The organism is Paenibacillus sp. ClWae2A, from assembly GCF_032452295.1.
Taxonomy (GTDB): domain Bacteria; phylum Bacillota; class Bacilli; order Paenibacillales; family Paenibacillaceae; genus Paenibacillus.
Map to the genome: position 1 here is coordinate 1 of NZ_JAULSQ010000020.1, position 57,671 is coordinate 57,671.

The following is a 57,671-nucleotide window of genomic DNA, read 5'->3' on the forward strand; positions in this document are numbered from 1 at the left end:
CGATGGCGGAGGGGTTCCACACGTACCCATCCCGAACACGACCGTTAAGCCCTCTAGCGCCGATGGTACTTGGACCGCAGGGTCCTGGGAGAGTAGGACGCCGCCAAGCGAAGAACCACTGCCGATGTTATTCGGTGGTGGTTTTTATTTGTTTATAAGGATTAGATACGTTGAGCAGAAGCTCTGACATGATCGATATTGGAAGGTAACATTTTTGTTACGGATAACAGCGGCAAAACCAGTATAATAGGACTATGTTAAATATGCTAAAAGTACCTGACCACAGAGCTGGAATGTGCAGCTGTGAAAAGGAGGGTGTGTGTGTTAAGTTGGCGGAGACTTGGACTACAATCATTTCTGTTGCTTTGTTTGACCGTTGTTCTGGCAGGATGCGGTGAAGCTTCAGGATCTGTATGGACTTCATATGAAGGTGCGGTGAACGAGAAGAGTTTTCCGGTGCCTAAAGTAGCGAATAAATCTGACCAGTCTGAAAATAATTCGGATATGGATTATGTTCGATATACGCTGTCTGGTATTAGTGAGAGCACTAGCTTGCCTGAGGTATATCTAGACGAGATTAAAAGCTGGGGTTGGACAGAGAGGCAAGCCAAGGGTACATCCAATGAATCCAGTACCTTGCGTGTATTTGCAAAGGAAGGACATACTGTGCATTTAGCAGTACATGATGGTTCCTTTACACTAATGGTTCCTAGAAATGATGCTACTCAAACGACAGTTAAATCATTGGCTGAAGATGATTGAGCTGGTTCAGGTATGGTTCGGTATGATTAATTAACGCTGTGATGTTCCTTATAATATAGTAAGCTCCCGTGAACATGATCGGGGGCTTTTTGTTATTTAGCGAAGTAGGTTTTAGTAATGATGGGAGAACTTATCACGTATGGTGGATCAGAGGTCATAAGGAATGGAATAGTTTCTTTCGTACATGTATAGGTGGTGTGTGTGTTTGAAGCATAGGGGAGTGCAGAGCGTTAAAAATAGAGGGGGTGTGATATAAGTTGTATAAAGCTATTGAGGTAATAAGTGGCTGATGGGAAGCAATTAGAAGGCATATAGAGCTGAGACCGAGCAAGAGATTGCTCAAAGGTGCAAGATCTACGAGATATCTGGGGTTATGAGGAGATGGAACACCGGAGGAAAAGAGGAGAAGAATGGAGCCTCGAGTGGGGATAACTCATTTTACTATACCCATACTGTGGATAAGGGATAAGAAGGGGACGACAAATAAAGGTTATCCACTGTGGATAACCTTTATTTGAGCATGTGAGGCTGAGTCAACTGAACGATACACGATCATGTTTTTGCATCAGATTATTCGAAGGGCTCAGCGGTTATGTATTACAGGTAAGTGAGGTACATTGAGTATTGCATAAATGAGGGAGTGTTATTGCAGATAATATGAGACATCTTGTTCGTTCAATTTGATGAGTCCGTCTTTGCGCTCACGGGAGAGCACCATTACAACATACAAGCGAGGACCCAGCAACCACAAATGCCAGAAGATCAGCGAGAGGGTGAAGGACAATGGCGACCATATCAAACATACTGTAATGATACATAGTCCAATCCAGCTCATGTTAAGGTGTACCCGGACAAACATACGGAAGCTAAAATGCTGATCAGGGATATAACCTAACCAGGGCATACGCAGATTCCAGCGCCAGCGTTTGGCGTAAGAGGTACGGACCAGAAGTAATATCGTTCTGGCGATGACATAATGAATCCAGATGGTGATTGGACCTGCCAGTACAAAAAAGAAGAGGCCAGTCCAGGAGAATGCGAGTAGATTGAATAAGAGCATGATGACCGGCAGACACAGATAACTATAGATAACACTGCGGGCGATAGCCTTTTTTTTCAGAAGCCGGTATTGATAAAATGTTGCTTTATTCTCCGGTTCGGCGATCATACGATTATATATCCTCCTTCGGATTCATGTTTGTGTGGAGTCGGTATTCGTTTTTTACACGTGTAAAAGGGAATGAATCATGTATGTATATATGAACCTTGTATCTCACGCCATGACGATTGTACAAGATATTGAGATTTGACGGAGCTTATCTCAGTATACTCCCGAATACACGGACTGTCAGGCTTTGATATCGTTATCATGTATTATATATCGGCTGGGATTCCAAGTTTTTTTAAGGAAATTGAATATAAGTTTGAGTCAGGCCAAGGGATACGTGATGTAGAGGTAATGCGATGGAATGTAGGATAACTGTATATACATAAGCAGGTGAATGTTCTTGTAGGGAGAATGAATGTATTTTTCGGTACAGACACCCAAGAGGGGGTGGGCGAATATATATATTTTATAGAAAGAAAGCACTATGAAAATGTTTAAAATAATAGAAACTGTGCAATACTGATAGTAAACGTAAAACAAGGTGGGATGGTTCATGGAAGAACATGCCGAACACACATGTATTATCTGCGAGCAAAGAAAAAAAGAAGGCATTTTTATTGTATCTGAATTCATATGTGACACTTGCGAAGCAGAAATGGTTCATACCGACGCGCAGGATGCCAAGTACAATTATTTTATTCATCAAATGAAGCAAATTTGGGTACAAAAAAACGCATAATGAATGTTGCTAATAGAAGTAGAATCGAAACATCACATTGTAACGATGCTGATGTGTATAGAGGCCCAATGGGCCTTTTTCTGTTTTTAAGAGGAGAGATTGTCTTGTATGCCATCTTGGGAAGGCGTATGCTGATATAATGGTATAGATCATTTGCAGTAACGCGTGTGGAGATAGGGAAGAAGGGCGTTCCTTGGATTAGGAAGCATTTTGAAGCGCATAGAGCGCACATTATATATGTACAGGATGGTTATTTCATGGATCATAAAAATAAATCAAGTAGAGCCCCTTTATATGAAGCGTTGCTTGCATATCGTGATTCGAAGCAGCGTTCTTTCCATGTGCCTGGGCATAAGAATGGACAAGCTTACCGACATTTGCTGGAACAAGCAGAAGCAGGGCAACCTCCAGTTAAGGATATCGTTAATGAGGAACAACAGCACAACGGAGTGATCCAGAACGATGCAGGAAGGAATGTGAACCGAAGGATAGAGCGATTCAGTTCAGTGGAGAAACATGAGGCGGACATGAGGAGTGGGGAACGACTCAGCAATGAAGGGGCTCATTCGGAAATAGGATTGGTGCCGGATCGTTCATTTCTGGAGATGATGGAGATGGATGTTACGGAGATTACGGGCACCGACGATTTGCATCATCCAGAAGGTGTAATCCAGGAAGCACAGGAGCTTGCGGCAGATTGTTTTGGCGCTGAGGAGAGTTTCTTCCTTGTGGGAGGTAGTACTGCAGGTAATCTGTCCTTATTGCTCACCGTGTGTGATGAGCCAAACAGTATTGTACTGGTGCAGCGGAATGTGCACAAATCTGTTATTCACGGGTTAATGTTGGCGGGCGCAAGAGCTGTATTTCTGGAGCCATGGGTCGATCCTGCGTCTGGACTTGCGGTCATGCCGTCGGTGGAGACGGTGCAGGCTGCTGTCCAGTCCTATCCTGAGGCAAAGGGCGTGTTGGTCACTTTGCCCAATTATTACGGCATGGGCGCAGATTTAACGCCTATAGCCGAGGTATGCCACGCTGCTGGCGTGCCACTGCTCGTGGATGAAGCGCATGGCGCGCATTATGGGCAGCATCCGGAGCTGCCTGTCTCTGCACTGTCATGCGGAGCAGACGGTGTCGTGCAGTCGACGCATAAGATGCTGACGGCTTTCACCATGGGTGCCATGCTGCACATTCAGGGACCACGGTTAAACCGGTCCCTGTTAAGGCAGCGTCTGGCCATGGTGCAAAGCTCAAGCCCATCATACCCGATGATGGCTTCGCTTGATTTGGCGCGCCGCCTGCTGCACGTGCAGGGCGCGGACACATTCACGGCGGGACTCGCCGCCGTGAATGCTTTTAAGCGCGGCCTCGCAGAGCTGCCGCGCTTTCATTTGCTGCAGCCTGCACAGCCGCTGCAGCCAGAACCGCCAGCCGGAACAGCGAAGCCGGCTGGCATGTCCGTGTCCGCTGCGCAGCAGACACGGGAGGGCATGACCGCGGCGGCGATGCCATCTGCCGCGGGGTATACCGCTCAGGACCCATTTAAGGCCGTCATCTATGACGGCGCAGGCGTGCTGAGCGGTTATGGGCTACAGCAGCAGCTGGAAGCATGCGGCTGTGTGCCCGAGATGAGCGACGAACGGTACGTCGTCTTGCTCTTCAGCCTGGGCTCAACGGTGCAAGATGCTCAGCACCTGTTGCAAGCTTTACACCATATCAGCTCTGCCGATGGGCATGAGCAGGTCCAATCTAATGCAGAGTCATCACATCAGCTTGCGAAAGGTTCGGCGCAGTATATTTCCACGTGGAACAATTTACAAGAAAATACTCGCTACTCGGAACCGATCTCCTTTACACTGCAACCGATTGTGGAGACGGATACGATTAATGTCCCGATAGAAGAAAGCGCGGGTTGTCGATCAGCTGAGATGGTAGTCCCGTATCCTCCAGGGATTCCGCTTGTATATCCGGGTGAACGCCTAAGTCCATCGATGGTGACACGTATACAACTCCTGCGGGATGAAGGAGCAAAGTTTCACGGGGTATCAGATGCATCTCTACAGGTATTAAAGGTCATGAAGGATTGAAAGGAACATATGAAATCTTTGAATGCATTCACCAATAGGTAGTCTATATGACCAATACCGATACCGGACCCTACACATGTGAGGGTCTCTTGGTCATTAATCTAGTTGCTAGGGTGTGTCTTCAAACTCAGGCATGCAATACGTTGAAGAATTTCAGGGTAAAACATCTTGAAGTCAAGGATTGCTGATCCTGGCGAATTGTCCAGACGATTTTCTAAGGAACCGAGGACGTCTTATCTAGCCTTCAAGTTCTCCTTTTATTTTGTAAGGAACCTGAGACACGTTATTAACCAAATTCACCTAATAAACACGCTGTAAAAGGCTGGTTATTCCAATATAGCGTCTTTCAGATTCCTTATTCCTTAGATTGCTGCGGGCGATTCAAATCGCTGAATAAGACGTCACAGGGTCGTTAGCGCTCCCGCTCCGTGCCCTGCTCCAGACACGTTCAGTTACGTTCCGGCTTTCGGCAGGTATGAAGACACGCTCTAGTTCAACTTATACAGATAGACATAAGAAAGAAGGGAACACTTTGGGTATTCCGCTAAAAAAATATACAGGAATAGTCCTGCAAGTTTTGTTGATGTACGGTTTTTATTGGATTGGAAACTTGATTCAAGCTCTGTTACATCTGCCGTTAACAGGCAGTATTGTGGGCATGCTGGTTTTATTTATCACCATTCAACTGGGATGGATCAAAATGAGCTGGGGAGAAGAAGGGTCGACGTGGCTTCAATCTCATCTGCAATTGTTGTTTATCCCGCCAACTGTGGGCATTATTAATCATTTTGATTTTTTTCGAGCTAACACATTGTTATTGGTTCTTGGTTTGATCGTTAGCACATTAATCACCTGTCTGATATCTGCCAAATTAAGTGAGTGGCTTATGACATGGAGATCGTCTCATTCAGGCAAAAAGGAGGCGATCACTTGTCAGCATTCATCCTCGGAATTGGAATGATCGCGCTAACCATCGCTGTATACATTCCAGCAACTCGTCTATATAAAAGGCTGAGATGGCCAATACTTATGCCTGTACTCACAACGACTGCCATACTGATCCTGATCTTGGTGATTTCCGGTATAAAGCTGGATACGTACATGCTGGGCGGCAAATGGATACAGGAGCTTTTGGGACCAGCCGTTGTATCTCTCGCTTTTCCCTTGTCCAGACATCTGCATGTGCTGAAGCAAAATATCATTCCAATTGTGGGTGGAACGATCGGAGGCAGTATTACAGGTGTCTCCACAGGTGCTTTAATCGCCATTCTGCTTGGCTATCCTCAAGAGATGGTCATTGCTTTATTGCCAAAATCCGTGACCACTCCTGTGGCTATTCAACTCGCTAATCAGGTTGGAGGGAATGCCTCATTCACATCGCTGTTTGTGATGATTGCAGGTTTCTCAGGGATATTACTAGGGCCGATGCTCTTGAAATGGGCCAAAGTCCGCAGTAAACATGCCTATGGAATTGGACTGGGTTCAGCATCTCATGCCCTCGGCATGGCAAGGTCTTTTGAATATGGAGAGAATGCAGTAGCCCTCAGTTCGGTGTCCATGATTGTCAGTGCCATTGCCGGATCAATGATGCTTCCATTATGGGTATGGATCATCTATGGTTGAACGCTTTACTTTGTTGTTCATGTTGGAGTAACCGCTGACCTATAGTATTATAGAAAGAACACAAGCTTGTATGATGTTGGTGTTATTATTACGTACCGATATAGCTGTAGCAATACACCTCTGGGCGGGGTATATCATATCCTGTAGCAAGAGGGTCTAAGCATATTCAATTACAGCAGGAATAGATGCAATTATCGACATAGAAAGCAGGGAAGCATATGCAGGGCAGAGGTAAATTCATTACGTTGGAAGGGGGAGAGGGTTCCGGTAAAACAACGATGATCGGTAGAATAGGTTCTTATTTTGAAGAACGGGGTATACCTTACGTAGTTACGCGAGAGCCTGGCGGAATTGAGATTGCGGAGAAAATACGTTCAATTATCCTGGACCCTCTTCATACGGCAATGGATGCTCGAACCGAAGCGCTATTGTATGCAGCTGCACGCAGCCAGCATCTGGCGGAGAAGGTAGAGCCTGCGCTGAGAGCTGGAAAAGCAGTCATCTGTGACCGATTTGTCGATAGCAGTCTGGTCTATCAAGGATACGCCCGTGGACTCGGGATAGAGAATGTATGGGCCATTAATCGCTTTGCGATCGGTGATCTCATGCCGGATGTGACCTTATATCTGGACATCGAGCCTGAAGTGGGGCTTGCCCGGATCGACGCTCATGATGGTCGCGAAGTGAACCGTCTGGATCTGGAAAATCTGGAGTTTCACCGTAAAGTGCGAGAGGGTTACTTCCTATTAAAAGAGCAGTTCCCGGAACGGATCAGGGTTATCGATGCTTCCATGAAGCGGGAGGATGTCTTGGCAGCAATGATTTTGTCGCTGGAGACAGGGATTTTGAAGGATTTTGACGAGTAATTGTCTAATATATAGACAGGGCATTTAAGGTGCTTATTCTGAAGGAGGTTATGCAGGATGAAACTGATTGTTGCGATTATACAGGATAAAGACAGCAACCGATTATCCAGCGCATTGGTCAAAGCAAACTTTCGGGCAACCAAGTTGGCCAGTACGGGTGGATTTTTGAAGGCAGGCAACACGACGTTTATGATCGGTGTCGATGATGGTCAAGTCGAGTCCGTAATGAACGTCATTCGCAGCAGCTGTAAGGTTCGTGAACAGCTCGTGACTCCGGTCACACCGATGAGTGGAACAACCGACTCTTACCTGCCGCTACCTGTTGAAGTTCAAGTAGGTGGAGCTACTGTATTTGTTCTCCCGGTAGATCGCTTCGAACATTTCTAATTAAACTTTCTGCATGGATCCCATGAGGGTCTTTCATGATCGATAGCATGTTGGAAACGATGGATGCAAGAAGATTAAAATGGAGTTCGTGCGTGCCACTTATGGAACTGCCTTTCTAGATCAGAAGAATTGGCACACTCTTTCCGGATGAGCATCTCCTGACTGGGGAATGCTCATCCGGGAAGAGGTTGACTACAAACAACAAGTCCTTGATGGTGATGTGTATCTACCATTATATATAGAGTGTGATCAGCATATATAAAAGCCTCATTCTCACGCACAGGCGCAACGCGCACTGTGCTGATGGGCGATTGGCTATCTATGATAGAAAGCGGGCGTATCCATGAAAATCAATCCTGGATTCAGACCGATTCAGAGCGGGATCAGTTCTACTGATTCAGGTTCCAAACCGGTTCAATCCAAAAATTTCTCTGATATGATGAACCACCAGGGGGAACGGGCCTCACAAGCTGAACTGAATCGCCGGTTTAGTGAAATCCAGCTTCAGGGCGATCGCCTGGCACGTTCCATGACGATTCGTGAACTGAAGGCATATAAGCAACTTGTTAAAAGGTTCCTGGAAGAGACCGTTCGTCGCGGTGTATCCATGAAAGAGACAAGGGGTTGGGATCGTCGTGGCAGAGGCAAGCGTTATAAGCTGATTGATGAAATTGACTCCGCTCTGTTATCCATGGCTGATGAATTGCTGGATACAGAAGAAGGAAAAATCTCTCTATTACAACAAGTAGGCGAAATTCGGGGGATGCTTATTAATTTAAGCTTCTGAGGAGGAAGTATGTCCTTTCAACAGATTATGGGTCAACAAGCGGCCAAGCAAATGTTACAAAGCAGTCTGAGACGTAAGGCAATAAGCCACGCGTATTTGTTTAGCGGTCCAGCTGGTAGCGGGCAACGGAAGACGGCAATTACCTTTGCCAAGGCAATATTCTGTACAGAGCTTGAAGATGACGCGTGCGGGCAGTGTCTTGAATGTCGTAAGGTGGATCATGGTAACCATCCGGATCTAACCATGCTTGCACCAGATGGAAACAACATTAAAATAGATCAAATCAGGGATCTGCAGCGTATCTTTTCATACCGATCAGAGGCAGGCCATCCCAAAGTATATATTATAGAACAAGCTGAGAAAATGACGGTGCAGGCAGCAAACAGTTTGCTCAAATTTCTGGAGGAACCGCAGGTACCAGCAGTCGGCATTCTGATTACAGATAATGGACAGGCCATGTTGCCGACGATTCGCTCACGCTCTCAATTGGTGCCGTTCAGTGCACTGAATTCGGAAGAGATGCTACAATCTCTGATCGAGGAAGGGCACCCTGCCAATCTGGCTCGCTCTGCCGTCCATTTAGCGTCAGGATTGGAAGCATGTAGAGAAATTCTCCAGCAGAATTGGTTTGCAGAAATTAGAAACGTAATGTTACAATTAGGGAAGGAGTCCCTGGGTAGAGGAAGTACATCATTGATCTCTGCACAGCAGAAGCTTTTTAAAACCGGACTCTCTGAACATCTGGACATGTTGCTTAGTTTGTTCCATCTATGGTTTAGGGACATGCTGTATGTTCAGTACGATAGGCATGAACATATCGTTTTTATAGATCAGTTAGACATGTTATCTCAGTTGGCACATACCCGCAGCACAGAGCAGTGGGTCTCCTATATGGATATGGCCGCAGCATGCAGAAAAAAATTGCGTTTCAACGTCAATGGCCAGCTTTGTCTGGAGCAATTTTTGATCGGTTTGGCATAAGACTGGGAGAGGGCAGAGTTAGCTCCAATCATATGCAAACGGTTATAACTTCGGCCGGTTCCCTAAGAAGACGGGGCTTCAGACGAAGTGGGGTTGGCTTACAAGGGGGTTAATTTTTTGTACAGTGTAGTGGGTGTCCGTTTCAAAAAAGCGGGCAAAATTTATTACTTCGATCCCCTGGACCTTCCCATTGAGAAAGAAAACTGCGTTATCGTGGAGACAGCGCGGGGGGTTGAGTACGGTAAGGTTGTCGTAGGTAAGAAGGAAGTGGGCGAGTCCGATGTGGTGTTGCCGCTGAAGAAAGTCATCCGCGTAGCGGGCGAGACAGATGCCCGTGTGGTTGATGAGAACAAGCGTGCAGCGAAGGAAGCATTCGGTACTTGTTTAAATAAAATCAAAGACCATGGCCTCAAAATGAAGCTGGTCGATGTGGAATTTACGTTTGATCGCAATAAAATCATATTTTATTTTACAGCTGAAGGAAGAGTTGATTTCCGGGAGCTGGTCAAGGATCTGGCAAGCATATTCCGGACACGAATCGAGCTGAGACAGATTGGTGTACGTGATGAAGCGAAGATGCTTGGCGGAATCGGACCTTGCGGCCGTGTGTTGTGTTGTTCTTCCTGGCTGGGAGACTTTGAGCCGGTATCAATCAAGATGGCTAAAGATCAGAGCCTGTCACTGAATCCGACGAAAATTTCAGGGTTGTGCGGAAGACTCATGTGCTGTCTGAAATTTGAGCATGATAACTATGAAAGTGTGAGAGAAGAACTGCCAGCTGTAGGCAAATTGGTCGTCACCTCATTGGGTGAAGGAAAAGTTGTCGGAATTAATGCCGGTAGCCGCACAGTCCATGTTCAACTGTTCGACATCAGTAAAGTCAAAGAACTTCCGCTGGATGACGTCGTTATCAAGTAAACCATAAAGGTTGCTTCGGGGTGGAAACTTGGAAAAGAAAAATCTGTTTACGCACATTCATGAAATGGAAACCCAACTGGGTCAGTTGCACGGTGATTTAGGAGAGTTAAAAATGATTGTGAAGGAGCTGCTTGAGGATAATCAGCGGCTTACCATCGAGAATGAGCAGTTACGCAAACTGCTCAAACGTGAGGCTCCGACAGATCTGCCGATCTCTTCAGCACTCGCTCCTGTAGCAAGACCAGCAGGTCCGGCTACAGGCGAGGACGTTGTCGGTGAAGGGTATGATAATCTGGCCCGGTTGTATCACGAAGGCTTCCATATCTGCAACGTCTATTATGGACATTTGCGGACGGAAGGCGATTGTCTGTTCTGCCTTTCTTTTTTGAATAAATGAAGCGACCGTAGGGATCCCCTACGGTTTTTTTTCAAGGTTATAAACCTAAACTCAACAAACATGAGATATAGAGTACCGGAGGATGAGCGTAACATATGAAAGCAAATGAAGTTGTGTTACATGAGTCAGAGCGGATTGATGATCTGCTCTCTCATGATCTGAGAATCATTCAAAGTGATGAAGTGTTTAGTTTTTCGATGGATGCCGTATTATTAGCCCGGTTTGCTTCCGTACCTAAACGGGGTCGTGTACTTGATTTGTGTACAGGTAACGGGGTGGTTCCCATTCTGCTTACAACGCGTACGCAGGCTAGTCTGGAAGGGATCGAGATCCAGCCACGTTTGGCTGATATGGCACGTCGCAGTGTGCAATTAAATACATTGGACGAGTCGATTATGATTCGTGAAGGTGATTTGCGAGAATTGGTGAAAGAAACAGGACACGCTGTATACGATGCAATAACGGTTAATCCTCCATACATGCCCCTGAATGGGAGTGACCTTAAGATGAACACACATCAGGCAATGGCACGTCATGAAATCGGATGTACCCTGGAAGAAGTTATTCAGGCTTGCAGTCGACTTGTACGTAATGGCGGCAAAGTATCGATGGTTCATCGTCCACAGCGCCTTGCAGAGATTATCTCGCTCATGCGCGAATATAAGCTGGAACCAAAACGGATTCGGATGGTACATCCCCGTGCTCATCTGGAAGCCAACATGGTATTAATTGAAGGCATGAAAGATGGTAAACCCGAAGTAAGGATGCTTCCTCCACTCATTGTCTACAATGAAGAGGGAAAATACTGCGAAGAGATTATGGATATTTACTATGGTCAGCAACATGCTGAGCGTACTACGAAAGGAGGACTTTAGATGACTTTGCATATTCAGAAAAGCTATGCGGAGCAGCCTGAAGGATCAGGCAAGCTATATCTGGTTGGAACACCTATTGGTAATCTGGAGGATATGACCTTCCGGGCCATCAAGACCTTGCAGAGTTGTGACATCATTGCAGCAGAAGATACACGCCAGACCCGGAAACTGCTTACCCATTTTGAAATTACACCTTCGATGTTGTTTAGTTATCATGAGCATAATAAGGGGGCGAGTGGACCTGAACTGATACGCTATATAATAGAAGGAAAAAATTTGGCACTCGTCAGCGATGCCGGTTTGCCAGCCATTTCGGACCCTGGTTCCGACCTTGTACAGCTTGCACTGGAAGCCGGAATAACGGTCATTCCCATCCCTGGACCCAATGCTGCGTTGTCTGCTCTGATCGTGTCCGGATTACCGACGGAGCGTTTTACATTCGGCGGTTTTTTGCCGCGGGAGAAAAAGGACATGCGAAAAGTGCTGGAGGCTTTTGACGAATCCAACGGGACTTTGTTATTTTATGAATCGCCTCACCGTATTCGAAAAACATTAGTCCACCTCGAAGAAATTCTGGGTGATCGTTCGATTGTTCTGGCTCGTGAGCTTACCAAGCGTCATGAGGAATTCGCAAGGGGTACTGTGAAGGAATGTATAGACTGGCTTGAGGAGCATCCGCCTCTTGGCGAGTACTGTTTGCTGGTAGAAGGCATTAAGGAAGAGGAGCGTAAGGCTGAGCGCGAAGCATGGTGGCAGCTCATGTCACTCGCGGATCATGTCAGCCATTATGAGGGTGAAGGACATAACCGCAAAGATGCGATGAAAAAAACGGCAACCGATCGCGGTCTGACGAAACGGGATGTATATAATGCGTTAATCGAGCAGTAATCTAACCAAATATCTTCTGTCGTGGGGAACATAACCCGAAAAGAACCTTATACCAAACATTAATGTAATGTTAAAAAGCAGAACGGTTCAAAAAATTCCAAACAAAATTTATCGTTCTCTCCCCGCTTGCGTGTGACAGAATCATTTTGGGTAATGGAACCCATAACAGGGCAAAAAAAATACCTTCCGCGGTGGGGTTCACACCGGGAAGGTCATTAAGGAATATTAAAAAGGTTAGAAATAACAATTTAGATAAGTCCAGTATACCTGGTTTTTCTTATTTTGTCACAGGTGCAGGGATTTCGGAAATACATTCGTTACAAACAATTTTACCTTTGAAGTAAGTAACGTTCTCTGCATTACCACAGAAGATACAAGCAGGCTCATATTTTTTCAACATGATGCGCTCGCCGTCAACATAGATTTCCAGAGCATCTTTTTCACCAATACCGAGCGTACGGCGCAATTCGATTGGAATAACTACCCGTCCCAGTTCGTCCACTTTTCTTACAATACCTGTTGATTTCATCATTATAATCAGTGCTCCTCTCAGCTAACTATCATTGTCATTATTCGACATTATTTTATGTTTTATGATACTCATCATACCAACGATTCCCAAAACAGTCAACCTTAAAATTAGCTTAAAATTAAGGCGGTTTTTCACAAGGTTACTGGTGGTAAGGGATTGGCAGTCATTTTTCGCATTTAAACCTAGATGTCAGCTTTGTCGATTTGGAAAACGACAAAACTACTTCATTCGACAAAGTTCGTCATGTGGTGTCGAATCTTAGATGAATCGTAGAGCTCAAAGCGTTAATATAAAAGAAATTAAAGGAGTGAGTCGACATGGAACAACGTTTAACGGAAGAGAAAGTATTCAAAGATCCGGTACATAATTATATCCACGTGCAAGATCCGGTTATATGGCAGTTAATTAATACCCCGGAATTTCAGCGTTTACGCCGGATTCGTCAACTGGGTACTTCTTACCTTACCTTTCACGGAGCAGAGCATAGTCGGTTCTCACATTCACTAGGTGTTTATGAGATCACACGCAAGATCATCTCTCAATTTGAAAGAAGTCATTACTCGGATTGGCCGAAGGAAGAAAAAATTGTAGCTCTGTGTGCAGCTCTGCTTCATGATCTCGGGCATGGGCCATTCTCTCACTCCATCGAGGAAGCTTTTGACATGAATCACGAAGATTGGACGTGTCGCATTATTACAGGTGATACCGAAGTAGGGGCGATCTTAAGACGGTATGCTCCTGATTTTCCTGAGAAAGTAGCGTCTGTCATTCAAAAAACGTATGAAAAGCCGATTGTGGTGAACTTGGTGACCAGTCCGCTTGATGCAGACCGAATGGATTATTTGCTCAGGGATGCCTATTTTACAGGTGTAAATTACGGCACGATTGACCTTGATCGTATCCTTCGGATGCTGCGTCCTTATCATGGACGGATTGTAGTCAAGGAGTCAGGCATGCATGCTGTGGAGGATTACCTAATGTCTCGGTATCAGATGTATTGGCAGATTTATTTCCATCCGGTAACTCGTAGTTCTGAAATTATATTGCGGCAAATATTCAAGCGAGCGAAAACACTCATACAACATGGTTTTCAATTCCGCTTCATGATCGATCCACTCCCTCAATTATTTGATGGAGAATTATCCGTGAATGAATATTTGCAGTTGGATGAAGCATTAATTCAGACGGCATTTACGCAGTGGCGCAAGGAGGACGATACTGTTCTGAGTGAGTTATGCGAACGTTTTATGGATCGCAAGTTATATAAGTATGTAGAGCTTGAACAGGTCGACTTGACAATGATGGAAGAGATTCGGGAAGCTTTTGTACAGGCAGGCCTCGATCCCGAATATGATCTTGAAATTGATTTTCCTTCGGATAATCCGTATGATGTGTTTCGTCCGGATGAATCCACAGATAAGCAGATTCTTCTTCTGGATCGACAGGACAATTTACGTGAGTTGTCAGAAGTATCTGACATTGTCCGTTCCATCAGTGGGCTTCACCGAGGGAAACATCATTTGTATTACCCGCAAAACAAGGTGGATGCGATTATTCACGAATTACCGTCACATATACGCCCCTATTTCTTGTAATCGTGTGGGTATAATCCAATGAAGAATTTCGATATCAAAACACTTTCTAAAAGAGCTATTTTTCATGATACAGTAATCTGCTTTAATGGGGAGTATATGTAGATCGACATAATTTTGTAAATGCAAGCAGGTAGAATGAGCAAAATCAGCAAGATATAGATGAGAATATTCGTATATCTTCTATATATTGTAGTTGTGAAGAAACAAACGTAATGATGTAATACACAGATTACCCAAAATGTTTTATGTATGAGTCATTGAATTATTGAATTTTACAAATTGGATTTTTAAAAGAAGATAGTCGTTATTTCGACATGAAGGGAGATACAGACATGATGCTGTTCGACACACATACACATCTGGATGCACCACAATTCGACGAGGACCGCGAGGACATGATCCAGCGTGCTGTGGATGCAGGAGTTGGTCGCATGATCAACATTGGCTTTAACCGGGAGACGATTCCAACCACAATGAAACTCGCTGAGACGTATGACTTTATCTATGCAGCTGTAGGATGGCATCCCGTAGATGCGATCACAATGCAGGAGGGCGATTTGGAATGGATTGCATCTCTATGCAAGCATGAAAAAGTGGTTGCGATCGGTGAGATTGGATTGGATTATCACTGGGATACTTCTCCGAAGGAAATACAGCATCGCGTATTACGACAACAAATTGCTTTGGCGCGTGAAGTGAACATGCCGATTGTCATCCATAATCGGGATGCACATGAGGATATCATAAGAATTTTGCGTGAAGAGAAGGCTGGGGAGGTTGGTGGTGTGATGCACTCGTTCTCGGGCAGCTGGGAAACCGCGAAAAGTTGTCTCGATATGGGCTTCCATCTCTCCTTCGGAGGACCGATCACATTCAAAAATGCAAAGCAACCCAAAGAGGTGCTGGCGAAGGTTCCCATGGACCGGTTTTTCATTGAAACAGATGCTCCATATTTGACACCTCACCCTTATCGAGGGAAGCGAAATGAGACAGCGCATGTACGTCTGGTTGCAGAGGCAGCTGCGGAAATTAAAGGCATTTCGGTGGAGGAAATTGCTGCAATAACAACCAAAAATGCCATGGAACGATTTGGAATTCGTTAAAAAAACGAGTAAATGAGGTGAAAAAGGCAGGTAAGCGGAGTTAATTTGCCCTTTGATCCAAATAAATCAAGAATATTACAATATTTTAACCAAATATTCAGAAAAACGTACTTGATCAACGCTTTACAACATGCATCAAAACAGGATATCATCTTTTCAGTGAATTGTTGTGCGGAAAAATGGACAGATGTTCGGGGGATGAACAAAGGGACACTTTCCGATGATACAACATTACTTTCATGAATCAGTCTCGCTGAGTCTCCGTTAACGGAGAGCGGGGGAACCAATAGGGCTTAAACATCGGTGTATTTGGCCGATGCGCAACGTTCGCTGACCCAAAAGCAGCGAAGGGAACTGCGAAGCCGTATTTGATTTCTTCTTTGGGTCTCGGGGTGAATTCAAGGGCGTCCGCCATGAGCGGGTGACCTAAGATAGGGCGGCTCTCTTTCGCCCGAACCCGACAGCTAACCTCGCAAGCGGAAAAAGAGAGGCAACCTCGTGCATGAATTTCCGATATTCAAAATCATTCGGAAGCCACGAAAGAGTTCCTCTTACACTCTTTCTTTGGCTTTTTTGTTTTTGAATAAAAGAAATATTGTCATCATACGGTAGGTATTCAGGAGGATGACATCATGTTGCGAAGATTGATTCATGGTGCAGAACCGGATTATGTTGGTCCGATCTGTGTTCTGTAGAAAATTTGGTATAGTCACGTCAAAGACATCATGCATTACTTTAGACGACGAGGCTATGAAGGAGGACGGAGAAGTGGGCACATTCCAACCAGAAGAGACCCATGAGTCACGATCATCCAGTAAGTCTTTCGCGTTGCGGTGGAAGCATGAGAACATGCGTCAAATGGCATTGATCGCGATTTTCTCAATTGCGCTTACAATCATGATCTTGTTAGTCGTTTACGGTCAGGCCGGGAAACAAATTTCACTGGTTATTGACGGCAAAGCTCAGGTGGTAGAGACTCGTACAGGAATGCTTCAGGAAATGCTGGAGGAGCAGTCGATCACAGTCAGCCCTCACGATAAGGTATCCATGTCCATGAACGGGGCGATTACAGATGGAGACCGAATCGTTATTGAGCGGGCCGTTCCAGTTAACATTACGGCAGACGGAGACACCAAGACTCTGTATACAACCGATTCATCGGTAGAAGATGCAATTCAAAAATCAGGTATTCAAGTTGAAAGTAATGACAAAGTGTATCCGGCGCTTGGAACTGCCATCAAAGCGGATATGAAGATCCGTGTAGTGCGCGTAACAAAGCGTACAGTAAATGTAGAGCAACCGATCGCTTACAAAGTAATTAAAACGGCTGACCCTAGCTTGTACAAAGGGGATAACCGTGTCGTTGTGAACGGCAAAGAAGGCACACTTGTACAGCACATCGAAAAGGTATTTCAGGATGGAGAATTGGTCTCCAAAAAAATGGTCGGCAAATCTGTCGCGAATAATCGTGTAGATAAAGTGATCGCTGTCGGCACCAAAGCAAAACCGGTTGTGAAAGAACCTGAGATTCAGACCGTATCGGCTCAAACTTCAACAACCAAAAAGGCTACAACAACGAACTCGAAGAAAACATCTGCCTCGGGCAGCAAAGTAATTACCGTATCCGGGACTTCTTTTAAATACTCCAAAGTACTTAAAAATGTATCCATGACTGCCTACTCTTCCGAAGAGCCTGGCATTGGAACTAAAACAGCTTCCGGTACTCGTGTAACGGAAGGGCGCACCATTGCGGTTGATCCCAAAGTCATTCCAATTGGCTGGTGGGTGTATATCGAAGGTCTGGGATTCCGTCGTGCGGAAGATACAGGCGGTGCCATTAAAGGCAACAAAATTGATGTATATTATGACAGTGTGAAGCATGCCCTGAATTTTGGACGTAAGAAAGGCAAGACGGTCTACGTGATCGGTCCGGTGAAGCCGGAAGCGAACTAAAATCGTTTTACTTTGAAATGGGAATGCTATAAAATAGTTGCATGAATGATTCATGCGGAATATGCGGCGGAGGAGTCTGAATTCAGTCTCCCCGCCGTTTGGCAGAGAAGAGGATATTCCTCTTCTTTTTGCGTTAGAAAGGAAGAAATGGAACATGATAAAAGAAGTCATTGTGGTGGAAGGCCGTGACGATACAGTAGCCATCCGTCGGGCCGTTGAAGCCGATACCATAGAAACAGGTGGATCAGCCATCAATCAACGCATTCTGAAGCGGATTGCGCTTGCTCAGGAGAGACGGGGAGTCATTGTACTGACAGATCCGGATCATGCTGGCGAACGCATTCGTAAAATTATTGCGAATAAGGTCCCTGGCTGCAAACATGCCTTCATTCCGGAAGCCGATGCAACGCGCAAAGGTGACATTGGGGTGGAGAATGCCTCACCAGAGGCGATCCGTCATGCTCTGGCACGTGTACATACTTCATACGAAGGTGCTCCGAGCCTGATCGATTGGGAGGACCTGATCGCGGCAGGACTTATCGTGCATCCGCAGGCTGCTGCACGTCGCATGGAGATGGGCAATCTACTGGGTATCGGATATTGTAACGGGAAGCAGTTCCACAAACGTCTCAGTGTATTTCAGATTACACGGGAAGAGTTCTCTACAGCATTAGCGCAAATTGAACGTGAAGGATTGTGAGCATATGAAGGACATGGAAGAGACGATAGAAATTGCAACGCCCAAGCGAACCAAAGAGATTATTCAAAGACACGGATTCTCATTCAAGAAAAGTCTGGGTCAGAACTTTCTGATTGATCAAAATATACTGAACAAAATTGTTAATGCAGCCGATTTGGACGAGTCTAAGGGCGCACTGGAGATCGGGCCGGGCATTGGAGCCCTTACAGAGCGACTCGCTCGGGTAGCTGGTCCTGTCACTGCCGTAGAGATTGATCAGCGCTTGATCCCCATCCTGGGAGAAGTGATGCAGCCCTATTCGAATGTACGTGTTCATCATGGGGATGTGCTAAAGCTTGATCTGGCTGAGTTGTTTAATACGGATTTTGCATCCGTGGACAAAGTCAGTGTTGTGGCTAACCTGCCTTATTATGTAACGACGCCAATCATGATGAAACTGCTGGAAGAGAAGCTGCCGGTAGACAGCATTGTTGTCATGATCCAGAAAGAAGTGGCTGAACGCATGGCTGCTGCACCGGGATCAAAAGATTACGGCAGTCTGAGCATCGCAGTTCAGTACTACAGTATGCCGGAGCTTGTGTGTATTGTGCCTCCTACGGTCTTCATTCCGCAACCTAATGTGGAATCAGCTGTCATTAAGCTGAAAGTGCGTGAGCAACCTCCAGTGGAGATTCCGGATGAAGCACACTACTTCGAAGTGGTACAGGCTTCTTTTGCCCAGCGGAGAAAAACAATCTCAAACAACTTGAAGGCACGCTTCTTCACGAAGGAGAACCGGGAACAGGCAGACATTCTGCTGGAGCAGGCAGGTATCCAACCGTCCCGACGTGGAGAGACGTTAAGTCTGCAGGAGTATGCTACACTCAGCACCGTAATGTGGGAAGCAGGGGTACGTGCAGCGCTGTAAAATTTGAATGAACCAAATCGGGCCTCTGCCCATACGATGGGGTAGAGGTGATTACGTTGATGAATATCGGAGACTTGGTCGTTCGGAAGTCATACGGCGGCGATGTGACTTTTCGGGTGGAAGGCCTCCAGTTGGATGCTGCGGTCATTAAAGGGACTGAGTTCCGGCTGATTGCCGATTCCCCGGTGGACGATTTGATACAGGTTCCCTACGAACCACAAAGCGCCAAAACCAGACAGGCGCATATTAAAGCACATCAGACCCTGTCCCGTCTGCAGCAGAATCGTATGGAACAGGCTGAGCGGAATCGTGAAGGTCTGGTACAGGATTGGTCTGCTCAGCAGGAACCGGCTTATTTTGAAATGCCTGGCAAGGTGCTTCATCTGGATGGAGATCCGAACTATTTGAAAAAAAGTATGGATCTCTATGAGCAACTTCGTGTGCCCGCAGAGGGACAGTATGTCCATGAATCGGCAATGGCAGATACCTTATACCGTTTATTACCCAAAGTACGTCCGGATATCGTGGTCATTACGGGTCATGACGGGGTGCTAAAGACACGTCAGCCCTATGACTTATATAGTCTTGGTAGCTACAAGAACTCGCAAAATTTTGTGTCGGCCATTCAGGTGGCCAGACAATATGAACGCCATCTGGACGCACTCACTATTGTGGCAGGGGCCTGTCAGTCCCATTTTGAGGCACTGCTGCGCGCTGGAGCGAACTTTGCCAGTTCTCCAGGCAGAATTCTCATTCATGCACTTGATCCGGTCTATGTGGCAGCCAAGGCCTCTTTCACCTCTGTGCGGGATACGGTCAACATGAGTGATGTTCTGCACAATACCATCAGTGGCAGCCAGGGTGTGGGTGGTGTCGAGACAAGGGGGAGTTACCGGGTAGGTCTGCCTGGGCTGAATGACTTATCTACGTTAAAAGTGAACCCGTCGGCAGTCTGATGTAGGCCATTTAAAGTCCCAATTTGGGGCTTTTTTTGTTTGCAAAAAAATTCATTGACAACAACTTTTTGATGCTGATATAATAATTAGTTTTGATTTGACAATGACTGTAAAATCCGGTATAATGGACAAGAAAAGAGGTGGTCGTCGACAATGGCTAAAAACACGCTGTTGGATATCAAACGCAATCTCGATGCACATATTGGTCAGAAAATTATGTTGCGGGCTAATGGTGGCCGCCGTAAGACCATTGAGCGTACGGGTGTATTGGAAGAAACGTACCCTTCTGTTTTTATTGTTAAGCTTGATGAGGAGCAAGAAACCTTCAAGCGAGTATCTTATAGTTATGCGGATATACTTACGGAGTCGGTGGAAGTCATGGTTTATGACCCGGGCAGCCAGACGCATAGCTCCTATATGGAGACGTAAGTATCGATTTACAGGCGATTCGCCCCACAAGGCGGATCGCTTTTTTGTTTTTTTAAACACCAATTCGCCCTCTAACGTAACCCATACATACTCAGGAATGAGCGAGGAACGGTCGCGGCATACTATATGGACAGGTGAAAGGATAGTTTCTTAAGCAATGCAGGAAACTGAATATAGCCTGTTGGCAAGATGTCCAAAACGTGAACGAACTCATCACATTATGAAGGATACTTTGGAGGAGGATGGTTCATGAGTCGCAGAAGAAGAAGTGTCATGTCAGAGGATCTGAAGAATGAGCTCGCGAAAGACCTTGGCTTCTATGATACGGTCCAACAGGAAGGTTGGGGTGGAATTAAAGCCAAGGATGCAGGAAACATGGTGAAAAGAGCCATCCAACTTGCTGAGCAGGCTGCCCGCAAATCTTAATCCGGTTCAAGCAGACTGAAAAGCGGGGAAATCCTTCAGGAACAACCCCGCTTTTTCCCTTTAGATGCGGAATAGAAATGACTTGACAGCCCCATTTTGATATAATATGTTAAGTTGTCTTAGGGAAAAGGTGAGGACGGGTGAACGCCTTGAAAATTTACGAAAAAGCGCCTGCTAAAATTAATTTGATGCTGGACGTTTTACATAAAAGAAGCGATGGATTCCATGAAGTTGAAATGATCATGACCATGGTTGATCTGGCTGATCGGCTGGAAATGTCGGAGCTGCCGCGAGATACCATTTTCATCTCCAGTCAGGCAGGTTATATCCCGCTGGACGAGAAGAATCTGGCTTTTCAGGCAGCCAGACTCATTAAGGAGCGCTATAACGTGCGTACGGGCGTCCATATTCATCTGGATAAAAAGATTCCAGTTGCAGCCGGACTTGCCGGGGGCAGCAGTGATGCAGCAGCAGCGCTGCGTGGATTGAACCGTCTGTGGCGGTTGAATATACCGGATCACGAACTGCAGGAGCTTGGAGCTGAACTAGGTTCGGATGTTCCATTCTGTATCACAGGAGGGACTGCGCTCGCTACAGGCCGTGGAGAGAAGTTGACTCCTATTCCTAATCCGCCGCAATGCTGGGTAATTCTGGCCAAGCCTCCGATTAATGTGTCTACAGCCGATGTTTACGGACGGTTCCGCAGTGACAAGATTGTTCGTCATCCGAGTGCCGCTAAAATGGAGCAGGCCATTCGCAATCAATCATTTACGGAAGTCTGCAACCAGATGGGCAATGTGCTTGAAGAAGTAACGTTGAAGCTGTATCCGGAAGTTCAGCATCTGAAGGATGCCATGATTCGATTGGGTGCAGACGGCGTGTTAATGTCCGGTAGCGGTCCAACAGTATTTGGGCTGGTCTCCAAAGAATCCAAGGTTGCCCGGATATACAATGGTCTGCGTGGTTTCTGTAAAGAAGTGTACGCTGTACGTATGTTGACGTAAAATTCGCTTTTATAATGTACAAACACGTATAAAGGTGGTATATTTTTAAATAATTATTCGGATTTGGATGTTTCCGTGATCGTGAGGATGGATCTCTGTGAAGAAGTTAAAACGAAGCGCAAGGCTGGTTGAAATGACGCAATACTTATTGTCCAGACCGCATACGGTTATTCCGTTGACTACATTTGCCGAACGTTATGGTGCCGCGAAGTCTTCAATTAGTGAAGATTTGGCGATTATCAAGGAAGTGTTCGAAGAAGGTGGGTCAGGAGAACTGCATACACTGGCTGGAGCAGCCGGGGGAGTAAGATGGATTCCGAAGGTATCCCGAGAACTGGCACTGGCATTTGCGGAGCGGCTCTCGACCCAGCTCGCGCAACCTGATCGGATTTTGCCTGGAGAATACCTGTACATGTCCGACTTGCTTGGTCAGCCCGCATTGATGAATGAAGCCGGCAAGATTTTTGCAACGGCCTTTGGCAATATGAATATTGATGTGGTTATGACGGTAGAAACCAAAGGAATTCCACTGGCTTATGCGACCGGAGCCCAGCTCAACCTGCCTGTCGTGCTCGTACGCAGGGACCATCAGGCTACAGAAGGATCGGCCGTAAGTATCAATTATGTATCCGGGTCCCATAAAAGTCTGCATACCATGTCCCTCTCTCGTAGGGCGATGCGTGAGCATTCCAGAGTACTTATTGTGGATGACTTCATGAAGGCCGGGGGTACGGTGCAAGGAATGATCGATCTTTTGGCCGAGTTTAATGCTACAGTTGCCGGGGTAGGGGTACTGGTGGAATCTGGTTCTGTAGATTCAGAAGAACGCTTGCTAACAGATTATGTATCTCTGGCGAAATTGACAGCGGTCGATGCCAAGAGCAGACAGATTTCCGTCAAGCCTGGCAACTATTTTGACCTGTAGAAAGATGACGAATGTTATGTCGTTAAAAGGTCTTTTCCATCGACCTGGCATGAACGTTGTCGAATTGTGTATTAAATAAAAAAATTCCTGAAATTAGGAAATTTTTGTGGTTATAAAAAGAAGGAGTTCGTATATGCTGTGTGGAATTATACACCAAGTTCTGATGGAAAAAGGTGGTGAACACACACATGCAAATTACGGATGTCAGACTCCGCCGTGTTAACTCGGAGGGGAGAATGAAGGCTATCGCATCCATTACCATCGATAACGAATTCGTCGTTCATGACATTCGTGTCATTGATGGTAACAACGGAATGTTTGTTGCTATGCCGAGCAAGCGTACTCCTGATGGAGAGTTCCGTGATATCGCCCACCCGATCTCTTCCGGTACGCGTGAGAAGATTCAGGCAGCAGTTTTGACTGAATACGATCGTGCGGCAACTGAGGAAGAAGTCATTGAAGAAGGTGCCTGAGAACATTATTGGGGTTCGAAGGAAAAGAGAGCCATGTCTTATGGCTCTCTTTTCTTTTTGACCGGAATAAGATATATTCAGTATTGAGTTTATTAGCAGAGAACAAAAAGCGCATCGTGCGCTTGGTGGCAGGGCGGCATCTTAGGAATCATTGGGATTCGGTTAAGCTCGCAGGTACACGGCGTATACATATAGGTCACGATTCGTTGGTGTCCGCGTTGTTACGTGTGATTACAGAGACAGCAGGCGATGAACAGGACCGGCTTGAAGCCGGCTGAACGATACTCATTGGATATAGATCAGCAAGCATTTCAATGGGATTTTCAGAACAGGAGGTCGTTAATTTTGAAACGAATGGCAATCGTTCTTGCCGCAGGGCAAGGAAAACGAATGAAATCAAAATTGTACAAAGTACTGCATCCCGTATGCGGTAAACCTATGGTTGGACATGTGCTGGATGCAGCACTCAGCGCAGGCGTTGAACGCAGTGTAGTTGTAGTCGGTCATGGTGCCGAAGCGGTGCAGTCATTTTTGGGTTCCAGAGCGGAGTATGCACTCCAGGCAGAACAATTGGGTACAGGTCATGCAGTGAAGCAGGTTAAATCTTTGCTTGGCGGCGAAACAGGCTCTACAATTGTGGTCTGTGGGGATACACCGCTTGTGACCAGTGAGACGTTGGAAGGTCTGATGAAGCTCCATGAGAGCAGCGGAGCAGCAGCCACAGTTCTTACGGCTCAGTTGGACAATCCCAAAGGTTATGGCCGCGTTATTCGTGGAGAAGATGGATCTGTACAACGGATTGTGGAACAAAAGGATTGCACAGAGCAGGAAGATGCTGTGAATGAGATTAACACGGGCACATACTGTTTCGATAATGCAAAATTGTTCGCTGCCCTGGAAAAAGTGACGAACCAGAACGCTCAGGGAGAGTATTATCTCACAGACGTCGTTGGCATTTTCCGCAATGATGGAGAAGTGGTCGAGGCTTACATGTCGGATGACATCGCAGAATCCATCGGGGTTAATGACCGACTCGCACTTTCGCAAGCCGAAGCCTTCATGCGTGAACGTTTGGCAGTACGCCATATGTTGAACGGTGTAACAATCATTGATCCGTCATCGACATATATCGGAGCGGATGTTACGATTGGAGCAGATACAGTACTGTACCCGGGGACGATCCTCAAAGGCACAACTTCCATTGGTGAAGCATGTCATATTGGTCCTCAGGCAGATGTGGAAGACAGCGTTATTCAGGACGGAGTTACGATTAAACATTCGGTAGTATCCAATGCCGAAGTGGGTTCTGATGCAACGGTTGGTCCATATGCTAATTTACGTCCAGGTACTAAACTGGGCCGCAACGTAAAAATTGGTGACTTTGTTGAAGTGAAAAATGCTACAATTGACGAAGGTTCCAAAGTATCTCATCTCAGCTATATTGGAGATGCCAAAGTAGGGAAAAACGTAAATGTTGGATGCGGGGCAATAACTGTCAATTATGATGGTTATAATAAAGCTGTGACAACGATTGAAGATAATGCTTTTGTAGGAAGCAACGTCAATCTGATTGCACCGATTACGGTAGGAAAAGGCGCTTATGTCGTTGCTGGCTCCACCGTTACCCATTCCGTTCCCGAGAATGATCTGGCCATTGCTCGTCCACGTCAGGAGAATAAACCTGGTTATGCGGAGAAGATTCGCGGACGTGCCAAAGCCAAGAAACAAAATGCCAAACCCCAATAAGGGGTTTTGATAACAAGATTGCCTCCCGAAGATCCGGGAGGTGCCGACATGTCGCAGACGCTTATAGATTCCAATGAACCAGCACGGAGGGTTTTTATTTTATGACTTATTTTGATTCGAAATTAAAAATATTTACTTGCAATTCTAACCCCAAGCTTGCCCATCAAATTGCTGATTATATCGGGATCCCTATGGGTGAATCTCACACAACCAGCTTTAGTGATGGCGAGATTCAAGTGAAACTCTCCGAGAGTGTTCGGGGTTGTCACGTTTACATCGTGCAGTCCACTTGCTTGCCGGTTAATGATAACCTGATGGAAATGCTCGTTATGATTGACGCACTCAAACGGGCATCTGCCAAGACGATTAACGTCGTTATTCCTTACTATGGCTATGCAAGACAGGATCGCAAGGCACGTTCGCGTGACCCGATTACAGCGAAACTGGTTGCTAACCTGATTGAAAAAGCGGGTGCAACCCGTGTCATCGCGATGGACTTGCATGCAATGCAGATCCAGGGATTCTTCGACATTCCGGTCGACCATTTGCTTGGCGTGCCAATTCTGGCTCAATATTTCCGGTCGAAACAGATCGAAAATCCGGTTGTTGTGTCGCCTGACCACGGTGGCGTAGTGCGCGCACGTAAACTGGCTGATTTCCTGAATGCACCCCTGGCGATTATCGATAAACGTCGTCCTGAGCCGAATGTGAGCGAAGTGATGAACATTATCGGTAACATCGAGGGTAAAACAGCCATCCTGATCGATGACATTATTGACACGGCGGGAACGATTGTACTGGGAGCGAATGCTCTGATGGAAGGCGGCGTAAAAGAAGTATACGCGTGCTGTACTCACCCGGTATTGTCCGGACCTGCGATGGAACGTTTGGAGAATGCACCATTGAAGGAAGTCATCGTAACGGATACGATTCCAATTACGCATGCTAATCCGACAAGCAAACTCAAAGTGTTGTCTGTAGCGCCTTTGCTCGGAGAAGCGATTATCCGGGTTCATGAGGAATTGTCAATCAGCAAGCTGTTTGAAATTGAATAAGGATGTCTGCATAAAGTAGTAGAGGGGTTACGTTTTCCGGTTCAATGGAAAATGTAACCCCTGTCGGCGTGCCGTTTTATTAAAAGTGAAACAGACGCTGGTCAGTCCATATAATTTGAACTACTAATTTACACAATAACGGAGAGGGCAGAAAAGATCTGAAGAAGTGAAGTTAAAAGCTTTCTGAAAGAAAAATGCTTCGGAAGCATATGGTTCGACTTAACAGCGATCGGAAGATTTTTCTGCACGCGCAGTGATCCAGTGTAAAATGGTTCGTTCATCTTATATGGTTAATACCCGGGGCGGGAGATAAATCGGAAACGACGCCGATGAAAAAGCGTGTCGGCAATTTCGACGAATTGATTATCGAAACGTGTGATTAGACCAATCTCAATATGGGTGTCGCGGTCGTATACCTGTACAGGTACGTGATATTCGAGATGATAGATAAAATCGCTATGTTGAGTCAGTTGTCCGTTGTCTTCGCGCAAAACCCGCTCACCTTCCTGGGTCGATAAAATATGAACTGTGAACACTACAGTAAATCGATCTTTACTTTCTTGATATTATATGAAATATAAGATTCGAAGTCTATGCCTCACATCAGGCTAATCCGAAGGAGGGAACAAGATGAAGTGGATTGTCGGACTCGGAAATCCAGGCTCGAACTATGCCAAAACTCGTCATAATATCGGTTTTATGGCACTGGATCGGTTGGCGGATCGTCATAATATCTCCATTACACAGAATAAATGTAAAGCGCTGATTGGAGAAGGCAATATTGGCGGTGTGAAAACCGTGCTGATCAAACCAATGACCTATATGAACTTGTCTGGTGAATCGGTTCGAGCATATATGGATTTTTATAAAGTTAGTCTTGAAGATCTGATTGTTGTGTACGATGACATGGATACAGAGATTGGCAAAGTCAGATTGCGTTACCAAGGTAGTGCAGGTGGACATAATGGAATTAAGTCCATTATTCAGCATACCGGTGCACAGCAGTTTAACCGGGTACGCATGGGAATATCCCGGCCTGAACCAGGACATGCCATTGTTGATTATGTACTCTCGACATTCATGAAGAAAGAAAAGGAAGCCCTGGATCAGACCATTGAACAAACATGTGATGCCCTAGAGCATAGCTTAACCCATACGTTTGAACAAACGATGGCAAAGTTTAACGGTTAATTTTGTAAGAGATACTGGTAAAATGATCATACAAAGACGGGTTCGATTCAGCCATACTGGACATACTGGATGTATAAACCATGTTCAGGAGGCATAAACATGTCAGTGAATTACGTATGTAGGCATTGCCGTACCTTTATTGGACGAATCGATTCTGCCCGGATAACGGAAGTAGAGCTCGGCTTTCATTTCTTGACCCCCGACGAGCGGAGGGATATAATAGCGTATAATTCCGGTGGTGACATTACCGTTCGGATTACATGTGATTACTGTAAGGAAGCCCTGGAGCACAATCCGGAGCTTAGCCTGCTCGCGAGTCCGCTTCAGTAGACATCGCCTGTAACAGGATCGAATGACAGTTGAGGACGGTTGCGTAATAACGCTCCACCTTTTATAGCCTTGGCAGCCTGCTGAGGCTTCTTTTCAGTTGGCATGAAAGCCATCGCTATCTCGAAATCAGGCTCAGCCGCATCAACAGATGTGGCAATGTTGCGAGTAATCCGATATGATGAAACAGGACAAAAAGGAATTTGTATCCATTTTAATAGTGATGCTACGCGTATGCGTGAGATAATCAAGTAAGTTATAAGAGAGGTGCCCCTTTTGTTACAAGCACTTATACAGGCTTTTTCCAAAGATCCGGACTTCGGGTCCATTACAGCCGGAATCAAGTCCGGCATGAAGGAACAATTGGTTTCGGGTCTATCCGGTTCGGCGCGTCAGATTATGCTGGCTGCTCTGCATCAGGAAATGAACCGACCATTGCTCGTAGTAACGCACAATATGTTTTCAGCCCAAAAAATTGCAGAAGATTTACAGGAAGCGCTTTCACCTGATCAGGTGTTGATCTATCCTGCCAACGAACTTGTCGCTGCTGAAGCTGCTGTTTCCAGCCCGGAAACATTGGGTCAGCGTATTGATGTGTTGGTCCGCTGCGCCCAGGGATTCCGGGGCGTTGTTGTTATTCCGTTTTCCGGGGTAAGACGTTATGTTCCGCTTCCGGAAGTGATGGCTAATGCTCGAATTTTGATTAAACAGGGCAACACACTTCAACTGGACTCCTTCCTGCTGGAGATGGTAAAGCTCGGATATGAGCGTGTGGAGCGCGTGGAATCTCGTGGTGAGATGAGTGTACGCGGAGGTATCATCGATTTCTATCCGGTTACTTCATCGATCGCATATCGGGTGGAGTTATTTGATGATGAGATCGACTCCATTCGGACATTTGATCCAGCGGATCAGCGTTCAATTGAACGGATTGAAGAAATTACGGTTCTGCCATGCAAGGAGTTAATCGCAGACCGTGAACGGATGGAAAAGGCTGCCGATGCGGCTGCCCTTTTGCTGGAGCAACAGCTGGAGAAAATGACGGACCGGCAGGCGAAGCTGCGTCTTCGTGAAGAAATTCACCGGGAGATCGAGCTTTTGCGGGAGCACGTGTATTTCTCCGAAATGTATAAATATATTTCTCCGCTCTATCCGGAGAACAAAACGATCTACGACTATATGCCAGAAGATACCCTGCTGGTCCTAGATGAGCCTGCCAGACTATCGGAGACATCAAAACAGCTGGACCGTGATGAATCGGAGTGGAATCTGCATTTGATGCAAAACGGAAAAACACTTCCGGATCTTCCATTATCCGCAGACGGTGATGAACTCTTGTATGAGCGTCCATTCCAGACGCTGTTTATGTCGATCTTTTTGCGCCAAGTTCCACACACTCAACCACAAAACATTCTGAACTTCATAAGTCGTGGCATGCAGGATTTCCATGGACAGATGAACGTACTGAAGGCAGAGATGGAGCGTTGGCAGAAGGCCGGAGTCCAAGTGCTCATGCTGGCGAACGGTGAGGAGCGACTCGAGCGGATGCGCCGGGTACTGATGGACTATGATATTCCAGAGCCAGAGATGATGATCGGTAATTTGCAAACGGGATTTGAAATGCCGTCCATTCATTTGGCTGTCGTGACCGAGGGCGAGATGTTCTCGCAAAAACAGCGTAAAGTACGCAAACCAATTCGGAATGTAGACAATGCTGAACGGATCAAATCCTATAGCGAGCTAAAAGTGGGCGATTATGTCGTTCACCAGAACCACGGGATTGGTAAGTACCTGGGGATCGGCACCCTCGAGGTTGGCGGTATTCATAAGGACTACATGCATATTCTCTATGCGGGTGGAGACAAACTGTCTGTACCTATTGAGCAGATCGATCTGATTCAGAAATATGTTGGCTCCGAAGAGAAAGAACCGAAAATATACAAGCTGGGCGGCAATGAGTGGACACGGGTTAAAAATAAAGTCCGCACATCCGTACAGGATATTGCTGATGATCTGATCAAGCTGTATGCCGAGCGTCAGACCTCCAAAGGGTTTGGATTCGACAAGGATTCTGCGGAGCAGCAGGAGTTTGAGGACATGTTCCCTTACGATGAGACACGTGATCAGGTGCGTGCGATCGAAGAAATCAAGAAGGACATGGAACAAAACCGTCCAATGGACCGTTTATTGTGTGGGGATGTTGGTTACGGCAAAACCGAGGTCGCTATTCGGGCTGCATTTAAAGCAGCTATTGAAGGCAAACAGGTGGCGGTACTCGTCCCAACAACGATTTTGGCACAGCAGCATTTTGAGACGTTCCGTGAGCGGTTCTCCGGTTATCCGTTCAACATTCATGTGCTTAGCCGATTCCGCTCCCGTAAAGAGCAGAATGAAACAGCCAAAGGCATCAAGGCAGGCACAGTGGATATTGTCATCGGGACGCATCGATTGTTGTCGCAGGATCTGGTGTTCAAGGACCTGGGACTGCTCATTGTTGATGAAGAACAGCGCTTCGGTGTAACCCATAAGGAAAAACTGAAGAAGCTGAAAACCAATGTGGACGTGCTGACTCTGACGGCAACGCCGATTCCGCGTACGCTTCATATGTCAATGTTGGGTGTTCGTGATCTGTCCGTTATTGAGACTCCACCAGAGAATCGTTTCCCGGTGCAGACCTATGTGGTTGAACACAGCCAGGCGCTTGTACGTGAAGCCATTGAGCGTGAGCTTGCCCGTGGTGGGCAAGTGTATTACCTCTACAACCGTGTTCAGGGAATTCAGGAGATGGCTGCCGAAATTTCTGAACTTGTCCCTGAAGCCAAGGTTGGTGTGGGACATGGTCAGATGTCGGAAACAGAGCTGGAGAAAACGATTCTGGACTTCCTGGATGGTGAATATGACGTGCTTGTGAGCACAAGTATCATCGAGACCGGGGTAGATATTCCGAACGTAAATACACTGATCGTACATGATGCGGATAAAATGGGACTCTCCCAGCTGTATCAGCTGCGCGGACGTGTGGGTCGTTCCAACCGTATTGCGTATGCCTATTTTACGTACCAACGGGATAAAGTGCTTACTGAAGTTGCTGAGAAACGTCTGCAATCGATCAAAGAATTTACCGAACTGGGTTCAGGATTCAAAATTGCCATGCGTGACTTGTCGATTCGTGGTGCGGGAAATCTGCTAGGAGCGGAGCAGCATGGCTTTATCGCTTCCGTCGGGTTTGATTTGTATTCCCAGATGCTTGCGGAGGAGATCAACAAACGCAAAGTTACGATGCTTGGCGAAGAGCCGGTACCTTCAGACCAGTGGAACACAACCCTGGATCTCAGTATCGATGCCTACTTGCCGTCCGATTATATCTATGACAGTATTCAGAAGATTGAGATCTACAAAAAAGTGGCGGTTATTGCATCCTTCGAAGATGCGATGGAGTTGGAAGACGAATTGGTTGACCGATTCGGTGATCTTCCGGAAGCCGTCATCAACCTGCTGGCTGTTGCGCGGATGAAAGTATACGGCAAAATCTACGGTATTGAGTCCATTTCCCAACGTGGTGAGGACATTACCGTGAAGTTTTATGAAGGGCGTGAACATGCCTTTGAACTCTCGAAAATCGCGCACATTGGAAATCAGTTCGAAAGACGTGTACAATTTGAACAAGGACCCCATATGCTGATTCACGCTAAAGGCAAGGGGCTTGGGGATAAGCAACTGATGGAGCTGGTAGAGAAAATTCTGGAGTCCATGAAAACTGCTTTTAAATCAAAGGGGGAACTAAAAGATGTTACCAAAGTATAAAAAAGTAGGAAAAGTACTGTCTGTGAGCATGGTCGCAGTACTATCCTTATCGCTGCTTGCTGCATGTGGCAAGAAGGAAGAAGCAAAAACACCGGAAACGACGGATACAAGTGCTGTAGTCGCTACGTATGATGGTGGTACCATTACAGCCAATGAATTCGACATGGAGCAACGTGTCATGAAATTCCTCTATCCGGAGTATGCACAAATGATGGATATGGACGATTTCAAAGAGTATTTGGTGAAACAGGAAGTTGCTTATGAATATCTGAGTGGCAAAGCAACGGAAGAAGCCAAAACAGCGGGTGCCAAGGCGGCAACTGAGCAATTCGATAAAATGAAAGCTTCTGTTCAGGCAGATCAATGGACAGAAATGCTCAAAGCTCAGAACCTGACAGACGATAACATTAAAGACTACATGACTCGGATCATGACAGTAATCAAAGACAAAGAAACAGGCGTTACGGACGATGCAATCAAGGCTGAGTTTGAGAAAAACAAAGATCAATTCACAACCGCTTCGGTTCGTCACGTGCTGATTAACTTCACAGATCCAAAAACACAAAAAGAGCGTAAAAAAGAAGATGCACTTAAAATTGCAAAAGAAGTAAAAGCCAAGTTGGATGGCGGAGCTGATTTTGCTGAAATTGCAAAAAAATATTCAGAAGATCCAGGTTCTGCTGAAAAGGGCGGACTGTATGAAAATACACCAGTATCCACTTGGGTAGATGCATTCAAGGAAGCTGCAAAAACATTGCCACTGAACAAAATCAGTGATCCGGTTGAGACGGAGTACGGTTACCACATCATGAAAGTGGAAGCTCGTACTGAAGCCGACTTCACCAAATTGACGGCTGAGCAAAAAGAAAGTCTGAAGAGCCAATTGGCAGCTGCTGAGATCGATACGTTCATGCAAAATGAATTGGACAAAATCGTAAAAGAAGTGAAGTTGCCAAAAACAGAAAAAGCTGAAGAAGGCACAACTGAAGGTACAACGGGTACAGGAACTGAAGGAGAGAAAACAACCGAACCAAAAACGGATGGCTCCACAGGTACGGATACCAAGACTGACCAAGGTACGACTGGAACAGACAAAGATGCAACTACAGATGAAGGTACAAGCAGTAAGTAAGCTGGTAAAATTGCTGTGTTAGCATACGTTCAGGGTTAAATCCGCCCGAATGAATGCCTTGTACTACGTAAATATGGACAACCATGCAGAGAAGCAAGGGGAGGACTTAGGACCTCCTCCTTGCTTCTTCTTGTATATATTCAAGCCGTATGGGTACATGGTCGCCTTCTTCAAAAGTTACACAACTATATTCTCCGAAGCATGTATAAGGAAATGGGAACAGATGAATACTATGGTCAAGATATCACACTAAACGTTCTGGGACTTTCCTCTACCCATTAAGGAACAGTAGTTGAAAAATCTTCTCGAGAAAGTGGGGCAACATGTGAAATGAAAGCTACTGGTATTGTCCGCCGTATAGATGACCTTGGTCGTGTGGTCATTCCAAAAGAAATCCGTCGTACGTTACGTATTCGTGAAGGTGATCCACTGGAAATTTTCGTGGATCGTGATGGAGAAGTTATCCTTAAAAAATATTCGCCAATTGGCGAACTTGGTGATTTTGCCAAAGAATATGCAGAATCCCTGTATGAGAGTACAGGACATGTAACAATGATTTCTGACCGGGATACCATTATCACGGTGGCAGGCGGCTCCAAGAAAGAATATTTGGACAAGCAGGTAGGTCAACTGTTAGAGGGATGTATGGAAAACAGGAAGACCATTTTGGAAACAAACAACGGTTCTTATGAACTTAGCAAAGATCATGACGAGACGTTATCCTCTTTTGTTATTGCGCCGATTATTTCAGGTGGTGACCCCATCGGAACGGTGATCCTGTTCAATAAGGATGAATCGGTGAAGATGTCTCAGATGGAAGTGAAGATGTCCGAGACAGCTGCTGGTTTCCTTGGCAAGCAAATGGAACAATAGACCGCAGATCAACTCCTGGTGCCCTGAATTGGGCATACGGGAGTTTTTGCATTTTAAGGGACAAGGAGTTGATCCAGACGGGTGTCATGGTTCAGAGTTAGTCTGTGTGCCTTCAGGCAGTTATAATAGCAAGGTATGCTTAGAAGGATTAGAACGCAGGGACATACGCGGGAGGGAATTATGAAACAACCGTCTACAGGCTCAAGGCTGCTACAGGGTGCATTTGTACTTGGGCTTGCTGCCATTATCTCTAAAATTATTGGTGCTTTTCAGAAGATTCCGTTGCAGAATCTGGGGGGAGACGGTGTTTTTGGCATTTACAATACGGTATATCCGTTATATATGCTTATTGTTACGCTTGCTGCTGCAGGGCTGCCTCTGGCCGTATCCAAATTCGTAGCAGAGCAGAATGCACTTGGAAGACCGGACGAGAGCAGAAGGATTATCCGGTTATCTTCCGTGCTGCTTGGAGGAATTGGACTTATTATGGCGCTCTTGATGTATGCAGGTGCGCCGCTGATCGCTGACATGATTGGCAATCGCAATGTGGTTCCATCGATTCGTGCAGCTTCATGGGCGTTATTGTTCGTACCGGTGATGACAGGGCTGCGTGGATATTTTCAGGGATTACAGCAGATGGTTCCAACAGCAGTATCGCAAGTGGTGGAGCAGACGATACGTGTCACTGTCATGATTGTTCTGCTTCTGTGGTTGATGAGACGGGACGCTTCGCTTGAGACTATTGCTGCTGGTGCCATGATGGGCTCCGTTGCTGGTGGAATGGTTGGGCTGTTAACCATGTTAGGGTACATGGTCCGTCATCGGCGGAAAGGCAAGGAAGAGCGAACCGGGCAATTGGATTCGGAATGGAGCAGTAAAGGTGGAGAGGTTGGATCAGATCGATTAAGATCCAATGGGGAGTGGATCAGGACGCTGCTCATGTATGCCATTCCCGTCTGTCTTGGGTCGCTGGCCGTACCACTGATGAATCTGGTGGATACCTTCACTGTGCCCCGATTGTTGCGGGGAGAAGGACTGGATGAGATTCAGTCAATGGTTTCCTTCGGCATCTATAACCGTGGATTGCCGCTGGTTCAACTGGTGACGATGCTGGCTACGTCACTGTCTGTGCTGTTTATTCCGGCGATGGCGGAAGCCCGGTTAAAGGGCGGGCCAGAAGCCGTCCGGCAGCAAGCAGGCCCCGCGCTGCGCTGGTTCTGGTTGATCGGCCTGGCGGCATCTGCGGGTCTCGCGGTGCTGGCGGAGCCGATTAACCGCATGCTGTACGGAGATGCCGTAGGCACCGAAGCACTGCGGTACATGGCGCTGACGGCTGCGGGCAGCACCGTCAGCATAATTGCGGCGGCGCTGCTGCAAGGCCTCGGCGCCGTACGCGCACCCGCGTTCAGCATGCTGGCCGCCGCAGGCGTCAAGGCGCTGCTGAACGTTATGCTTGTGCCGGCGCTGGGCATCAGCGGCGCGGCCCTGGCAGGCGCAGTCGCCTACATGCTGGCGGCTGGCCTGAATGTGGCGCTGCTGGCGCGACTTGTCGCCCTGCGCCCTGCCCCTGGCGCCGTCCTGGCGAAGCCGGCGCTGGTGATCGCCGCCATGAGTCTGGCGGCGGTAGGCATGGCCTGGGCTGCCGAAGCGTTACTCGGCGGCATGGGTATCGCGGCCGACCGCAGGCTGGCCGCAATGGGCGTGAGCCTGCTGGGCATTGCCGCAGGCTCGGCCGTGTTCTTGCTGGCGGCCGCCCGGACAGGGCTACTGACCGCCGCGGAGCTGGCGGCTGTGCCCAAGTTGGGGCCTCGCCTTGCCAAGCTGCTGCGCAGACTGCGTGTGCTGCACTAGCTCCATGCTCACGGTGCTTCTGCATCCAGCACAGCTAATATGCAATTATAGGATATCGAATGATTCTGTTATAATACGTGTAATTAGTCCTGTTCAGCACGATAATTGTAAGCTTGCAACAGGATAGTCCGGATGGAGGTTTACGTAATGAGTGCAGCTTTAACCGTAGTGGGTCTTGGATCTGGAGATGCAGACCAACTGACCGTAGGTATTATCAAAAAAATGAAACATGCAGCTACGCTATATGTACGTACCCTGGATCATCCCGTATTGAATGATCTGAAGCAAGAGGGGCTAGAGATGACATCATTTGATGCTATCTATGAGGCGAAGTCCTCCTTCCCCGAAGTATATGATGAGATCGCGAATCAACTCATAGAAGCCGCTCGCAAGGGTGAGGCTGGAACCGAGATTGTGTATGCCGTACCTGGTCATCCGATGGTGGCAGAAGCAAGTGTGCGCCTGCTCAAAGAGCGTTGTCCGCAGATGGGTATTTCACTGCGTGTCATGGGCGGAGAGAGCTTCCTGGACGAAGCCTTTATCCGGCTTGGATTCGACCCGATTGAAGGCTTTCAACTGCTGGATGCCAGCAGCCTGAACACAGAACTGGTACAACCACAGCTACATACGTTGATCGGACAAGTCTACGATGTGTTCACTGCTTCGGACGTGAAGCTGTGCCTGATGGATGTTTACCCGGATGATTATCCCGTATTTGTCGGTCATGCACTGGGTGTACAGGGCCAGGAGGTCATTTACAAAATTCCGCTACACGAACTGGATCGGATCGAAGGGTACGGCAATCTGTCACTGATCTATGTACCGAAGAACATGGATGATGCCTTGCGTCGCCGATCCTTCGCACGTTTGCATGAGATCGTGAATATTCTTCGCAGCCCGGGTGGCTGTCCATGGGACCAAGAGCAGACGCATCAGTCCATTCGCAAAAACCTGATTGAAGAGACTTATGAAGTCATTGAGACAATTGATGAGGATGACCCTGATCATATGAAAGAAGAGCTGGGTGATCTGCTGCTGCAGATTTTATTGCATTCCCAGATGGAAGAAGAAGTGGGCACATTTAATGTGTATGATGTCATCGAAGGGTTGAATGATAAGCTGATCTTCCGCCATCCACATGTTTTTGGTGAACATCATGCAGAAGATGCGAATGAAGCTCTTCAGAACTGGGAACAGATGAAAGCAGAGGAGAAGAAGCGTAAGGGCCAGGATCAGCAGAACGTTTCCGTGCTGGACGGTATACCGCGTGACTTGCCTGCATTGATGAAGGGATACAAGTTACAGAAGAAAGCAGCTAAAGTTGGCTTTGACTGGGATGATGTTGAAGGTGTGTTTGCCAAGATCGAGGAAGAACTGGCGGAGTTGAAGGAAGCGGTGCAACAAGGCCAGTCTGCGGAAGAACGGAAGCTCGAACTGGGTGATTTATTATTCGCAGCAGCGAACGTTGCAAGATTCATCGATACGGACCCGGAAGAGGCACTTGCTGCGACGAACCGCAAATTCATTGGGCGTTTCCAGTACATTGAGGACCGTCTTCGTGAACAGGGAAGAAAACCAGCAGATAGCAATGTAGAAGAGATGGAGCAATTCTGGCAGGATGCGAAGAAGGCAGGATTATAACGGGTTCAATTTTCTGGAAAATACCAACAAACCTTATTCCATCATGTTATGCAGTGTGTTATGATATACGAACATGTGTTCAGCTGTGTTGACTGGAGTTGGTGTTTAGCAACGGATGGTTTCGGGTACTGGTCTTAGACTGTTGCCTGCGGATCATCGACAAAAAGCTAAAAAAAGTCGCGGACCAAGGCAGGATTTCAGATGCCAAGCCAGAATACATGTGTAGTGACCTAACGCGAATCAGCGGCAATCATGTATTGTCAGGGATCGCAGATACTTTTTTTTCAATTTGGGAGGCTTTTAAAAATGAACAAAACAGATCTGATTAACAACATTTCAACCAAAAGTGGTTTGACTAAAAAAGACGTTGAGTCCGTATTGAACGGCTTTTTGGGAGAAATTACAGATGCACTTGCCAGCGGAGACAAAGTACAATTGATCGGCTTTGGCACTTTTGAGACCCGCAAACGTTCCGGTCGTACCGGACGTAACCCACAAACAGGGAATGAAATCGTGATTCCTGAGTCCACTGTTCCTGCATTCAAAGCAGGCAACAAACTTAAAGAAGCCGTAAAATAATGCGTCTTGATAAATTCCTGAAGGTCTCCCGGCTAATCAAACGCCGCACTGTGGCCAAGGACGTCTCTGAACAGGGACGTGTTCTGGTGAACGGACGTGAAGCGAAGCCCAGCGCCGCTGTCAAAGTGGGCGATGAGCTGACGGTTCAGTTCGGTCAGAAACTGGTCACCGTGAGGGTGGAACGAATTGCCGAGAGTACCAAGAAGGATGAGGCGAGCAGCCTCTACACCTTGGTGAAGGAAGAGCCGATCGCCAAGGATAACGGGATGAACTGGTAACAGTACATCTGGTATTGAATATTATTCAATGCAAGTTGAATCGAAACGTCCTCCTGTAACAGGGAAGGGCGTTTTTGTTTTTACTGGATGCCGCGTTATTTGTTCAACAACGCTGGTTCTATTCCAACCTCCACATCCATAAGCTAGGTGTAAGAAGGAGGGGTACATGCCATGGTTGAGCACGGTAAGGCCAAACAGCATCATCTGAGCATGCAGAATCGGAAACTGCTGGATCTGACGGGTGTCTCCAACGTGGAGAGCTTCGACAGTGAGGAATTTTTGCTGCAGACTGAACTTGGGCATCTGACCATCCGGGGGCACAATTTACATATCAAAAACCTGAGCCTGGAGGAAGGTCTGTTATCCATTGAAGGCACAGTCAGTTCGCTCCAATATCTGGACCCCGGTTCCCAGTCCAAAAATGGTAAAGGCCTGTTTGGCAAGATGTTCCGATGAGTCCGGATACTCAATGGATCACATTGATGTGGATGCTTACTTCGGGGGTCGTGATGGGAATGGCCTACGACAGTTACCGGGTACTGTCCGGACAGCTGCGGTTTCCGAGATGGAGTATTCACACGCTCGATCTGTTGTACTGGGTTGCTTCCGCGCTGTTCGTTTTTCGGATGCTATACGCCGGAAACCACGGACAGTTGCGGTTTTATGTCTTTTTGGGGCTGATTATAGGGGTTTGCTTCTATTTTTGGCTTTTAAGTGTTACAACCCAGCGTTTTGTGGTAATGTTAATTAAACTCGCAAGAACGCTGATTCATTGGTGTGGACATATCCTTAACATCCTGATCGTTATGCCGGCTAAAGGAATTTATAAGTTAATTCGCGTATTATTCGGTTTTGTAATTGCGATACTATTATTCCTGGGCAGGCTGGTGCTGCAGTGTTTGGTACCTTTCGGCAAGTTGTTCCGCTGGATGTTTAGGCCGCTCCTGAGATATTGGGTAACGCCACGCTTCATGATCCGTGTGGGTACAAGAATTGCAGCGATGTGGAAACGCTGGTTTTAAGGAGGTCCGTAATGGGTAAAACACCTGTGGGCAGATCAAAGGCTCCAACTAACCAAGGAAAATCTGCCGGTGCAAAAAGGCGCCTCATGCTTTGGATGACGTTTATGATTGTATTTGTAATATGGGCAGGATATACATTCCTTGTGCAGACTGCACAAATTTCGGACAAGAGTTCTCATCTGGCCACTCAGCAAGCTTCAAAGGAAGATACGTTGAAGAAGCTGGAACAGTTGAAGTACGAAGTCAGCCGGTTGAATGACCCTGAATACATAGGACAGCTGGCACGGAAAAAAGGATATTATCTTCCTGAGGAAACGCCGATCCAGGTTGAAGAGTCAGGGAACTGATGGAATTCGGTCCATTACCGAGCTAGGTTTGTTATCCGTGTGTCTGAAGCCGTTAAACCGGAAAAAATAGGCTCTCTGATGGGGTAGTGTTCAGTTGACCTTGGTTTACGGCATAAGGTATAATTACATTAGCGCAGCATTGATTTTGGCATTCAAAAAATCGGGTTGTATATTTTTAAGGGAGGATCATTTTATTCTATGGCAATTGAAGTGGGCACCAAGTTAGAGGGCAAGGTGACAGGAATCACGCATTTTGGAGCATTTGTGGATCTGTCAGGAGGTGTCACGGGTCTCGTTCACATCTCGGAAATCGCCGACAATTACGTCAAAGATGTCAACGACCACCTGAAGCTGAATGACCTCGTTACAGTGAAGGTTATCAACGTTGACAAGGATGGCAAGATCGGACTTTCCATTAAGCAAGCTGTTGACAAACCGGTTGAGCAACAAACCCAATCTAGACCCCCGAGAGCTCCTAGACCGGAACGCAGTGGAGGAGATCGCGAACGATTCAGCGGCGGAGGCCCAAGTGGTGGCCAAGGTCGTGGTGGTGGCGGCGGTGGATTTAACCGTGGTGACCGCGGAGGCCGTTCTTTCAAGCCCGCAGCAGGCAAACCTTCATTTGAGGATAAAATGTCACGCTTCCTGAAAGATAGTGAAGAGCGGATCTCTTCGCTTAAGAAGAACACAGAAGGCAAACGCGGAGGCCGTGGAGCCAAGCGTGTGTAATCTGTCACAACCTGATCTAAACATATAAGTAAAACCGTTAGCCCATGGGCTAACGGTTTTTTTTGCGTTTCTTTCACAGATAAGTAGTTGAATAGCTTTTTTTGTAAGGTGAAGCTCCATATCCCCAGTTTTTCTGCATGACTAAATGGAACCATAAGAACATTTGTCGTCTACCATTTTTTACCGACAGGTTTCCGTGGCATTCCCCAGTTATCCTGCTCAAATGATGGCGAGACCAAACCATCTCCGGTTCAAAATCAGACATTCCGATTGTCGGAATCAAGTAGGAGAATGAATGAAACCACAATAAGGCCGGGGGTTTCGCACCACCGCGCCAAGCTCGTTTCTTTTGTCGTAAACTTTTTGGACCCTGCCCACCTATTCTGACAAACTACGTCTTCTAATCTATCTATAATCATAACCATCGAGAACGAAACACGAAAATTCAAATTAATCGAATGGGGTGCCTTGAGGATGATGGAAAAGTGGAATGTCATTCAATTTCCGGGAATGAAAGCAGGTAAAGGAGGTACGGAAGCTCGGGAGGAGCTGTCTGTACGTCTGAAACAATGGCTTGGCTCCCGCAAGGCTGTCCAGATGGTAGCTTCCCGCAAATGGGTACTGCTGCTTACGTTTATGGGATTTCTGCTCGGAAAGGCGATGATCCTGAATGAGTTATCTCCCTTTGCCATTGCTTACTTCGCTGTAATTGCTTTCATGCGCAGGGATTACATCATTCCGGTAGGTGCCGCTCTACTCGCAGGTAGTCTCTTTGCACCGTTTCCAGTACCACTCATTGTTGCATCGGAGATCGCCATCTTTTATCTGCTCTTCCGTGGGCTGGAGTCATATGATCGTGCTGAATTATCTTATGCACCAACGATGGTGTTTACGACTACATTTATGGTCAAATTATTCGCGGTCGTGATCGGGCCATCCTTCAGCTGGTACGCGATGCTGATGCTCACCATGGATTCCGTACTAAGCTTTGTGCTCACCCTAGTTTTTATACAAGCCATACCGATTTTCACTTACCGCAAAAAAAAGTTCAGCCTAAAGAACGAGGAGATCCTCTGCCTGATTATATTGCTCGCTTCCGTTATGACGGGAGCCGTAGGGTGGACCATTCAATCCTTATCCGTCGAGCATATGCTCTCCCGTTATCTCATATTAATCTTTGCGCTGGTGGGCGGAGCCCCCCTCGGAGCCTCAGTTGGGGTCATTACCGGCTTGATTCTGAGTCTGGCTGACATGTCAGCGGTGTATCAGATGAGCCTGCTTGCTTTTGCCGGGATGCTGGCGGGTATGCTTCGAGAGGGCAAACGTGCGGCGGTTGCACTGGGTATGCTGCTGGGTTCGTCCATTCTATCCATATATCTGGGCGGACCGGGCGATGTAATGAACTCATTATGGGAGACGTGTGCAGCCATCGTATTATTCATGTTAACACCTAAAAGCCTGATGACGGCGATATCCAAATATGTACCGGGTACGCAGGATCATACGAAATCCCAGCATGAGTATGCCAAACGGATACGGGATATCACGGCAGAACGGGTAACCCGGTTCTCGCAGGTATTCCGTCAATTGTCACGCAGCTTTGATCAGATGTCCGGTGCGGGGGAGCCGGTACAGAAAGAAGGTGGAATGGACCATTTCATGAATGCGGTTGCCGAGGGCACATGTGCAAGCTGCTTCAAGCGTACACAATGCTGGGATGCGAAGTTTATTCAAACCTACAAATATATGACGGACGTGATGAGTACGATTGAAGGAAACCCGGAGATCTCAGGCAAGCAGATTCCAGTGGACTGGAACAGGGTATGTGCGAAACCGGAAGAGGTCCTTGAAGTTATGCGTGCCCAGTATGGGTTGCATCAACATAACATGCAATGGAAGCGCCAAATTATCGATAGTCGGCAGCTGGTTGCAGAGCAATTGTCTGGTGTATCCCAGGTCATGGAGGACCTGGCCAAAGAAATTCAGCGGGAAAGTGAGGAGATGGTGCAGCAGGAGGAACAGATTCGGGATGCACTGGAGTCACTGGGTCTATCCATTCACTCCATTGAGATCATCAATCTGGAAGCGGGCAATGTAGAGATTGAGATTGTTCATGCATATACACGTGGATTCGATGAGTGCCGGAAAATGATAGCTCCGCTGATCTCGGATGTATTGGACGAGCATATCGCCGTCTTGCATGAGACCATGACGGACTCTCGTCAGGGACTGGCGACCGTTACGTTTGGTTCGGCCAAAACCTTCGAGGTAACCACGGGTGTTGCTGCCGCCGCAAAAGGGGGAGATGTGATGTCAGGCGACAGCTTCAGTACAGTTGAGTTAGGCAACGGTACATTCGCGGTGGCGCTCAGTGATGGAATGGGCAATGGAGAACGGGCACGCATGGAGAGCAGTGCGGCGCTGAACATACTGGAACAGTTGCTACAGTCCGGCATGGACGAGAAACTGGCGATCAAATCCGTGAACTCCGTTCTGATGCTGCGCTCCCCTGAAGAGATGTATGCCACAGTAGATATGGCGCTGATTGATGAATATACGGCAGAGACCACGTTTATGAAAATCGGATCGACGCCAAGTTTTATCAAACGTGGACAGGAGGTTATTCAAGTTTCAGCCAGCAATTTGCCGATCGGTATTATTAAGGATATTGAAGTGGATCTGGTGACGGTACAGCTACAACCAGGGGATATCCTCATTATGATGACGGATGGCATCTATGATGCACCGGGGTATGCGGTGAACAAAGAGTTATGGATGAAACGGCTCATTCAAGAGATTGATACGGATGATCCGCAAGATTTGGCCGATTGCCTGCTTGAAAGTGTCATAAGATATCAGCAGCATGAGATATTGGATGATATGACCGTCGTTGTTGGAAAAGTAGAGCATTTCCGCCCTGAATGGGCCACACTGCGTGTGCCTGGCATCAACCGGATGGAGCGTCCACGGACCGTCAGCTAATTGCATATTCTTCTGTTTGAAGTCTCTTCATTCTGGCAATGCTAGTCATAGAGTTGGAGAGTAACGAATAACGGAGGGATATCGGATGAAGCAAATCTTATTGATCACCGACGGTTGTTCCAATGTAGGACCAAGTCCGGTGCTGGCAGCGGCCGAAGCACAGGAAGAGGGGATTACGGTTAATGTGGTTGGCGTGATTGATTATGGAACCATTGGTGAGCTGGGTAGCCGGGAGATTGAGGATATTGCCAGAGCCGGAGGTGGAATCAGCCAAATTGTAGGTACACGTCAGCTTGCCCATACGATGCAGATGATGACAAGGAAAACGGTGGTTCAGACCATTCAGCAGGCGGTTAATAGAGAGTTAACACAAATTTTGGGAGAGAAGGAGCCCAAAACGGTAACCGATCTGGAGCCTGCACAACGCGCCCGGGTCGTGGAAGTGATGGATGATATGGCTGAAACTACTGCCTTACAGGTTATATTGCTAATAGACGTCAGTGCCAGCATGAAGCCCAAACTGGCTGCGGTAGAAGAAGGCATTCGTGATTTAATGTTAAGTTTGCAGGCGCGTATAGGTCAGAGCAAGCTTTCCGTATTTCATTTTCCGGGACGACACAGTGGAGAAGATGCGGTAATGGATATTGACTGGACAACGGATCCAGGCCGTGTTCGGTCCCTGTTTGGAAGGTTGCAGATGAAGGGTGCAACGCCGACAGGTCCTGCAATTCAGAAGGTGATTGATTTTTACCGTTATGGTACACTGGAGGAACAGCAGGAAATAGAAGGGAACTATCGCATTGAAAGAGAAGGGATGCTCGGTGACAACGTTGTCTGACGCCTCTTTCCCGCCAGGAACAGTGGTTACAGGGAAATGGAATCGCAGTCGTTACACGATTCGGAAGCTACTGGGCAAAGGAGCCAATGGCATCGTTTTTCTTGTCCAACGGGGTGAAAATGGCAAACACTACGCGCTAAAAATGGGATTTGACCCGGTAGATCTGCAATCGGAAGTCAATGTGCTCAAATCTTTTCAACTACAGCGTAATCATGAAGCCCTTCGGCAGAGCGGCATTCCTTCCTATCTTAAAGATGTGGATGATTATGCCGTTCGTGGCCGGGATATTCCCTTTTATGTGATGCGTTACGTTCGAGGTGAGGCTCTTCATCATTTCATTCGGCGTCAGGGGACAGACTGGACACTTCTGGTTGGACTTAGACTCTTGCAGAAGCTGGCACAATTGCATCAGGCGGGATGGGTGTTTGGTGATCTCAAACCTCAGAATGTGCTGGTATCCGATTATGGGCAGGTGGAATTGATCGACTACGGCGGAGTTACGTCTATTGGTCGAAGCGTCAAACAATTCACCGAATGGTATGATCGGGGCTTCTGGAATGCAGGCAGCCGTACAGCAGATGGTACCTATGATGTATTTGCATTTGCATTATTGTTGATTCATGTACTAGAAGCAGACGCACTCAAGGCACTGGCAGCAGAAGGATTACCGCAACTGCGAAGTGTGAATCAGCTCGTAGCGCTGGTGGAGCGCAGTGAGCGACTGGGTCCTTTTCGGAATTGGACAATCCAGGCTTTACGAGGTCAGTTTCGTGATGCAGGTCATGCGGCACAAGGGTGGAAGGAAATGATGGCACGCCCCACGCCTCTTCGCCGTCGTTCCAAAAGTACAACACCGCGCTGGCTTAAGAATGCATTTGCTGTATCTGTGATATTACTTATTGGAGTGCTCATCTATGCACTACGTTTCTGACTGTGAGAGTGCATATACATAACGCAAGGAATGAGGAACAGGTATGGAGGCTTTACGCTGGAACATGCTGGTGAATAACGTGCTGGATGCAGCGGAAGAGCATCAGTTATGGGTTCCCGGGGATCGGATTGTCGTCGCAGTATCGGGCGGACCGGACTCGGTAGCTTTTTTGCATATCATGCACGAGATCAGCAAGCGGCATGTGCCACTTGAATTGATCTGTGCCCATGTGCATCATGGTTTCCGGACCGAATCTGATGATGAAGCGGAGAAAATGATGGAACTGGCACAGCAGCTTGGTATTACATTTGAATGGACCAAGGCCGATGTACCTTTATATATGGAGATGACGGGTCAAGGACCACAGGAAGCGGCACGCAACAAGCGATATGCCTTTCTGCATGAAGTAGCAACCAAATATAATGCGGCAAGCATCGCTTTGGCACATCATGCGGATGATCAGGCGGAGACGGTCATGCTTCATTTGCTTCGTGGAACCGGCTTGTCGGGACTCTCTGGAATGAAGTTTAAAAGGCGAGAAAAAAATGTGGAACTTATTCGTCCATGCCTTCGTATAAACAAGACAGACCTTGTAGAAGCTTGTAATACCCAGGGTTTTATGTATTTCAATGATGAGAGCAACGCCCTGCGTAAATATCGGCGTAATGCCATTCGCTTGGATGTGCTTCCTTTTTTGGGGCAGTATAATGGACAACTCACGCCGTCATTGAATCGGCTTGCCGAAATTGTGGGTGATGAAGACGATTTCATGGAGCAGAGTGCATATGACACATACAGGTGTCTAGTGCAGGTGAACGGCGGAAGGCAAACCTTTGAGGTGCCTTCCTTCTTGAAGTTACATGTCGCTTTACAACGAAGGTTGATTAAACTAATATTGAATTATCTGCCTTTGGACAGTGATTTTGTCGACTTTACCCGTATAGAAACCATTCGGCACAAGGTCATGGAGACCCATGTGACGACCTGGAGCCTGGATATAGGACAGACACTCGCCTGCACTCGGGAGTATAATCTGATTTCTTTTGGCATACGGACGGACGTACAGGATCAATCTTACGAGTATCGTCTTGCGCAATGGAGTGGAACTTATGAGCTTTCACTCACCCCAATTAACCGGTATATTCGGTTGATGACGGTGAGTCCCGAGGACTATCATGTACCGGAATCGGCGGATCAAGCCGCGTTTGATGCGGATCAACTGCTTATGCCGCTGGTTGTGCGTTCACGGTTACCTGGAGATACCATGAAAGTAATGGGATTAAACGGAAGCAAAAAGGTGAAAAATATTTTCATCGATGAGAAAATCCCCCCATCTGTCCGTCCACGTATTCCTGTGGTATGTGATGGAGCAGGTCATATCATCTGGTTACCGGGTGTTCGACGGTCCAATATGGCCCCTGTCAGGGAGGGCACTTCCACAATCCTGTACATGACTGTAGGCGATTCAGCGATTCAGGGGTAGTGGTTATGGTTCAGGTAAGGCTTTCATAGTATAACTTAGGAGGTTCGCACAGTTGCAGAACGACATTCAGGAAGTATTGATCAGTGAAGAAGAAATTCAGAGTAAAATCAAGGAATTAGGCGCAACACTAAGTGCCGAATATGCAAACCGCAATCCTTTGGTCATTTGTGTGCTCAAGGGTGCGTTTATATTTATGGCTGATTTGGTTAAAAACATAACGGTACCTGTTGAAATGGATTTTATGGCGGTATCCAGTTACGGCGCTTCCACCAAGTCATCAGGTGTTGTCAAAATCATTAAGGATCTGGATGTATCCGTTGAAGGACGGGAAGTTCTGATTGTCGAAGATATTATCGACAGCGGACTTACACTCAGCTATCTGATTGAACTGTTAGAAAACCGCGGTGCTGAATCGGTGCGTGTGGTTACGCTGTTCGACAAGCCTTCAGGCCGTAAAGTTGAGTTGGAAGCTCATTACACAGGCTTTGACATTCCTGACGCGTTCATCGTTGGTTACGGTTTGGATTTTGCGGAGAAGTACCGGAACCTGCCCTATATCGGGATTTTGAAGCCGGAAGTCTATAGTAGCTAATATCCTGCCCGACCCAAGCCTTGAGCTGTTCTTGGCTTCTGTTGAGAAGCCATGTCGGGCTATGTTAAAATAATTAAAGTGTCTCGAGAGGAGGTAGGGGATGAATCGGTTCATCCGGAATTCTGGTTTTTATTTGATTCTTTTTTTAGTTGTGGTGGGGATAGTCCAGTTCGTCAGCAATGGCGGCGAAGCCACCGATAATCCTAGATATGATCAGTTGCGTGCAGCGATCAAAGCCAACAATGTCTCTGAATTGACGGTTCAATTCAACGGTCAGACGTATCTCGTGACCGGTCAATACAAGAAGGCACCTGATGGCGCCAAATCAGAAAATTTCTCAACGTATATTCCTCCTACGGATGAGGCAATTAGTGAGCTTGTAGCTGCAAGTGAAACTAACAATTTCCAATATCATCAGGAGCCAATGAAAGGTGACAGCATCTGGTTGACGTTGCTGACTTCCTTTATTCCTTTGATCATTATGTTCCTGCTGTTCTTCTTCCTGTTTAATCAGGCTCAAGGCGGCGGCGGTAAAGTAATGAACTTTGGTAAAAGCCGTGCTCGTCTCTACAACGAAGAGAAGAAGCGGGTTACATTTGAAGATGTTGCGGGTGCTGACGAAGAGAAACAGGAACTTGTTGAAGTTGTAGACTTCCTCAAGGACCCTCGTAAATTCGCAGCAGTAGGTGCACGGATTCCTAAGGGCGTATTGCTCGTAGGTCCTCCAGGTACCGGTAAAACATTGCTCGCTCGTGCCGTAGCCGGTGAAGCGGGTGTACCATTCTTTACTATTTCAGGTTCCGACTTCGTGGAAATGTTTGTCGGTGTCGGTGCATCACGTGTACGTGATTTGTTTGAAAATGCGAAGAAAAATGCCCCATGTATCATCTTTATCGATGAGATTGATGCTGTAGGACGTCAGCGTGGTGCTGGTCTCGGTGGTGGTCACGATGAACGTGAACAGACACTCAACCAGTTGCTCGTTGAGATGGACGGATTCGGAGTTAACGAAGGTATTATCATCATTGCCGCAACGAACCGTGCAGATATTTTGGACCCTGCCTTGCTGCGTCCAGGCCGTTTTGACCGTCAAATTACGGTTGACCGCCCTGACGTAAGAGGTCGTGAAGCTGTTTTGAAAGTACATTCCCGTAATAAACCACTGACCAAAGATGTGAAGATGGATATCATCGCGAAGCGTACAACAGGTTTCTCTGGTGCGGATTTGGAAAATCTCTTGAACGAAGCGGCATTGCTTGCAGCGCGCCGTAACCGTAAAGATATTTCCATGAAGGAAGTTGACGAAGCGATTGACCGTGTAATCGTTGGTACGGAGAAGAAAAGCCGTGTCATCAGTGATCGTGAGAAACGAATCGTTGCTTATCACGAAGCAGGTCATACCATTGTAGGATACTTCCTCGAACATGCTGATATGGTACATAAAGTGACCATTATTCCGCGCGGACGTGCGGGTGGATATGTAATCATGTTGCCAAAAGAAGACCGTATGCTGGTTACCAAGCAGGAATTGCTGGATAAAGTAACCGGACTTCTCGGGGGTCGTGTAGCTGAAGAATTGTTCATCGGAGAAATTGGTACTGGTGCATACAGTGACTTCCAGCAAGCGACAGGTATTGTTCGCAGCATGGTTATGGAATACGGTATGAGTGAGAAATTGGGACCTATGCAATTCGGAAGTTCACAAGGACAGGTATTCCTTGGTCGGGATATCGGTCATGAACAGAATTACTCGGATTCCATTGCCTACGAGATCGATCAGGAAATGCAACGCTTTATCAATGATTGTTACGAGAAATGTAAGGACTTGCTCGTTAAACATTCCAAAGAGATGCATCTGATCGCTCAAACTTTGCTTGAGGTAGAGACTTTGGAAATGGATCAGATCAAGCAATTGATCGAAACAGGTTCTTTGACTCCAAAAGCAGAGAATGACAATGATGGTGAAGGCACACCAACTGAAAGCGGAGAGCCAATCATCGACAACATCGGTGATGTGCGTGTCCGTATTCAAGGTAAAGATGAAACGCCTGAGCCACCAGCCGGAGATATTCCAAACGAAGCTCCGAATCTGGAAAAGGGTAATAACAATAACCCGGATGATGGCGGAACAAAGCCAACGTCTTAATGCATAATACATCTGACTATGACAGCAGGTGAAATCAAGAGAGCCCTCGGGCTCTCTTTTTTTTGTCCATTATTTTAAAAGAGGATAGATAAAGATAAACGGGAGTTAGATGGCGAACCAGTTAGCAAACAGGTGGTTACAGCGCTGTACCGAGCCTTTTTCATTTATTGACAGAGTCGTGAACGTTGTGTAAATTAGTTGTTAAACCGCTTGTGATTCGTTTCTCAAGCGAAGATAACGACTTAGGTTAGCCCTACGAAACAGCGCATGACGCTGTCCCGATAAAGGAGAGGATCACAGGTGGAAGCTCTGGCTTTAGAGCGCAAGGCTGAGATGAACCGTGAGCTGCGTGAGCGGCTTATGGAGTTGAAGAAGGAACGTAATGCCATTATTCTTGCCCATTATTATCAACGTGACGAAGTACAGGAGGTTGCCGACTTCCGTGGAGATTCGTTTCTGTTAGCCCAGAAGGCAGCACAAACAGATGCGGATGTGATCGTTTTCTGTGGTGTTCATTTTATGGGTGAAAGCGCTAAAATTCTTGCGCCAAATAAAACAGTTATTATCCCGGACGAACGTGCGGGCTGCCCAATGGCAGATATGGTGAATGTGGATGGACTACGCAAATTGAAAGCACAACACCCTAATGCCAAGGTAGTTACTTATATCAATTCCTCGGCTGAGATCAAAGCAGAGACTGACATCTGTTGTACATCGGCGAATGCAGTCCGGGTTATTCAATCGGTGGATTCCGACGAAATTATCTGGGTACCGGATAAAAACCTGGGACATTATGTGCAGCAGCATACAGACAAGAAAATGATTATCTGGGAAGGTTACTGCAACACTCACGATATGCTTACAGTCAAAGATGTGGTGGAGATGAGAGCCAAACATCCGAATGCAGAGTTTGTTGTCCATCCAGAGTGTCGCCCTGAGGTTGTAGAAATGGGTGATTTTGTAGGCAGCACAACAGCTATTCTGGAGTATTGCAAAAATTCATCAGCGAAGGAATTTATCGTAGGTACCGAAGATGGTACAGGATATCAGCTCCGTCTGGATAGTCCGGATAAACAGTTCCATTTTGCTACCAAGTTCCTCGTATGTCCCAACATGAAGGTGAACAACTTGAAGAAACTGGTGAAATGCCTGGAAACGATGAAGCCGCAAATCTACGTGCCACCGGCCGTTGCCGACAAAGCCAGAGAATCACTAGAGCGCATGTTGTTGGTAAAGTAGGATGCGCTACTCTTGCTCCAAGACAGGTGAATAACATGATACCGCAATATTTAGTTGATTTTGATCTGTCTGCGCTACCCATGGTAGAGACGGATGTACTGGTTATAGGCTCAGGGATTGCTGGTTTGTTTACTGCCATTAAGGCAAGTGAACAACAACGTGTATTAATGATCACGAAGAAGTCATTACTTGAAAGTAACACCAGATATGCGCAGGGAGGCATCGCTGCGGTTATTGCTGAGGATGATTCACCTGCTTACCACTTGCAGGATACACTTGTAGCAGGAGCGGGCTTATGCCGCTCCGAAGCGGTAGAGGTATTGGTGAATGAGGGTCCGGACGGAGTGAAGGAACTGATTCGTTTGGGTACTTTATTTGATCTGGAGAACGGCGAGTTGGCGTTGACGCAGGAAGGTGCGCATAGCCACCGCCGTATTTTGCATGCCAACGGAGATGCAACAGGATATGAGATTGTACGTGCGCTTGCTGTTGAAGTGAATGAACATCCCGGGATTGAAGTATGGGATGAGCATTTTGTTGTTGACCTGATTACAGATCGAGATCGAGGGGAATGCATTGGCGCTCTGGTTCAGAAGGATGACGGATCGCAAGTGTTCGTGAAGGCACAGGCCACCGTTCTTTGCTCTGGTGGGGCAGGACAACTGTACCGATACACGACGAATCCGGATGTAGCTACTGCCGATGGTGTAGCCATGGCCTATCGGGCTGGGGCTATTGTTCGTGACATGGAATTTATCCAATTCCATCCTACCTCTCTTTGTTACCCAGGGGCACCGCGATTCCTTGTGTCAGAAGCCGTACGCGGTGAAGGCGCATATTTGCGCAATGTGAAGGGCGAACGCTTCATGGATCGATATCATGCCCAGCTTGAACTGGCCCCACGCGATATCGTGGCACGAGCGATTGTTAGTGAGATGGAGTCCACCAACAGTACCTTTGTGTATTTGGATATTACGCATGAACAGCCAGAGATGATCAAGCATCGGTTCCCTACCATATATGAGACTTGTATGCGTTATGGATTGGACATGACAACGGACTGGATTCCCGTTGCACCTGCTGCCCATTACATGATGGGTGGAGTGAAAACGGATTTAAGTGGAGAGAGTAGCATCTCCCGGTTATTCGCTTGTGGTGAGGTGTCTTCTACAGGAGTGCACGGAGCTAACCGCCTGGCAAGTAATTCTTTATCAGAAGCGATTGTATTTGGACGGAGAATTGTTGATCGTATTCAATCTCTTCCTCCGCTTGGTTTATTACAAGGGGCTGCGCCTTCATCTGTGGACATGAATAACAAGATTAACAAGATCATGAACGAGCAAAAGCCGGTATCCGAAAGACGCTTACGGTTACAGAAAATGATGGTTCGTCAGGTAGGCTTGCGCCGGAATGGGGAGGACCTGCAGAAGGCCATGGACAAGCTGCAACAGGAATTGCAATTTTTTGATCAGACACTCACTCATAAGGAAGAGTTGGAGTATGCCAACCTTCTGACCTGTGCCTGGTTAGTTACCAGCGGAGCATTACACCGCGAGGAGAGTCGGGGGGCTCACTATCGTGAGGATTTCCCGGCACGTGATGATATCGTGTGGCAGAAGCATAGTCTGCAGCAGCGAGAACAAGCGATTGTGGAGGAATTGATGTCATGATACTGAACGGATATAATGAAGGGCTTATCGAATCAATCAAAAACTGGCTTCGTGAAGATGTTGGTGCAGGTGACGTTACAACAAGTGTGACGATCCCGGCAGGCAACCAATCCAAGGCTATTATACACGCCAAAGACAATGGTATTATTGCAGGTATGACCGTAGCTGAACTTGTATTTCAGGTCGTTGATCCTGATCTTGTATTTACACCGAAGGTAACAGACGGAGACAAGGTTACCCATGGCACGATTTTGGCCGAGGTAGAGGGAAGTACACATTCACTGCTTACAGGGGAACGACTGGCACTTAACTTGCTGCAACGTATGTCCGGAATAGCTACGCGTACGCGTGCCTACGTGGATGTGCTGGATGGTCTTGAGACCAGGCTTGTGGATACACGTAAGACAACGCCGGGCCATCGATTACTTGAGAAATATGCAGTGCGCGTGGGTGGCGGAGCGAATCATCGATTTGGACTGTACGATGCCGTTATGATTAAGGATAACCACATCAAGGGTGCAGGCGGAATCACCGAGGCGGTACAGCGTGCGCGAACCGTTATCCCACATACGATGACGATTGAAGTGGAGACTGAAAATCTGGAGCAGGTGAGAGAAGCCTTGCAAGCCGGGGCAGATATCATTATGCTGGATAACATGCATCCAGAGCGGATGCGTGAAGCGGTTGAACTTATTCGTGAACAGGCTCCTCATGTGAAGGTTGAGGCATCCGGTAACGTGTCTCTTCAGACCATTCGTGGTATTGCAGAGAGTGGTGTGGATGTAATTTCGGTTGGCAGGTTAACCTATTCCTTTGAGAGCCTGGATATTAGTCTAGATTTAAATGAAAAGAAAGAGGGGTGAACCTCTTTGATTCTAGTTGTAGACGTGGGGAACAGCAATATGGTGCTCGGCGTATATCAAGGCCGGGAATTGCTGCACCACTTTCGTCTGAGTACATCACGTCAGTCAACAGTGGATGAATACGGCGTATTGATTTATAATTTATTTCATATGTCCGGCATCAGGGCAAGTGACATCGAAGGTGTCATCATCTCATCTGTGGTTCCGCCACTGGTGAATGTAATCGAAGCGATGTGTGAGAAGTATGTAGGCAAAAAAGCTTTGCTCGTTGGGCCTGGTATCAAAACTGGCTTGAATCTGCGATACGAGAACCCTCGTGAAGTGGGTGCAGATCGTATTGTTAATGCAGTGGCAGCCGTTGAGAAGTATGGCGGCCCTCTCGTCGTGGTCGATTTCGGTACTGCAACGACCTTTGACTGTATTGACGAGAAAGGTCACTACCTGGGGGGAGCTATTGTACCTGGCATTCAGATCGCCACTGAAGCGCTCTATGAGCGGGCATCCAAGTTGCCTCGTATAGAGCTGGAGAAACCTAAAAAGGTCATTGGCCGTAATACTATTCATGCCATGCAAGCGGGTATTATATTTGGCTATGCAGGGCAGGTAGATGGTATTGTAGAACGTATTCGCGAGGAGATGGGAGCGAAGCCCCGAGTTATCGCGACGGGTGGTCTCGCTACACTTATCGCAGAAGAAACCCGTAGTATAGAGGAAGTTGATCCGCTGCTTACGCTTGAAGGGCTGCGTATTATATATGAGCGGAACCGGGAAAGGTGAGCATAGTGACGGCATACAGCGGGCTGAGATTACAGCTTAAGTGTTGTGCCGTTTTTTCTGTGTTACGACTATTATGGCGATACGCCAAAGGAGGCTGAATGACTTGGAAAACAACAACAAGCATGACCGGTTAATTCGTGGTACAGCAATGAATGGAAAGGTAAGAGCCTTTGCTATCCAGACTACGGAACTGGTTGACGAACTACGCAGAAGACACGATACGTTTCCCACGGCTACAGCTGCCATGGGGCGTACGGTTACAACAGCAGCCATTATGGGTGCAATGCTCAAAGGTGAAGAGAAGTTAACGGTACAAGTCAACGGTGATGGGCCCATTGGACAGATTGTAGCTGATGCCAATGCGAAAGGCGAAGTACGAGGATATGTTTCTAATCCGCATGTACATTTGCCAAGCAATAGTGTGGGTAAACTGGACGTTGCAGGTGCGGTTGGAACGGAAGGTTTCATCAACATAACGAAGGATTTGGGACTGAAAGAACCATATCGTGGCAGTGTGCCTATTATTTCAGGAGAACTGGGCGAAGACTTCACGTACTACTTTGCGCAATCGGAGCAAACACCTTCTGCTGTAGGCGTTGGTGTGCTCGTTGATACGGATAATTCCGTTATTGTCTCAGGTGGATTCATTATGCAACTGTTGCCGGGATTGACAGATCCAGAGATCACGGCGATCGAAAACGCCATTAGTACGTTGCCGCCAGTGACGACGTTGCTGGAGCAGGGACTTGAATTGGAAGAATTGCTTCGCCGATTGTTGCCAGATGTACAAGTGATGGAAGGATTGGATATTCATTTTAGCTGTGAGTGTTCACGTGAGCGAGTAGAGAAGACACTAATCAGCCTGGGCCAAACGGAGATGGAGCAATTAATTGAAGAAGAGGGCCAGGCTGAAGTGGTCTGCCAATTCTGTAATGAAGCCTATGACTTTAACAAAGAACAACTTGAGACCATCCTAGAGCAAGCCAAGAACTGATCTATGCGGGGACGGGATGCGGAATGACAAGACAGGAAAAAGGGTTGTGGACGGCTGTAATTGTCTTGACGCTAGGCATGCTGGTCATGGGTAGTGTGATGGCTATGCATGGTCTCAGACAGGGCAAAGACGAGGCAGATGCGTCTCATGATGCCAATACGGAAGAAGGAAGCACCGTAGCGACGATCAACGGAGAAGTCATCACGGACAAAGAGTGGACCGATGCGCTGAAAAGACGTTACGGCAGTGAGTTATTACTCCAGATGTTAAACCGTAAAGCCGTATATGCCGAAGCAATTGAACGCAAGCTGATCGTCACTCCCCAAGAGATTGCAAGAGAACTTGCGACCGCGATGGATGGGTACGATTCAGAGAAATCATATTTTGACGAAATGAAGTCCCAGTTGGGTCTGTCGAAACAGGAGCTTGAGTTGGAAGCCGGCTACAGGCTGCTGCTTGAGAAAATCGCAACGATCGGCATACAGATCAAGGATGCAGATATTGAGCATTACTGGACTGAACACCGTGAGGATTACGTTTCCCCCGAGAAATATGACTTGTCCATCATCGTAGTGAAGGAAGAAGAGGAAGCCGATTCCTTACTGGATGCGTTGGAGAAGGGGGAAGACTTTGAAGAAGCTGCTCGCAAGCAATCGACGGACAGCTTCTCTCGTGATGCTGGTGGGAGGCTGGGATGGATTGAGCAGAATGATCCATTCCAGTCAGAAGAAATCCTTCAACTTGCTGCCGGGCTGGATGTAGGCGATATTGCCGGACCGGTTCGAGTGGAAGAAGGTTATGTTATTATCAGACTTAATGATAAAGAAGAACGCCAGGTACAGTCGGCCGAAGAGGTCCGTGAGGAGATTCGAATGCAACTGGCTCTGAGTCAGGCTGATCCGTTGCCGCAGGTAGAGCAAATGCTGCGTAACAAGTATGAAGCCGTAATCCTGTCCGAGATTCCTGCCTCCTGAATTCAATGGAGAAGATTGTATAGTACTGCTGCATCTTGATAAAAATACTCTGTCTGCGGTCTTAGGGCCAAAGGCAGAGTATTTTTTTTGAGTACTCATATTGACAATAAGGGTTAACGTTGATAAGATGAAAATAATAAATACCTACTCGTTTACTCGGATATAAAAGATTTATTTATTAACAAAGAAACTTTCGGAAACCTCCGCCCTGTCTAGAAATCTTAGCAGTAAGGGATAGGATCAACAGGATTTCCGCAGTTCTTCTATAACAGCTAGAGGCTACCGGCCGCACAGTATAGGTTAACAGGACTCAAGTTTTATTCATCCACTAAGGAGGGCATTCATATGGCTAAAGTAGTTAATAACGTAACAGAACTCATCGGAGGTACTCCGCTTGTTCGTCTGAACCGTATCGTACCTGAAGGCAGTGCTGAAGTATTCGTGAAGCTGGAGTACCAGAATCCAGGTTCAAGCGTGAAAGACCGTATCGCAATTAGCATTGTGGAAGAAGCGGAAAAAGAAGGCAAGCTAAAACCAGGTGATACCATTATTGAAGCAACAAGTGGTAACACGGGAATTGGACTCGCGATGGTGGCTGCAGCCAAAGGCTACAAGTCCGTTATTGTAATGCCTGAGACGATGAGCTTGGAGCGTCGTAACTTGCTTCGTGCGTATGGTGCCGAGCTTGTGCTTACACCTGGAGCTGAAGGTATGAATGGTGCTGTTAAAAAAGCCGAAGAACTGCTGAAAGAAAACCCTTCTTATTTCATGGCTGAGCAATTTAAAAATAAAGCCAACGTGAAGATCCACCGTGAAACGACTGGCCCTGAGATTGTTGAAGCAATTCAATCTGTAGGCGGTACGTTGGATGCTTTCGTTGCGGGAATCGGTACAGGTGGAACAATTACAGGTACAGGCGAAGTGCTGAAAGAAGCTTTCGCTGGTATTAAAATTGTTGCAGTTGAGCCAGCAGCTTCGCCAATTCTGGCGGGCGGCAAACCAGGACCACATAAGATCCAGGGGATTGGTGCCAACTTTATCCCTGAGATTCTGGATCAGGAAATCTATGATGAGATCATTCACATTGAGAATGATGATGCATTCGAGACGGCTCGTCAGGTAGCGAAGGAAGAGGGCATTCTGTCTGGGATTTCTTCCGGTGCGGCGATCCGTGCAGGTCTTCAGGTAGCGAAACAGTTGGGTGAAGGCAAGCGCGTTGTCGTAATCGTGCCAAGTAACGGCGAACGTTACCTCAGCACACCTCTTTACAACTTCGAAGGCTAAGTCTACAAATGACAAAACCAATCCTCCTTGCCCGTATAACGGGTATGGAGGATTTTTGGCGTAATGCTTTTAAAAGGGGCGACGCTTTAGTATACTATCAGACAATAGAACTAGCGACAGATGGAGGGCGGCACACCGCAATGACACACCTGATGACAACATACGCCGACTGGATGGAGTGGGCTGAACAAGGCTGGACCATGATGCCCTATATCACGAAGTCGGATGAGGGACCGTATCATGGCGGTTTACCGTTATCGTGGGAGGCAGCCTGGGAGCAGGCGTCACCATACGCAATTGTGCTGGAGAATGGAAAAGGCGGGAGATATACATTTCTGGGGTTAGACCCCGTATCCGTAATTTCAGGTAAAGGTCAAGAAGCGGTTATTCATGATGTGACGCAAGGAACCGCCTCGACGGACAGCGGCAAGCCGCTTGATGTATTGAAGAGATGGACTGCCCCGTATCGTGCACCCAAGGTTAATGGGGCTCCAGACTTTGGGGGCGGATACGCAGGTTATCTCAGCTACGATGTAGCAAGATCATTGGAGAAGCTCCCAGACTTGGCTGAGGATAACCCGGCTCTGCCGGATTATTGGTGGATGCGCTTTGAAGAAATATGGGCGTATGACCATGAGCAGCAGGCGCTTTTCTGCATGGTTCATCTGGCTATAGAGCCTAATCGGAACGAAACTGATATCCGTAGTCTATATGCAACGGCCGAAGCACGAGCGACAGCGATGCAGCAAAGATGGCTTCATATTATGGGGGCTGCACAGGCCGAGGAACAGCAACAGGCACTGGAACGCCGCAACAAGCAGGTGAATCGTACACCGCAGCCTGAAGATGCGGAAAGAGAATCGGAAGGATGGGAGACCTCCTTTCCCCAGGAGAACTTTGAACAA

Annotated in this window: 57 protein-coding genes, 1 rRNA gene and 1 riboswitch (1 of these 59 running past the window's edge); of the genes, 55 read left to right on the plus strand and 3 right to left on the minus strand. The window is 47.1% G+C overall.

Features of this window, described 5'->3' with window-relative positions:
* Nucleotides 1-109: ribosomal RNA gene (rrf, locus tag QVE09_RS29605) — 5S ribosomal RNA — on the plus strand; the annotation flags it as partial.
* Between the two features lie 212 nt (nucleotides 110-321).
* A complete protein-coding gene (locus QVE09_RS29610; protein WP_017691399.1) occupies nucleotides 322-762 on the plus strand; it encodes a hypothetical protein in 441 nt (146 codons plus the stop codon).
* Nucleotides 763-1,405: 643 nt separating this feature from the next.
* Here the strand turns inward: QVE09_RS29610 and QVE09_RS29615 are convergent.
* Entirely contained in the window at nucleotides 1,406-1,930 is a 525-nt protein-coding gene (locus QVE09_RS29615) for a hypothetical protein (protein ID WP_076216777.1), read from the minus strand.
* Between the two features lie 493 nt (nucleotides 1,931-2,423).
* Here QVE09_RS29615 and QVE09_RS29620 point away from each other — a divergent pair, with 493 nt between their 5' ends.
* The 12 genes from QVE09_RS29620 (at nucleotide 2,424) to rsmI (ending at nucleotide 12,415) form a co-directional block, all read left to right on the plus strand.
* Entirely contained in the window at nucleotides 2,424-2,609 is a 186-nt protein-coding gene (locus QVE09_RS29620; RefSeq protein WP_315939719.1) for a sigma factor G inhibitor Gin, read from the plus strand.
* Between the two features lie 257 nt (nucleotides 2,610-2,866).
* Nucleotides 2,867-4,693, plus strand: a complete 1,827-nt coding sequence (locus QVE09_RS29625; RefSeq protein ID WP_315939720.1) for an aminotransferase class I/II-fold pyridoxal phosphate-dependent enzyme — start codon at nucleotides 2,867-2,869, stop codon at nucleotides 4,691-4,693.
* A gap of 532 nt (nucleotides 4,694-5,225) precedes the next feature.
* The gene (locus tag QVE09_RS29630; protein ID WP_315939721.1) at nucleotides 5,226-5,654 is read left to right on the plus strand and encodes a CidA/LrgA family protein; all 429 of its coding nucleotides are present in this window, start codon (nucleotides 5,226-5,228) and stop codon (nucleotides 5,652-5,654) included.
* Nucleotides 5,624-6,316, plus strand: coding sequence for an LrgB family protein (locus QVE09_RS29635; RefSeq protein ID WP_315939722.1), 693 nt, complete (start codon nucleotides 5,624-5,626; stop codon nucleotides 6,314-6,316). Before QVE09_RS29630 ends, QVE09_RS29635 begins: the two co-directional genes overlap by 31 nt.
* 218 nt (nucleotides 6,317-6,534) lie before the next feature.
* The gene (tmk, locus tag QVE09_RS29640) at nucleotides 6,535-7,182 is read left to right on the plus strand and encodes a dTMP kinase (protein ID WP_315939723.1); all 648 of its coding nucleotides are present in this window, start codon (nucleotides 6,535-6,537) and stop codon (nucleotides 7,180-7,182) included.
* Nucleotides 7,183-7,239: 57 nt separating this feature from the next.
* Nucleotides 7,240-7,569, plus strand: a complete 330-nt coding sequence (locus QVE09_RS29645) for a cyclic-di-AMP receptor (protein ID WP_017691391.1) — start codon at nucleotides 7,240-7,242, stop codon at nucleotides 7,567-7,569.
* A 343-nt stretch (nucleotides 7,570-7,912) separates the two neighbouring features.
* Complete coding sequence (locus tag QVE09_RS29650) at nucleotides 7,913-8,356, plus strand: YaaR family protein (RefSeq protein ID WP_017691389.1); 444 nt, start codon at nucleotides 7,913-7,915, stop codon at nucleotides 8,354-8,356.
* A gap of 9 nt (nucleotides 8,357-8,365) precedes the next feature.
* Nucleotides 8,366-9,337 carry a DNA polymerase III subunit delta' gene (gene holB, locus QVE09_RS29655; RefSeq protein WP_315939724.1) on the plus strand — a complete coding sequence of 324 codons (972 nt, stop codon included), beginning with the start codon at nucleotides 8,366-8,368 and terminating at the stop codon, nucleotides 9,335-9,337.
* A 117-nt stretch (nucleotides 9,338-9,454) separates the two neighbouring features.
* The gene (locus tag QVE09_RS29660; protein WP_053778939.1) at nucleotides 9,455-10,255 is read left to right on the plus strand and encodes a PSP1 domain-containing protein; all 801 of its coding nucleotides are present in this window, start codon (nucleotides 9,455-9,457) and stop codon (nucleotides 10,253-10,255) included.
* Nucleotides 10,256-10,283: 28 nt separating this feature from the next.
* On the plus strand, nucleotides 10,284-10,652 hold the full coding sequence (yabA, locus tag QVE09_RS29665) for a DNA replication initiation control protein YabA (RefSeq protein ID WP_315939725.1): 369 nt from the start codon (nucleotides 10,284-10,286) through the stop codon (nucleotides 10,650-10,652).
* Nucleotides 10,653-10,747: 95 nt separating this feature from the next.
* On the plus strand, nucleotides 10,748-11,527 hold the full coding sequence (locus QVE09_RS29670; RefSeq protein ID WP_124118795.1) for a tRNA1(Val) (adenine(37)-N6)-methyltransferase: 780 nt from the start codon (nucleotides 10,748-10,750) through the stop codon (nucleotides 11,525-11,527).
* Nucleotides 11,528-12,415: a 16S rRNA (cytidine(1402)-2'-O)-methyltransferase gene (gene rsmI / locus QVE09_RS29675; RefSeq protein ID WP_091039095.1), complete on the plus strand. Its 888-nt coding sequence runs from the start codon at nucleotides 11,528-11,530 to the stop codon at nucleotides 12,413-12,415.
* A gap of 277 nt (nucleotides 12,416-12,692) precedes the next feature.
* On the opposite strand, the gene QVE09_RS29680 is transcribed toward rsmI, so the two are convergent.
* Entirely contained in the window at nucleotides 12,693-12,947 is a 255-nt protein-coding gene (locus QVE09_RS29680; protein WP_024633700.1) for an AbrB/MazE/SpoVT family DNA-binding domain-containing protein, read from the minus strand.
* Between the two features lie 317 nt (nucleotides 12,948-13,264).
* On the opposite strand from QVE09_RS29680, the gene QVE09_RS29685 reads away from it, so the two are divergent.
* From QVE09_RS29685 to QVE09_RS29750, 14 genes are all read left to right on the plus strand, one after another.
* Nucleotides 13,265-14,542, plus strand: coding sequence for an HD domain-containing protein (locus tag QVE09_RS29685; RefSeq protein ID WP_315939726.1), 1,278 nt, complete (start codon nucleotides 13,265-13,267; stop codon nucleotides 14,540-14,542).
* A 332-nt stretch (nucleotides 14,543-14,874) separates the two neighbouring features.
* Nucleotides 14,875-15,645 carry a TatD family hydrolase gene (locus tag QVE09_RS29690; RefSeq protein ID WP_190945000.1) on the plus strand — a complete coding sequence of 257 codons (771 nt, stop codon included), beginning with the start codon at nucleotides 14,875-14,877 and terminating at the stop codon, nucleotides 15,643-15,645.
* 241 nt (nucleotides 15,646-15,886) lie between these two features.
* Nucleotides 15,887-16,140, plus strand: a riboswitch (cyclic di-AMP (ydaO/yuaA leader).
* Between the two features lie 273 nt (nucleotides 16,141-16,413).
* Nucleotides 16,414-17,598 carry a resuscitation-promoting factor gene (locus tag QVE09_RS29695; protein ID WP_215078127.1) on the plus strand — a complete coding sequence of 395 codons (1,185 nt, stop codon included), beginning with the start codon at nucleotides 16,414-16,416 and terminating at the stop codon, nucleotides 17,596-17,598.
* A gap of 154 nt (nucleotides 17,599-17,752) precedes the next feature.
* The gene (gene rnmV, locus QVE09_RS29700; RefSeq protein WP_017691379.1) at nucleotides 17,753-18,298 is read left to right on the plus strand and encodes a ribonuclease M5; all 546 of its coding nucleotides are present in this window, start codon (nucleotides 17,753-17,755) and stop codon (nucleotides 18,296-18,298) included.
* A gap of 4 nt (nucleotides 18,299-18,302) precedes the next feature.
* Nucleotides 18,303-19,205 carry a 16S rRNA (adenine(1518)-N(6)/adenine(1519)-N(6))-dimethyltransferase RsmA gene (gene rsmA, locus QVE09_RS29705; protein WP_272907837.1) on the plus strand — a complete coding sequence of 301 codons (903 nt, stop codon included), beginning with the start codon at nucleotides 18,303-18,305 and terminating at the stop codon, nucleotides 19,203-19,205.
* Between the two features lie 59 nt (nucleotides 19,206-19,264).
* Nucleotides 19,265-20,161, plus strand: a complete 897-nt coding sequence (gene yabG, locus QVE09_RS29710; RefSeq protein WP_017691377.1) for a sporulation peptidase YabG — start codon at nucleotides 19,265-19,267, stop codon at nucleotides 20,159-20,161.
* Nucleotides 20,162-20,314: 153 nt separating this feature from the next.
* Entirely contained in the window at nucleotides 20,315-20,590 is a 276-nt protein-coding gene (gene veg, locus QVE09_RS29715; RefSeq protein WP_017691376.1) for a biofilm formation stimulator Veg, read from the plus strand.
* Nucleotides 20,591-20,839: 249 nt separating this feature from the next.
* Nucleotides 20,840-21,016 carry a small, acid-soluble spore protein, alpha/beta type gene (locus QVE09_RS29720; RefSeq protein ID WP_017691375.1) on the plus strand — a complete coding sequence of 59 codons (177 nt, stop codon included), beginning with the start codon at nucleotides 20,840-20,842 and terminating at the stop codon, nucleotides 21,014-21,016.
* A 149-nt stretch (nucleotides 21,017-21,165) separates the two neighbouring features.
* A complete protein-coding gene (gene ispE / locus QVE09_RS29725) occupies nucleotides 21,166-22,020 on the plus strand; it encodes a 4-(cytidine 5'-diphospho)-2-C-methyl-D-erythritol kinase (RefSeq protein WP_315939727.1) in 855 nt (284 codons plus the stop codon).
* A gap of 97 nt (nucleotides 22,021-22,117) precedes the next feature.
* Complete coding sequence (purR, locus tag QVE09_RS29730) at nucleotides 22,118-22,945, plus strand: pur operon repressor (protein WP_017691373.1); 828 nt, start codon at nucleotides 22,118-22,120, stop codon at nucleotides 22,943-22,945.
* 188 nt (nucleotides 22,946-23,133) lie between these two features.
* Nucleotides 23,134-23,418, plus strand: coding sequence for a septation regulator SpoVG (spoVG, locus tag QVE09_RS29735; RefSeq protein WP_017691372.1), 285 nt, complete (start codon nucleotides 23,134-23,136; stop codon nucleotides 23,416-23,418).
* Nucleotides 23,419-23,501: 83 nt separating this feature from the next.
* Nucleotides 23,502-23,696 carry a hypothetical protein gene (locus tag QVE09_RS29740; RefSeq protein ID WP_124118801.1) on the plus strand — a complete coding sequence of 65 codons (195 nt, stop codon included), beginning with the start codon at nucleotides 23,502-23,504 and terminating at the stop codon, nucleotides 23,694-23,696.
* A gap of 76 nt (nucleotides 23,697-23,772) precedes the next feature.
* Nucleotides 23,773-25,164 (plus strand): bifunctional UDP-N-acetylglucosamine diphosphorylase/glucosamine-1-phosphate N-acetyltransferase GlmU, encoded by a 1,392-nt coding sequence (gene glmU, locus QVE09_RS29745; RefSeq protein ID WP_397387123.1) that lies wholly within the window; start codon nucleotides 23,773-23,775, stop codon nucleotides 25,162-25,164.
* A gap of 101 nt (nucleotides 25,165-25,265) precedes the next feature.
* A complete protein-coding gene (locus tag QVE09_RS29750) occupies nucleotides 25,266-26,219 on the plus strand; it encodes a ribose-phosphate diphosphokinase (protein ID WP_017691370.1) in 954 nt (317 codons plus the stop codon).
* Between the two features lie 290 nt (nucleotides 26,220-26,509).
* Here QVE09_RS29750 and QVE09_RS29755 read toward each other — a convergent pair whose 3' ends face one another.
* Complete coding sequence (locus tag QVE09_RS29755) at nucleotides 26,510-26,710, minus strand: hypothetical protein (protein WP_024633712.1); 201 nt, start codon at nucleotides 26,708-26,710, stop codon at nucleotides 26,510-26,512.
* A 139-nt stretch (nucleotides 26,711-26,849) separates the two neighbouring features.
* Here QVE09_RS29755 and pth point away from each other — a divergent pair, with 139 nt between their 5' ends.
* From pth to QVE09_RS29890, 27 genes are all read left to right on the plus strand, one after another.
* Entirely contained in the window at nucleotides 26,850-27,410 is a 561-nt protein-coding gene (gene pth, locus QVE09_RS29760) for an aminoacyl-tRNA hydrolase (protein ID WP_315939729.1), read from the plus strand.
* 99 nt (nucleotides 27,411-27,509) lie between these two features.
* Complete coding sequence (gene fin / locus QVE09_RS29765) at nucleotides 27,510-27,740, plus strand: anti-sigma-F factor Fin (RefSeq protein WP_017691368.1); 231 nt, start codon at nucleotides 27,510-27,512, stop codon at nucleotides 27,738-27,740.
* A 273-nt stretch (nucleotides 27,741-28,013) separates the two neighbouring features.
* The gene (mfd, locus tag QVE09_RS29770; RefSeq protein WP_315939730.1) at nucleotides 28,014-31,541 is read left to right on the plus strand and encodes a transcription-repair coupling factor; all 3,528 of its coding nucleotides are present in this window, start codon (nucleotides 28,014-28,016) and stop codon (nucleotides 31,539-31,541) included.
* On the plus strand, nucleotides 31,525-32,673 hold the full coding sequence (locus QVE09_RS29775) for a peptidylprolyl isomerase (protein WP_315939731.1): 1,149 nt from the start codon (nucleotides 31,525-31,527) through the stop codon (nucleotides 32,671-32,673). Before mfd ends, QVE09_RS29775 begins: the two co-directional genes overlap by 17 nt.
* Nucleotides 32,674-33,003: 330 nt before the next feature.
* Nucleotides 33,004-33,546 (plus strand): stage V sporulation protein T, encoded by a 543-nt coding sequence (gene spoVT, locus QVE09_RS29780; RefSeq protein WP_036606123.1) that lies wholly within the window; start codon nucleotides 33,004-33,006, stop codon nucleotides 33,544-33,546.
* 180 nt (nucleotides 33,547-33,726) lie between these two features.
* Nucleotides 33,727-35,397, plus strand: coding sequence for a putative polysaccharide biosynthesis protein (locus QVE09_RS29785; RefSeq protein WP_315939732.1), 1,671 nt, complete (start codon nucleotides 33,727-33,729; stop codon nucleotides 35,395-35,397).
* 147 nt (nucleotides 35,398-35,544) lie between these two features.
* Nucleotides 35,545-37,038, plus strand: coding sequence for a bifunctional methyltransferase/pyrophosphohydrolase YabN (gene yabN, locus QVE09_RS29790; protein ID WP_315939733.1), 1,494 nt, complete (start codon nucleotides 35,545-35,547; stop codon nucleotides 37,036-37,038).
* A 306-nt stretch (nucleotides 37,039-37,344) separates the two neighbouring features.
* Entirely contained in the window at nucleotides 37,345-37,617 is a 273-nt protein-coding gene (locus QVE09_RS29795) for an HU family DNA-binding protein (RefSeq protein WP_017691362.1), read from the plus strand.
* Nucleotides 37,617-37,895, plus strand: coding sequence for an RNA-binding S4 domain-containing protein (locus QVE09_RS29800; RefSeq protein ID WP_017691361.1), 279 nt, complete (start codon nucleotides 37,617-37,619; stop codon nucleotides 37,893-37,895). The genes QVE09_RS29795 and QVE09_RS29800 overlap by 1 nt, the downstream gene beginning before the upstream one ends.
* Before the next feature lie 171 nt (nucleotides 37,896-38,066).
* The gene (gene yabP, locus QVE09_RS29805; RefSeq protein ID WP_036606119.1) at nucleotides 38,067-38,351 is read left to right on the plus strand and encodes a sporulation protein YabP; all 285 of its coding nucleotides are present in this window, start codon (nucleotides 38,067-38,069) and stop codon (nucleotides 38,349-38,351) included.
* On the plus strand, nucleotides 38,348-38,917 hold the full coding sequence (gene yabQ / locus QVE09_RS29810) for a spore cortex biosynthesis protein YabQ (RefSeq protein ID WP_315939734.1): 570 nt from the start codon (nucleotides 38,348-38,350) through the stop codon (nucleotides 38,915-38,917). Before yabP ends, yabQ begins: the two co-directional genes overlap by 4 nt.
* An 11-nt stretch (nucleotides 38,918-38,928) precedes the next feature.
* Nucleotides 38,929-39,264 (plus strand): FtsB family cell division protein, encoded by a 336-nt coding sequence (locus QVE09_RS29815; protein WP_017691358.1) that lies wholly within the window; start codon nucleotides 38,929-38,931, stop codon nucleotides 39,262-39,264.
* Nucleotides 39,265-39,462: 198 nt separating this feature from the next.
* Nucleotides 39,463-39,993, plus strand: a complete 531-nt coding sequence (locus QVE09_RS29820; protein WP_017691357.1) for a S1 domain-containing RNA-binding protein — start codon at nucleotides 39,463-39,465, stop codon at nucleotides 39,991-39,993.
* Between the two features lie 474 nt (nucleotides 39,994-40,467).
* Nucleotides 40,468-42,975: a stage II sporulation protein E gene (gene spoIIE / locus QVE09_RS29825; protein ID WP_315939735.1), complete on the plus strand. Its 2,508-nt coding sequence runs from the start codon at nucleotides 40,468-40,470 to the stop codon at nucleotides 42,973-42,975.
* An 85-nt stretch (nucleotides 42,976-43,060) separates the two neighbouring features.
* Nucleotides 43,061-43,813, plus strand: a complete 753-nt coding sequence (locus QVE09_RS29830) for a VWA domain-containing protein (RefSeq protein WP_315939736.1) — start codon at nucleotides 43,061-43,063, stop codon at nucleotides 43,811-43,813.
* Entirely contained in the window at nucleotides 43,797-44,744 is a 948-nt protein-coding gene (locus tag QVE09_RS29835; protein ID WP_169483002.1) for a serine/threonine protein kinase, read from the plus strand. The genes QVE09_RS29830 and QVE09_RS29835 overlap by 17 nt, the downstream gene beginning before the upstream one ends.
* Before the next feature lie 43 nt (nucleotides 44,745-44,787).
* Nucleotides 44,788-46,227, plus strand: coding sequence for a tRNA lysidine(34) synthetase TilS (gene tilS / locus QVE09_RS29840; protein ID WP_315939737.1), 1,440 nt, complete (start codon nucleotides 44,788-44,790; stop codon nucleotides 46,225-46,227).
* Between the two features lie 52 nt (nucleotides 46,228-46,279).
* On the plus strand, nucleotides 46,280-46,819 hold the full coding sequence (gene hpt, locus QVE09_RS29845) for a hypoxanthine phosphoribosyltransferase (RefSeq protein ID WP_315939738.1): 540 nt from the start codon (nucleotides 46,280-46,282) through the stop codon (nucleotides 46,817-46,819).
* Between the two features lie 100 nt (nucleotides 46,820-46,919).
* Entirely contained in the window at nucleotides 46,920-48,965 is a 2,046-nt protein-coding gene (gene ftsH, locus QVE09_RS29850) for an ATP-dependent zinc metalloprotease FtsH (protein ID WP_315939739.1), read from the plus strand.
* 300 nt (nucleotides 48,966-49,265) lie between these two features.
* Nucleotides 49,266-50,204, plus strand: a complete 939-nt coding sequence (gene nadA / locus QVE09_RS29855; RefSeq protein WP_017691350.1) for a quinolinate synthase NadA — start codon at nucleotides 49,266-49,268, stop codon at nucleotides 50,202-50,204.
* A 35-nt stretch (nucleotides 50,205-50,239) separates the two neighbouring features.
* On the plus strand, nucleotides 50,240-51,874 hold the full coding sequence (gene nadB / locus QVE09_RS29860) for an L-aspartate oxidase (RefSeq protein ID WP_315939740.1): 1,635 nt from the start codon (nucleotides 50,240-50,242) through the stop codon (nucleotides 51,872-51,874).
* Nucleotides 51,871-52,737, plus strand: a complete 867-nt coding sequence (gene nadC / locus QVE09_RS29865) for a carboxylating nicotinate-nucleotide diphosphorylase (RefSeq protein WP_253428914.1) — start codon at nucleotides 51,871-51,873, stop codon at nucleotides 52,735-52,737. The genes nadB and nadC overlap by 4 nt, the downstream gene beginning before the upstream one ends.
* A gap of 6 nt (nucleotides 52,738-52,743) precedes the next feature.
* Complete coding sequence (locus QVE09_RS29870; RefSeq protein WP_026081372.1) at nucleotides 52,744-53,514, plus strand: type III pantothenate kinase; 771 nt, start codon at nucleotides 52,744-52,746, stop codon at nucleotides 53,512-53,514.
* A gap of 73 nt (nucleotides 53,515-53,587) precedes the next feature.
* On the plus strand, nucleotides 53,588-54,508 hold the full coding sequence (gene hslO / locus QVE09_RS29875; protein WP_315939741.1) for an Hsp33 family molecular chaperone HslO: 921 nt from the start codon (nucleotides 53,588-53,590) through the stop codon (nucleotides 54,506-54,508).
* A gap of 23 nt (nucleotides 54,509-54,531) precedes the next feature.
* On the plus strand, nucleotides 54,532-55,482 hold the full coding sequence (locus tag QVE09_RS29880) for a peptidyl-prolyl cis-trans isomerase (RefSeq protein ID WP_315939742.1): 951 nt from the start codon (nucleotides 54,532-54,534) through the stop codon (nucleotides 55,480-55,482).
* Between the two features lie 345 nt (nucleotides 55,483-55,827).
* Nucleotides 55,828-56,766: a cysteine synthase A gene (cysK, locus tag QVE09_RS29885; RefSeq protein ID WP_036668448.1), complete on the plus strand. Its 939-nt coding sequence runs from the start codon at nucleotides 55,828-55,830 to the stop codon at nucleotides 56,764-56,766.
* 140 nt (nucleotides 56,767-56,906) lie between these two features.
* Nucleotides 56,907-57,671, plus strand: the beginning of a protein-coding gene (locus QVE09_RS29890; protein ID WP_315939743.1) for an anthranilate synthase component I family protein. 849 nt of this gene lie beyond the right edge of the window; only the first 765 of its 1,614 coding nucleotides appear in the window; its start codon is at nucleotides 56,907-56,909; its stop codon lies off the right edge, out of view.

Excerpts from the sequence above, each read along its gene's own strand:
- QVE09_RS29615 (WP_076216777.1), bottom strand. The coding sequence starts at position 1,930 with ATGATCGCCGAACCGGAGAATAAAGCAACATTTTATCAATACCGGCTT.
- QVE09_RS29620 (WP_315939719.1), top strand. The coding sequence starts at position 2,424 with ATGGAAGAACATGCCGAACACACATGTATTATCTGCGAGCAAAGAAAA.
- QVE09_RS29625 (WP_315939720.1), top strand. The coding sequence starts at position 2,867 with ATGGATCATAAAAATAAATCAAGTAGAGCCCCTTTATATGAAGCGTTG.
- tmk (WP_315939723.1), top strand. The coding sequence starts at position 6,535 with ATGCAGGGCAGAGGTAAATTCATTACGTTGGAAGGGGGAGAGGGTTCC.
- QVE09_RS29645 (WP_017691391.1), top strand. The coding sequence starts at position 7,240 with ATGAAACTGATTGTTGCGATTATACAGGATAAAGACAGCAACCGATTA.
- QVE09_RS29650 (WP_017691389.1), top strand. The coding sequence starts at position 7,913 with ATGAAAATCAATCCTGGATTCAGACCGATTCAGAGCGGGATCAGTTCT.
- holB (WP_315939724.1), top strand. The coding sequence starts at position 8,366 with ATGTCCTTTCAACAGATTATGGGTCAACAAGCGGCCAAGCAAATGTTA.
- QVE09_RS29670 (WP_124118795.1), top strand. The coding sequence starts at position 10,748 with ATGAAAGCAAATGAAGTTGTGTTACATGAGTCAGAGCGGATTGATGAT.
- rsmI (WP_091039095.1), top strand. The coding sequence starts at position 11,528 with ATGACTTTGCATATTCAGAAAAGCTATGCGGAGCAGCCTGAAGGATCA.
- QVE09_RS29680 (WP_024633700.1), bottom strand. The coding sequence starts at position 12,947 with ATGATGAAATCAACAGGTATTGTAAGAAAAGTGGACGAACTGGGACGG.
- QVE09_RS29685 (WP_315939726.1), top strand. The coding sequence starts at position 13,265 with ATGGAACAACGTTTAACGGAAGAGAAAGTATTCAAAGATCCGGTACAT.
- QVE09_RS29690 (WP_190945000.1), top strand. The coding sequence starts at position 14,875 with ATGATGCTGTTCGACACACATACACATCTGGATGCACCACAATTCGAC.
- rnmV (WP_017691379.1), top strand. The coding sequence starts at position 17,753 with ATGATAAAAGAAGTCATTGTGGTGGAAGGCCGTGACGATACAGTAGCC.
- rsmA (WP_272907837.1), top strand. The coding sequence starts at position 18,303 with ATGAAGGACATGGAAGAGACGATAGAAATTGCAACGCCCAAGCGAACC.
- yabG (WP_017691377.1), top strand. The coding sequence starts at position 19,265 with ATGAATATCGGAGACTTGGTCGTTCGGAAGTCATACGGCGGCGATGTG.
- veg (WP_017691376.1), top strand. The coding sequence starts at position 20,315 with ATGGCTAAAAACACGCTGTTGGATATCAAACGCAATCTCGATGCACAT.
- QVE09_RS29720 (WP_017691375.1), top strand. The coding sequence starts at position 20,840 with ATGAGTCGCAGAAGAAGAAGTGTCATGTCAGAGGATCTGAAGAATGAG.
- spoVG (WP_017691372.1), top strand. The coding sequence starts at position 23,134 with ATGCAAATTACGGATGTCAGACTCCGCCGTGTTAACTCGGAGGGGAGA.
- glmU (WP_397387123.1), top strand. The coding sequence starts at position 23,773 with ATGGCAATCGTTCTTGCCGCAGGGCAAGGAAAACGAATGAAATCAAAA.
- QVE09_RS29750 (WP_017691370.1), top strand. The coding sequence starts at position 25,266 with ATGACTTATTTTGATTCGAAATTAAAAATATTTACTTGCAATTCTAAC.
- pth (WP_315939729.1), top strand. The coding sequence starts at position 26,850 with ATGAAGTGGATTGTCGGACTCGGAAATCCAGGCTCGAACTATGCCAAA.
- fin (WP_017691368.1), top strand. The coding sequence starts at position 27,510 with ATGTCAGTGAATTACGTATGTAGGCATTGCCGTACCTTTATTGGACGA.
- QVE09_RS29775 (WP_315939731.1), top strand. The coding sequence starts at position 31,525 with ATGTTACCAAAGTATAAAAAAGTAGGAAAAGTACTGTCTGTGAGCATG.
- spoVT (WP_036606123.1), top strand. The coding sequence starts at position 33,004 with ATGAAAGCTACTGGTATTGTCCGCCGTATAGATGACCTTGGTCGTGTG.
- QVE09_RS29785 (WP_315939732.1), top strand. The coding sequence starts at position 33,727 with ATGAAACAACCGTCTACAGGCTCAAGGCTGCTACAGGGTGCATTTGTA.
- yabN (WP_315939733.1), top strand. The coding sequence starts at position 35,545 with ATGAGTGCAGCTTTAACCGTAGTGGGTCTTGGATCTGGAGATGCAGAC.
- QVE09_RS29795 (WP_017691362.1), top strand. The coding sequence starts at position 37,345 with ATGAACAAAACAGATCTGATTAACAACATTTCAACCAAAAGTGGTTTG.
- QVE09_RS29800 (WP_017691361.1), top strand. The coding sequence starts at position 37,617 with ATGCGTCTTGATAAATTCCTGAAGGTCTCCCGGCTAATCAAACGCCGC.
- yabP (WP_036606119.1), top strand. The coding sequence starts at position 38,067 with ATGGTTGAGCACGGTAAGGCCAAACAGCATCATCTGAGCATGCAGAAT.
- yabQ (WP_315939734.1), top strand. The coding sequence starts at position 38,348 with ATGAGTCCGGATACTCAATGGATCACATTGATGTGGATGCTTACTTCG.
- QVE09_RS29815 (WP_017691358.1), top strand. The coding sequence starts at position 38,929 with ATGGGTAAAACACCTGTGGGCAGATCAAAGGCTCCAACTAACCAAGGA.
- QVE09_RS29820 (WP_017691357.1), top strand. The coding sequence starts at position 39,463 with ATGGCAATTGAAGTGGGCACCAAGTTAGAGGGCAAGGTGACAGGAATC.
- spoIIE (WP_315939735.1), top strand. The coding sequence starts at position 40,468 with ATGATGGAAAAGTGGAATGTCATTCAATTTCCGGGAATGAAAGCAGGT.
- QVE09_RS29830 (WP_315939736.1), top strand. The coding sequence starts at position 43,061 with ATGAAGCAAATCTTATTGATCACCGACGGTTGTTCCAATGTAGGACCA.
- tilS (WP_315939737.1), top strand. The coding sequence starts at position 44,788 with ATGGAGGCTTTACGCTGGAACATGCTGGTGAATAACGTGCTGGATGCA.
- ftsH (WP_315939739.1), top strand. The coding sequence starts at position 46,920 with ATGAATCGGTTCATCCGGAATTCTGGTTTTTATTTGATTCTTTTTTTA.
- nadB (WP_315939740.1), top strand. The coding sequence starts at position 50,240 with ATGATACCGCAATATTTAGTTGATTTTGATCTGTCTGCGCTACCCATG.
- nadC (WP_253428914.1), top strand. The coding sequence starts at position 51,871 with ATGATACTGAACGGATATAATGAAGGGCTTATCGAATCAATCAAAAAC.
- hslO (WP_315939741.1), top strand. The coding sequence starts at position 53,588 with ATGGCGATACGCCAAAGGAGGCTGAATGACTTGGAAAACAACAACAAG.
- QVE09_RS29880 (WP_315939742.1), top strand. The coding sequence starts at position 54,532 with ATGACAAGACAGGAAAAAGGGTTGTGGACGGCTGTAATTGTCTTGACG.
- cysK (WP_036668448.1), top strand. The coding sequence starts at position 55,828 with ATGGCTAAAGTAGTTAATAACGTAACAGAACTCATCGGAGGTACTCCG.